The organism is Acinetobacter sp. WCHAc060025 (genome assembly GCF_004209355.1).
In the GTDB taxonomy this organism is placed as follows: domain Bacteria; phylum Pseudomonadota; class Gammaproteobacteria; order Pseudomonadales; family Moraxellaceae; genus Acinetobacter; species Acinetobacter wuhouensis.
Genome location: NZ_SGSX01000004.1, coordinates 1 through 57671, shown reverse-complemented (window position 1 = coordinate 57671; position 57671 = coordinate 1). Strand labels below are relative to the sequence as shown.

The 57671-nt window shown below is 37.7% G+C and carries 51 protein-coding genes and 8 tRNA genes (1 of these 59 running past the window's edge); 19 read left to right on the top strand and 40 right to left on the bottom strand.

All coding sequences use genetic code 11. From position 1 onward, the window contains the following. The 5 genes from kwaA to EXE09_RS04305 form a co-directional block, all read right to left on the bottom strand. Positions 1–271: the 5' portion of an anti-phage protein KwaA gene (gene kwaA, locus EXE09_RS04325; RefSeq protein ID WP_130116461.1), read on the bottom strand. The gene continues 305 nt to the left of window position 1, outside the view; only the first 271 of its 576 coding nucleotides appear in the window; it begins with the start codon at positions 269–271; its stop codon lies beyond the left edge, outside the window. 340 nt (positions 272–611) lie between these two features. Further along, complete coding sequence (locus EXE09_RS04320) at positions 612–2726, bottom strand: 3'-5' exonuclease (protein WP_130116460.1); 2115 nt, start codon at positions 2724–2726, stop codon at positions 612–614. Between the two features lie 207 nt (positions 2727–2933). Further along, on the bottom strand, positions 2934–4460 hold the full coding sequence (locus EXE09_RS04315; RefSeq protein ID WP_130116459.1) for a DHA2 family efflux MFS transporter permease subunit: 1527 nt from the start codon (positions 4458–4460) through the stop codon (positions 2934–2936). A gap of 6 nt (positions 4461–4466) precedes the next feature. Next, positions 4467–5624 carry an HlyD family efflux transporter periplasmic adaptor subunit gene (locus EXE09_RS04310; protein WP_130116458.1) on the bottom strand — a complete coding sequence of 386 codons (1158 nt, stop codon included), beginning with the start codon at positions 5622–5624 and terminating at the stop codon, positions 4467–4469. 326 nt (positions 5625–5950) lie between these two features. Continuing rightward, positions 5951–6478, bottom strand: coding sequence for a thioesterase family protein (locus tag EXE09_RS04305; protein ID WP_068975842.1), 528 nt, complete (start codon positions 6476–6478; stop codon positions 5951–5953). Positions 6479–6583: 105 nt separating this feature from the next. Here EXE09_RS04305 and hemB point away from each other — a divergent pair, with 105 nt between their 5' ends. Together hemB and thiO are read left to right on the top strand one after the other, a co-directional pair. After that, positions 6584–7597: a porphobilinogen synthase gene (hemB, locus tag EXE09_RS04300; RefSeq protein WP_165382034.1), complete on the top strand. Its 1014-nt coding sequence runs from the start codon at positions 6584–6586 to the stop codon at positions 7595–7597. Between the two features lie 269 nt (positions 7598–7866). Beyond that, the gene (thiO, locus tag EXE09_RS04295) at positions 7867–8973 is read left to right on the top strand and encodes a glycine oxidase ThiO (RefSeq protein WP_130116456.1); all 1107 of its coding nucleotides are present in this window, start codon (positions 7867–7869) and stop codon (positions 8971–8973) included. 234 nt (positions 8974–9207) lie between these two features. Here thiO and EXE09_RS04290 read toward each other — a convergent pair whose 3' ends face one another. From EXE09_RS04290 to EXE09_RS04280, 3 genes are all read right to left on the bottom strand, one after another. Further along, complete coding sequence (locus EXE09_RS04290) at positions 9208–10110, bottom strand: TIGR01777 family oxidoreductase (RefSeq protein WP_130116455.1); 903 nt, start codon at positions 10108–10110, stop codon at positions 9208–9210. Positions 10111–10490: 380 nt separating this feature from the next. Continuing rightward, on the bottom strand, positions 10491–10940 hold the full coding sequence (locus tag EXE09_RS04285) for an ABZJ_00895 family protein (protein ID WP_087553891.1): 450 nt from the start codon (positions 10938–10940) through the stop codon (positions 10491–10493). A gap of 318 nt (positions 10941–11258) precedes the next feature. Continuing rightward, positions 11259–12470, bottom strand: a complete 1212-nt coding sequence (locus tag EXE09_RS04280; RefSeq protein WP_130116454.1) for a multidrug effflux MFS transporter — start codon at positions 12468–12470, stop codon at positions 11259–11261. A gap of 146 nt (positions 12471–12616) precedes the next feature. Here EXE09_RS04280 and yccS point away from each other — a divergent pair, with 146 nt between their 5' ends. The 4 genes from yccS (at position 12617) to EXE09_RS04260 (ending at position 19235) form a co-directional block, all read left to right on the top strand. Then, positions 12617–14791 carry a YccS family putative transporter gene (yccS, locus tag EXE09_RS04275; RefSeq protein WP_130116453.1) on the top strand — a complete coding sequence of 725 codons (2175 nt, stop codon included), beginning with the start codon at positions 12617–12619 and terminating at the stop codon, positions 14789–14791. Positions 14792–14890: 99 nt separating this feature from the next. Next, the gene (locus EXE09_RS04270) at positions 14891–15469 is read left to right on the top strand and encodes a YcxB family protein (protein WP_068975849.1); all 579 of its coding nucleotides are present in this window, start codon (positions 14891–14893) and stop codon (positions 15467–15469) included. A gap of 178 nt (positions 15470–15647) precedes the next feature. Beyond that, complete coding sequence (locus EXE09_RS04265) at positions 15648–18287, top strand: PepSY domain-containing protein (protein WP_130116452.1); 2640 nt, start codon at positions 15648–15650, stop codon at positions 18285–18287. A gap of 162 nt (positions 18288–18449) precedes the next feature. Continuing rightward, the gene (locus tag EXE09_RS04260) at positions 18450–19235 is read left to right on the top strand and encodes a YdcF family protein (RefSeq protein WP_130116451.1); all 786 of its coding nucleotides are present in this window, start codon (positions 18450–18452) and stop codon (positions 19233–19235) included. Positions 19236–19281: 46 nt separating this feature from the next. On the opposite strand, the gene EXE09_RS04255 is transcribed toward EXE09_RS04260, so the two are convergent. The 10 genes from EXE09_RS04255 to EXE09_RS04210 all read right to left on the bottom strand — a co-directional run bounded on the left by EXE09_RS04255 (position 19282) and on the right by EXE09_RS04210 (position 21695). After that, positions 19282–19755, bottom strand: coding sequence for a DUF2750 domain-containing protein (locus EXE09_RS04255; protein WP_068975852.1), 474 nt, complete (start codon positions 19753–19755; stop codon positions 19282–19284). Between the two features lie 74 nt (positions 19756–19829). Continuing rightward, positions 19830–19905 (bottom strand) — tRNA-Val (locus tag EXE09_RS04250). A gap of 189 nt (positions 19906–20094) precedes the next feature. Next, a tRNA-Asp gene (locus EXE09_RS04245) sits at positions 20095–20171 on the bottom strand. A gap of 30 nt (positions 20172–20201) precedes the next feature. After that, positions 20202–20277, bottom strand: a tRNA-Val gene (locus tag EXE09_RS04240). Positions 20278–20410: 133 nt separating this feature from the next. Beyond that, positions 20411–20487, bottom strand: a tRNA-Asp gene (locus EXE09_RS04235). Positions 20488–20519: 32 nt separating this feature from the next. After that, positions 20520–20595: transfer RNA gene (locus EXE09_RS04230), tRNA-Val, on the bottom strand. Positions 20596–20720: 125 nt separating this feature from the next. Continuing rightward, positions 20721–20797, bottom strand: a tRNA-Asp gene (locus EXE09_RS04225). Between the two features lie 45 nt (positions 20798–20842). Continuing rightward, positions 20843–20919 (bottom strand) — tRNA-Asp (locus EXE09_RS04220). Between the two features lie 23 nt (positions 20920–20942). Further along, a tRNA-Val gene (locus EXE09_RS04215) sits at positions 20943–21018 on the bottom strand. A 281-nt stretch (positions 21019–21299) separates the two neighbouring features. Then, on the bottom strand, positions 21300–21695 hold the full coding sequence (locus EXE09_RS04210; RefSeq protein WP_068975238.1) for a YbaN family protein: 396 nt from the start codon (positions 21693–21695) through the stop codon (positions 21300–21302). 232 nt (positions 21696–21927) lie between these two features. Here EXE09_RS04210 and EXE09_RS04205 point away from each other — a divergent pair, with 232 nt between their 5' ends. The 3 genes from EXE09_RS04205 (at position 21928) to dapE (ending at position 24409) form a co-directional block, all read left to right on the top strand. Beyond that, the gene (locus tag EXE09_RS04205) at positions 21928–22782 is read left to right on the top strand and encodes a DUF1853 family protein (protein WP_130116450.1); all 855 of its coding nucleotides are present in this window, start codon (positions 21928–21930) and stop codon (positions 22780–22782) included. A 196-nt stretch (positions 22783–22978) separates the two neighbouring features. After that, positions 22979–23119, top strand: a complete 141-nt coding sequence (locus EXE09_RS04200; protein WP_068975225.1) for an entericidin A/B family lipoprotein — start codon at positions 22979–22981, stop codon at positions 23117–23119. Between the two features lie 153 nt (positions 23120–23272). After that, on the top strand, positions 23273–24409 hold the full coding sequence (gene dapE / locus EXE09_RS04195; RefSeq protein ID WP_130113863.1) for a succinyl-diaminopimelate desuccinylase: 1137 nt from the start codon (positions 23273–23275) through the stop codon (positions 24407–24409). A gap of 106 nt (positions 24410–24515) precedes the next feature. On the opposite strand, the gene EXE09_RS04190 is transcribed toward dapE, so the two are convergent. The 6 genes from EXE09_RS04190 to pilG all read right to left on the bottom strand — a co-directional run bounded on the left by EXE09_RS04190 (position 24516) and on the right by pilG (position 33027). After that, complete coding sequence (locus EXE09_RS04190) at positions 24516–24980, bottom strand: hypothetical protein (RefSeq protein WP_068975227.1); 465 nt, start codon at positions 24978–24980, stop codon at positions 24516–24518. Positions 24981–24988: 8 nt separating this feature from the next. Continuing rightward, on the bottom strand, positions 24989–29464 hold the full coding sequence (locus tag EXE09_RS04185; RefSeq protein ID WP_130116449.1) for an Hpt domain-containing protein: 4476 nt from the start codon (positions 29462–29464) through the stop codon (positions 24989–24991). Between the two features lie 138 nt (positions 29465–29602). Next, complete coding sequence (locus EXE09_RS04180; protein WP_068975229.1) at positions 29603–31672, bottom strand: methyl-accepting chemotaxis protein; 2070 nt, start codon at positions 31670–31672, stop codon at positions 29603–29605. A gap of 42 nt (positions 31673–31714) precedes the next feature. Continuing rightward, positions 31715–32251 (bottom strand): chemotaxis protein CheW, encoded by a 537-nt coding sequence (locus EXE09_RS04175; RefSeq protein ID WP_068975230.1) that lies wholly within the window; start codon positions 32249–32251, stop codon positions 31715–31717. Between the two features lie 3 nt (positions 32252–32254). Next, positions 32255–32623: a response regulator gene (locus tag EXE09_RS04170; protein WP_087553898.1), complete on the bottom strand. Its 369-nt coding sequence runs from the start codon at positions 32621–32623 to the stop codon at positions 32255–32257. A 20-nt stretch (positions 32624–32643) separates the two neighbouring features. Further along, entirely contained in the window at positions 32644–33027 is a 384-nt protein-coding gene (gene pilG, locus EXE09_RS04165; protein ID WP_004827613.1) for a twitching motility response regulator PilG, read from the bottom strand. Between the two features lie 282 nt (positions 33028–33309). Here pilG and EXE09_RS04160 point away from each other — a divergent pair, with 282 nt between their 5' ends. Together EXE09_RS04160 and EXE09_RS04155 are read left to right on the top strand one after the other, a co-directional pair. Beyond that, complete coding sequence (locus EXE09_RS04160; RefSeq protein ID WP_165382033.1) at positions 33310–33948, top strand: hypothetical protein; 639 nt, start codon at positions 33310–33312, stop codon at positions 33946–33948. A 230-nt stretch (positions 33949–34178) separates the two neighbouring features. Further along, positions 34179–35894, top strand: coding sequence for a proline--tRNA ligase (locus tag EXE09_RS04155; RefSeq protein ID WP_130116448.1), 1716 nt, complete (start codon positions 34179–34181; stop codon positions 35892–35894). Positions 35895–36026: 132 nt separating this feature from the next. Here the strand turns inward: EXE09_RS04155 and EXE09_RS04150 are convergent, their stop codons facing one another. The 8 genes from EXE09_RS04150 to EXE09_RS04115 all read right to left on the bottom strand — a co-directional run bounded on the left by EXE09_RS04150 (position 36027) and on the right by EXE09_RS04115 (position 47034). Then, entirely contained in the window at positions 36027–37523 is a 1497-nt protein-coding gene (locus EXE09_RS04150; protein ID WP_087553900.1) for a tryptophan 7-halogenase, read from the bottom strand. A 117-nt stretch (positions 37524–37640) separates the two neighbouring features. Continuing rightward, a complete protein-coding gene (locus EXE09_RS04145; protein WP_087553901.1) occupies positions 37641–38588 on the bottom strand; it encodes a DUF6160 family protein in 948 nt (315 codons plus the stop codon). A gap of 86 nt (positions 38589–38674) precedes the next feature. Next, positions 38675–40072: a hypothetical protein gene (locus tag EXE09_RS04140; RefSeq protein WP_228257160.1), complete on the bottom strand. Its 1398-nt coding sequence runs from the start codon at positions 40070–40072 to the stop codon at positions 38675–38677. Between the two features lie 68 nt (positions 40073–40140). Next, positions 40141–42537, bottom strand: coding sequence for a DUF6160 family protein (locus EXE09_RS04135; protein ID WP_087553903.1), 2397 nt, complete (start codon positions 42535–42537; stop codon positions 40141–40143). A 17-nt stretch (positions 42538–42554) separates the two neighbouring features. Next, complete coding sequence (locus tag EXE09_RS04130; RefSeq protein WP_130116447.1) at positions 42555–43271, bottom strand: hypothetical protein; 717 nt, start codon at positions 43269–43271, stop codon at positions 42555–42557. Positions 43272–43284: 13 nt separating this feature from the next. Further along, positions 43285–45453 carry a hypothetical protein gene (locus EXE09_RS04125; RefSeq protein ID WP_130116446.1) on the bottom strand — a complete coding sequence of 723 codons (2169 nt, stop codon included), beginning with the start codon at positions 45451–45453 and terminating at the stop codon, positions 43285–43287. A 257-nt stretch (positions 45454–45710) separates the two neighbouring features. Further along, positions 45711–46280, bottom strand: a complete 570-nt coding sequence (gene dcd / locus EXE09_RS04120; RefSeq protein ID WP_067665328.1) for a dCTP deaminase — start codon at positions 46278–46280, stop codon at positions 45711–45713. 160 nt (positions 46281–46440) lie between these two features. Continuing rightward, positions 46441–47034, bottom strand: coding sequence for a LysE family translocator (locus tag EXE09_RS04115; RefSeq protein WP_087553906.1), 594 nt, complete (start codon positions 47032–47034; stop codon positions 46441–46443). 468 nt (positions 47035–47502) lie between these two features. On the opposite strand from EXE09_RS04115, the gene EXE09_RS04110 reads away from it, so the two are divergent. Continuing rightward, positions 47503–48063, top strand: a complete 561-nt coding sequence (locus EXE09_RS04110) for a DUF2062 domain-containing protein (RefSeq protein WP_213073882.1) — start codon at positions 47503–47505, stop codon at positions 48061–48063. Positions 48064–48145: 82 nt separating this feature from the next. Here the strand turns inward: EXE09_RS04110 and EXE09_RS04105 are convergent, their stop codons facing one another. From EXE09_RS04105 to EXE09_RS04095, 3 genes are all read right to left on the bottom strand, one after another. After that, positions 48146–48502 carry a hypothetical protein gene (locus EXE09_RS04105; RefSeq protein WP_130116444.1) on the bottom strand — a complete coding sequence of 119 codons (357 nt, stop codon included), beginning with the start codon at positions 48500–48502 and terminating at the stop codon, positions 48146–48148. A gap of 67 nt (positions 48503–48569) precedes the next feature. Then, positions 48570–49877, bottom strand: a complete 1308-nt coding sequence (apbC, locus tag EXE09_RS04100) for an iron-sulfur cluster carrier protein ApbC (RefSeq protein ID WP_130116443.1) — start codon at positions 49875–49877, stop codon at positions 48570–48572. Between the two features lie 168 nt (positions 49878–50045). After that, positions 50046–50342, bottom strand: a complete 297-nt coding sequence (locus EXE09_RS04095) for a hypothetical protein (protein ID WP_130116442.1) — start codon at positions 50340–50342, stop codon at positions 50046–50048. 136 nt (positions 50343–50478) lie between these two features. On the opposite strand from EXE09_RS04095, the gene EXE09_RS04090 reads away from it, so the two are divergent. Continuing rightward, positions 50479–50778 (top strand): hypothetical protein, encoded by a 300-nt coding sequence (locus EXE09_RS04090; RefSeq protein ID WP_130116441.1) that lies wholly within the window; start codon positions 50479–50481, stop codon positions 50776–50778. Positions 50779–50823: 45 nt separating this feature from the next. Here EXE09_RS04090 and EXE09_RS04085 read toward each other — a convergent pair whose 3' ends face one another. Continuing rightward, complete coding sequence (locus tag EXE09_RS04085; RefSeq protein WP_068974801.1) at positions 50824–51012, bottom strand: hypothetical protein; 189 nt, start codon at positions 51010–51012, stop codon at positions 50824–50826. 208 nt (positions 51013–51220) lie between these two features. Here EXE09_RS04085 and EXE09_RS04080 point away from each other — a divergent pair, with 208 nt between their 5' ends. Beyond that, positions 51221–51445 carry a DUF6500 family protein gene (locus tag EXE09_RS04080; RefSeq protein WP_130116440.1) on the top strand — a complete coding sequence of 75 codons (225 nt, stop codon included), beginning with the start codon at positions 51221–51223 and terminating at the stop codon, positions 51443–51445. Next, a complete protein-coding gene (locus EXE09_RS04075; protein ID WP_130116439.1) occupies positions 51435–51782 on the top strand; it encodes a hypothetical protein in 348 nt (115 codons plus the stop codon). Before EXE09_RS04080 ends, EXE09_RS04075 begins: the two co-directional genes overlap by 11 nt. Before the next feature lie 10 nt (positions 51783–51792). Here the strand turns inward: EXE09_RS04075 and EXE09_RS04070 are convergent, their stop codons facing one another. Both EXE09_RS04070 and EXE09_RS04065 read right to left on the bottom strand, forming a co-directional pair. After that, positions 51793–52107 carry a putative quinol monooxygenase gene (locus EXE09_RS04070; RefSeq protein WP_068974804.1) on the bottom strand — a complete coding sequence of 105 codons (315 nt, stop codon included), beginning with the start codon at positions 52105–52107 and terminating at the stop codon, positions 51793–51795. 54 nt (positions 52108–52161) lie between these two features. Next, on the bottom strand, positions 52162–52677 hold the full coding sequence (locus EXE09_RS04065; protein ID WP_130116438.1) for a hypothetical protein: 516 nt from the start codon (positions 52675–52677) through the stop codon (positions 52162–52164). A gap of 193 nt (positions 52678–52870) precedes the next feature. Between EXE09_RS04065 and EXE09_RS04060 the strand changes: the two genes are divergently transcribed. Both EXE09_RS04060 and EXE09_RS04055 read left to right on the top strand, forming a co-directional pair. Further along, positions 52871–53059: an antitoxin gene (locus EXE09_RS04060; protein WP_130116437.1), complete on the top strand. Its 189-nt coding sequence runs from the start codon at positions 52871–52873 to the stop codon at positions 53057–53059. Next, positions 53049–53321: a type II toxin-antitoxin system RelE/ParE family toxin gene (locus EXE09_RS04055; RefSeq protein WP_228257159.1), complete on the top strand. Its 273-nt coding sequence runs from the start codon at positions 53049–53051 to the stop codon at positions 53319–53321. The genes EXE09_RS04060 and EXE09_RS04055 overlap by 11 nt, the downstream gene beginning before the upstream one ends. Positions 53322–53353: 32 nt before the next feature. Here EXE09_RS04055 and EXE09_RS04050 read toward each other — a convergent pair whose 3' ends face one another. Next, on the bottom strand, positions 53354–54184 hold the full coding sequence (locus tag EXE09_RS04050; RefSeq protein WP_130116435.1) for a hypothetical protein: 831 nt from the start codon (positions 54182–54184) through the stop codon (positions 53354–53356). A 191-nt stretch (positions 54185–54375) separates the two neighbouring features. Between EXE09_RS04050 and metG the strand changes: the two genes are divergently transcribed. Then, the gene (metG, locus tag EXE09_RS04045; protein WP_130116434.1) at positions 54376–56433 is read left to right on the top strand and encodes a methionine--tRNA ligase; all 2058 of its coding nucleotides are present in this window, start codon (positions 54376–54378) and stop codon (positions 56431–56433) included. Positions 56434–56514: 81 nt separating this feature from the next. After that, the gene (locus tag EXE09_RS04040) at positions 56515–57000 is read left to right on the top strand and encodes a hypothetical protein (protein WP_130116433.1); all 486 of its coding nucleotides are present in this window, start codon (positions 56515–56517) and stop codon (positions 56998–57000) included. Between the two features lie 77 nt (positions 57001–57077). Here EXE09_RS04040 and EXE09_RS04035 read toward each other — a convergent pair whose 3' ends face one another. Next, positions 57078–57590: a DMP19 family protein gene (locus EXE09_RS04035; protein WP_130116432.1), complete on the bottom strand. Its 513-nt coding sequence runs from the start codon at positions 57588–57590 to the stop codon at positions 57078–57080. Positions 57591–57671 lie beyond the last annotated feature (81 nt).

Below are 57671 nucleotides of genomic sequence, written 5' to 3'. Positions count from 1 at the left end.
TTAAATGTTCATAATTAGCACTTTCAATTTTTTTAATTTTAAAAGGTATTTCTGACGCACCTTTTATTGCATACTTAAAACTCTGATATCCATAAACACTCCACAGAACCACAAAGATACTAATAATTGAAATTACGTTGTCATTTGCCAATTTTTTAAATCCAATAAAATTACATCCCTCAGTCAAACAAAATGGGACTTTAATATTGAGAATTATAAAAAAGACAAATAATAGAGCCAACGAAAGGACATACAGATGAACTTTTAGCATTTTAGGTCCTCTTTTTTTTGTATAATCCTATATTTTAAGCATTTTTTCTAGTTTTAATTAAATAAACTTACTTGACTACATTATTCTACTGCTTGAACACTAACTCATACCAAACCTTCAAAATCAACTAATACGCTAAACATACTCCCATAGGAAAAGGGAGCTTTCATTACCAATTAAATATCAGCATAAATTTAATAATGGATATTCCCTCTCCTGAGCGTGTTTTAAAGCATTGCTTTAAAACTCAGCGCAAGTGAGGGCTAGGGAGAGGTGCTTATTCATCTACTTTTCAATCAGACTTCTTTTCTATTTGTCTTTAATAAACGACTACCTTAAATCAATCCACCAACCGTAATTTCTTTAACCTCGCCCGAATCCCACCCTCTTTACGATTATGCCGCTTTGCAATTTCCCTAATCGACAACTTTTCATCCATAAAAGCATCAATCAAACGGACTTCTTCATCTTCAGTCCATTTCTGCCCAATCATCGAATCATCTGCTGTTTCAGTATTTGAAACTGAAACCTGTTCTTCAGCTTTTTCAATACTCACTTCAACTGAGCTTTCTACAACCTCGATCTGAGGAGCCGTTTGTTCATAAATCGTTTTTACATCGGCAAGGAAGCCTTTATTTTCACAACCCAAAATAAACAGTTTATTCTGCGCACGGGTCATGCCCACATAAGCCAGTTTCCTCTCAGAATCCATGTCACGGTTTTCACCGATACGTGGCATATAATCCAGTCCCACAAAAAACACATGCGGAAACTCCAGTCCTTTAGAAGATTCAACATTCATGATCTTGATTGAATTTTTATTCAGATCCAGCGCTTTCTTTTCAGCACTACTAAAAACCAATTCAACCTCAGTATCAGGCGTATATGCACTGAGTCTGGACTTCAGTTCCATCACAAAAATATCGTATTCAGCAGACTTTGCCTGCAACACCGCAATATCTTTTGGTGCTGTATCTGATTTAAGTAACTGACGAATTTTTCGGGCAATCAGATCAGCCAAGTGGCGCACATCATTTTCATGATAAATACTTGGATATTCTCCTGTTTTACACTCGCCTGTATCAGGGTCTAAAACACGGTCATATTCATCACTGTTCTGCAAACTATCCATAGCTTTAGGGTTTAAAAATGCTTTTGCAATATCCAGAATCTCTTTGGTATTGCGGTAACATTTATACAGTTCAACGGGCTTTTTCCCCTGCACCTGTAAACCAACAGAACGCCAGCTTGGTTTTTTACGGTTAAAAATATTCTGTGCAGGATCGTAGCAGAACAGAATATTATTGGTTTCGGCCTTTACCAACTGAGATAAACCAATAATCCATTCCTGAGCAAAATCCTGCCCTTCATCAATCAGAATGGCATCGTACTTTTCAGTTTCAGCCAAACCGTTTTGTTCCAGATGATCCAGCAATATCTGCCCGACACGGCTGTTATAGTCTGTCTGCTTTTCATTTTTAAGCATGGACAGATTTGCAGATGTGATCTGCTTGACTAGACCATGAAAGTTTCTGACTTCAAGTTTTTCATTAAAATCATCACCAAACATGTGCCGTAAATGATTACACAGTGAGTTGTTATAACAGACCACTAAAATTTTATATTCGGGATAAATCGTTTTTAAATATTTAGCACGGCAAGCCAGCACCAGTGTTTTTCCACTGCCAGCCACACCTTTTAAAATACGGTGTCCATCACCAATATTTTTTGCAATCGACTCCTGAGATAAATCAAGTGCTTTGACCTCCTGTGGCTCGACAGCAAACAGTTCATCCTGTTTAAATTCATTGACCCGAATTTCAGGAAAAATCATATAACGTAGAAATTTTTCTTCTACATAGCTCAGTGCTTCAAAAGGAAATGCGACGTCTTTAAATGCTGCAATCAATTTATTTTTAAACGTTTTATTTTCAGCAACCAGGCGTAAGTCATCTTTATAAATGGTTTTATGTGCCGTTGTAATTGAAGGCAGGCTTAAGCCTATTTCATGGGCATCCTGTTCTTTCAGTTCGGTATAAATGACACAACTGCTGATCGGAAATTTGACATTGCCCTGATAAGGTCCATTTTGCTGTAAAAATACCGCGGTCTTTTTAAATTGATTCAGAATATTCAGCATGCACTTACGCACCTGCTGCTCAGGGTTTTGTACAGGAACTGCCTTTGTATTATTTTTATTATAAAAACGCCCTGTAAACATTTCGGGATTTAAGGTTTCAAAGCGTTCTTTTGACCAGTCTTTGACTTCGATCACCAGCAAACCATGCTCAGGCAACCATACAATAAAATCGGTATAGCGGTTTAAAGCTTTAGGCTCATGCCAAATGATAGCATTATCATGCTGAAAAATAGTTTCAAGCAATTGATAAACCTTACGTTCCCCACTCGATGCAGACTTTAGTTGTTGTATACTGGGAGGAATCAGTTCAGCCACGAGGTTATTTACTCTTGATAGAATATTAATTTATAAATTATATTCATTTATACGAGATATATCAAAATTTAAGAATAAAAATCAATTATTTAATTATTCTTAATAACAATTTTAACCATCAAAATAGATCATAAAACATACTCAACAAAAGAAGTACTCCAAACAAAAAAGCCCACTTTTCAGTAGGCTTTCAATAAAACATTCAACTTAATGCGCAGCACCTGGCCCCACACTATTGGTCGGTTTAGGACACAACCAAATAATCAATCCAGCAAAGATAAAAATCATCGCAAAGATTAAAAACACATGATTGACTGAAAGCGTTAAAGCCTCTTTATCGACCAAATTGGAAATCACCCCCAATGCAGTATCGGAGCTAAAACCATTGTTGATTAATTGAGTTTGAGTATCTTCAACATGCATAGTCGAAGCAATTTCACTTCGCGCAAGCTTGGTATGATCATCCCAGATTGTGACTGCAATCGAAGCACCAATCGCCCCTGCCATAGTTCGCATAAAGTTCATCAAACCTGCTGCCGAAGCCACTTCATCAGGTCGAACCACTCCCAAAGCGATATTTGACAATGGGATAAAGAAGAACGGTACAGCAAAACCTTGAATAATCTGTGGTAAAGCCAATGCCATAAAATCAGCATCACTGGTCCAGAATGAACGCATCAAGGTCACACCGCCCAAGATTATCAGACCAAAACTGGACAATGCCCTCGGATCATATTTTGTTGCGAGTTTTGCCACAATCGGCGACATCATCAAACTACCAAAACCCATCGTCGCCGTCAGATAACCTGCCCAAGAAGCGGTATAACCCAAATTCAACTGCAACCATTGAGGAATTAGGACAATACTGCCAAAGAATGCTGCAAAGGCAAAAGCCAGAGAAATCGTCGCAATAGTAAAGCCACGGTATCGGAAAATCTGGATATTCACGATTGGATGCTTTTCATAATATTCCCAAATGAAGAAAGCAATAAATCCAACCACCAAAATCACGGCGAGAATACAAATAAACGTACTACTAAACCAATCACGCTCATGCCCCAAATCGAGCATTAACTGAAGTGCACCAATCCACACGATCAGCAAAGTTAAACCAATGGTATCAATTGGAAGTTTAGCAATCGGCGTTTCAGCAGTTTTCATCAAACGCATCACACCCACAGCACACAATACACCTACTGGTATGTTAATGAAGAAAATCCAATGCCATGAGAAATTATCACTGATTGTCCCCCCAAGAATTGGTCCTAAAATTGGACCAACTACAGTGGTCATCGCCCACATGCCCATCGCTTGCGAATGCTTTTCAGGTGGGAAAATACGCATCAATAAAGTTTGGCTGAGTGGCATGATTGGACCACCAAATAGCCCCTGCCCAATACGACAAATCACGAGCATGGCGAGGCTATTGGATAAACCACATAGAATGGAAAATGTCGTAAAACCAATCAAGCTAATGGTAAATACCCGAACCGCACCAAAACGCCCTGCTAACCATCCTGTCAGAGGTACACAGATTGCTTCTGCTACTGCATAGGAGGTAATGACCCAAGTCCCTTGAGAACTTGAAACCGCCAAACTCCCTGTAATATGTGGTACAGAGACATTGGCAATGGTCATATCGAGTACGACCATAAAATTGGCGAGCGCTAAAAAAAATGCTGCTAAAAGTAAACGCCCGCCTTTAAGCTCACCTGAAAAAGTTGCTGTATTCATAAGCGATTACTTCGCTGTTGAGGTATCAACCTCTGCATTCATTGACAAACCAACACGTAATGGATGTTCAGCAAGCTCTTTAGGATCAAGTTTGATACGTACAGGAAGACGTTGAACCACTTTGATCCAGTTCCCTGTTGCATTCTGTGCAGGAATTAAAGCAAAAGCTGAACCTGTACCACCAGAGAAACCAATCACAGTTCCGTGATACTCAACTTTTTTGCCATAAAGATCAGAAGTTAATGTCGCTTTTTGTCCAACTTTGACATCTTTCAACTGACTTTCTTTAAAATTCGCATCGACATAAAGTTCTGAAATCGGAACAATTTTCATCAGACTTGAACCCGCAGCAACACGTTGTCCGATTTGAATACTACGACCTGCAATCACACCATCTAGAGGTGCTTTAATTTCAGTACGTTGTAAATCTAAAAGCGCTTGATCGACAACGGCTTGAGCCGCCAAAACATCGGGTGTCGAACTTTGTGAAGTACCTCGAATTAAGGCTTCATTGGCATCTAAATTACTTTGTGCCGCTTTGCGCTTAGACTCCGTTTGTGCCAACACTGCTTTTGCAACATTCACGCTGGCTTTAGCATTGTCTAAAGCACTTTGTGCTTTGCTAAATTCTTCTTTTGAAATTGCACCTGTCGCATTCAACTGCTGACGACGTGCAAATTCTTGTTGCGCTTGGGTATAAGCTACTTCAGCTTGCGCCACTTGTGCTTTGGCACTGTTAATGTCGTCGCTACTAATCAAAATTTGAGAAGACAAAGAACTGCTATTGGCTGAACTTTGAGTATATTGACGTTTGGCTTTTGCCAATTGCGCTTCAGCTTGTGCAAGGGCAATTTTCGCATCACGATTATCAATAATTGCAAGCACATCGCCCTTTTTCACTTGTTGCGTATCACTGACCAATACTTTTTCAACCTGACCACTGACCATGGATGTAACCGCAGCTGTTTCAGCACCCACATAAGCATTGTCAGTTTCTACGATATTACCAAAAACTAAAGCCCAAATGGCATAGAGTATTGCGATAGTAATAACGATAAAGGCAAAAATCTTCAGCATTTTTTTACGTTTTTGTTTAGCCTGCAAATCCGCTTGAGCTTCAAGCTCATCATTTGGAGAGGCATTCGTAGTGGGCGCGTCAGTCATCGCATCTTCCTGGCTTACTTTAAATGGGTCAAAACATCGGTACAGTCTGTGCCACTAAGCTGAATATTTGCTTAGTGAGAATCAGGCATACATTTGATGTGATGATTCAGTCAATTTATAAAAATTGTGATGGATAATTTTACAGGTAAAAATCACATGATGAGAATAAAAATATAACTCTAGAGTTTATCTCTATATTTTAGAATAATGTTATTGATTTTAATATTATTTTACTCAAAAAATAAGTCACCAAAATGCTCAATTTAGTGACTTCTATTGACATAAATTATACAAAGTGTACTTAAGGGTACACTTTGTCAACTTGATCAATAGGCATAAGACGCGATCGCAGTTGCAATTGCCTTACCTTCATTATTCACCATGGTCATACGCATCGTACAACCTTTACGCCCCATTCTCAGCGTTTCAGCTTTGGCAATAAAATACTCACCACGACCAGGTGCAAGATAATCAACACGCATATCCACGGTTGCCAAACGCGAAACTTTTTTCAACGTATCAGGTAATTGATCTGGTTCGGCACGTTTATACAACTCACCCATTGCCACAATTCCACCAATACTGTCGAGTAAAGTGGCAGCAACACCACCATGTAAGATTTGAAAAGCAACATTTCCAATCAGGAAAGGTTTCATTTCAATATAGCCTTCAATTTCATTATCCACCACACGCATTTGCATACTGTTGTGTGAAAAATACGGCGAACCATTAAAGGCTTTGGTGAGCTGATTAAGCACCACATTTAGATCAGCCTTTGCGCCTAAATGTAAATTACCAGTCCACTTTTTTTGTGATTCGCTTGGTGCAGAATCAGTTTTAGGAGAATCACTCATAAGAATTTCGAAACCAATATTGAGAAAAAAATGTAGCTTTTCCCCAAAAAATATATGAAAGGGCTACAATATGTGCCTAGTTTAATACTGAAAATCGAGATTGTTATGACTTATACGTTCAATCGTCCTGCTTTCCCAGCCACTCGTATGCGTCGTATTCGTAAAAACGACAAGTTAAGAGCAATGGTTCGTGAAACTCAACTCACAGCAGATCATCTCATTTATCCAGTATTTGTACTTCCTGGGCAAAACCAAACTCAAGATGTACCAAGTATGCCAAACGTGCAACGTTTGTCTGCTGATTTATTGTTGAAAAAAGCAGAAACATTACTTGAACTGGGTGTATCTAAATTAGCGTTATTCCCTGTTACACCACAAGAAGACAAAAGTTTAACGGCTGAAGCCGCTTGGCATGAAGATGGTTTAGTGCAAAATACACTACGTCTGTTGAAAAAAGAATTGCCAGAAATGGTACTCATCACTGACGGCGCACTCGACCCATATACCACACATGGTCAAGATGGCATCATTGATGAAACAGGCTATGTGCTGAATGATGAAACTGTACAATGCCTCATTAAACAAGCACTCAGCCATGCTGAAGCGGGTGCAGATGTGGTTGCACCAAGTGATATGATGGATGGTCGTATTGGTGCGATTCGCCAAGCTCTAGAAAGCAATGGTCATATCTATACCAATATCATGGCTTATTCAGCTAAATATGCATCTAGCTTCTATGGACCTTTCCGTGATGCAGTTGGTTCTTCTTCCAACCTTAAAGGTGGTAATAAATACAATTACCAAATGGATGTCGGCAACCGCGCTGAAGCACTACATGAAATCGCACTCGACATTCAAGAAGGTGCAGATATGGTGATTATAAAACCTGGTATGCCTTATTTGGATGTAGTCCGTGAAGTCAAAGACACTTTTGGTGTACCAACATTTGTGTATCAAGTCAGTGGTGAATATGCAATGTTGTCAGCGGCGATTCAAAATGGTTGGTTATCTGACAGCGTGATCATGGAATCACTCATGTGTTTCCGCCGTGCAGGTGCAGATGGGATCTGGACTTACTTTGCAGAAGAAGCAGCACGTAAATTGAAAGAGATGAAGTAATCACGATAATCCTTAAGATCTATACTATATAAATATCTAAGTACAATTAGATTTATATTGAAAGTTCCTTCTCCCTCAGGGATGAGGAGTAAACTCCGCAAGAGGATGAGGGGAATTACCTCTCCCCTTGCGGAACAATGTTCCTCATCCTAAAAGGAGAGGGAACTTTCATTACTGATCAAAGTAAGGAAAGGTAGCGTCTCTTGCTTAAATATATTTTTAGACATTTATATAAATGTCACTTATTAAAAAATTAAAATTGGTACACCATGCACATCGCAATCATCGGAGCTGGCGTCAGCGGCTTACTTGCTGCCCTTGAACTCGTCGAACAAGATTGTTCAGTCACTATATTTGACCAACAACAAGCAGGACATGCTGCCTCATGGGCAGGCGGTGGCATTTTGTCCCCAATGTATCCGTGGCGTTACCCACGTGAAGTCAATCACTTGGCACAATACGGTAAACAACTGTATCAACAATGGAATGAAAAACTCTTACCTGAAACAGGGATAGATTTTGAAATCCATGAAACAGGTATGCTGATTTTTGATGAAGCTGATTTTGAAATTGGACTCAATTATAAAGACCAATACCAAGAGCCCATGCAACATTGTGAATACTTAGAACGAGATGCACTCGAACAAGTCAATCCACATATTTCGGAACAATTTCAACACGCAATTTATTTTCCACAATTGGCAAATGTGCGCAATCCACGCTTACTCAAATCTTTAATTAGCTATTTAAAACAACATCCCAAAGTCCAAGTTTTGGAAAATACATGGATTGAAAAATTTAAGCTTCAAAATAAACAAATCCAATCCATTCAAACTTCAAGTGGACAACATTTTCAAGCCGATCAATTTGTGATTACAACGGGGGCTTGGTCAAACTGTTGGTCTGAACAACTACAACTGTCGATCCCTGTCGAGCCTGTACAAGGTCAAATGCTCTTATTTAAAACCCCTGAAAATTGGCTACCCACCATGTGCATGAACAATGTCATGTACCTCATTCCGCGTATGGATGGTCATGTAGTTTGCGGTTCGAGTATGAATCATCTCGGTTTTGACCAACGCCCAAGTGTACAAACACAGCAAAATATTTATAAAGCCTGTACAGAAATGGTGCCTGAATTGGCGAATTTCCCGATCATCAAACAATGGGCAGGTTTACGTCCAAGCTCACCTAGTGGCATTCCTTATATTGGGCAAATGCCTGAAATCGAAAACCTTTGGGCGAATTTTGGGCATTATCGTAATGGTTTATGCATGGGACCAGCTTCTGCACAACTACTTCGTCAACTCATGCTTAAACAAGACACCTTGGTCGATGCAACAGCTTATTCAACGGAACGTTTAAAACCTAGCTGAAAGCAGAACATTGCCTTAATGCTAGCCAGTTAAGGTTTTTTAATCCTCCCCCTTGCGGAACATGTTCCTCACCTTTTTCAAAGGAGGGATGAGTAGCTCAGCTACGCAAGATTACTAAAAATCATTTTAGTTGCAAGAAGTTCCCCTCTTTTTCAAAGAGGGGTTAGGGGAGATTTTAGGAATTTTTTCCAATAATTTTGCTTAACTGATCAGCATTAGAACATTGCCTAGAATTTAATTGGGCGAATGTTGTGTAATCTGCCTTAAAGCACTTTCCAAATCTACATATTGAAAATCAAAGCCCTCAGCAAGCAAAGCTTTGGGCTGAACATATTGACCATTTAACACCAATTGCGCTTGCTCACCCATCAACAAACGCATCACAAAACTCGGTAATGGTAAAAAGGGCTTACGTTTTAATACTTTGCTCGCAATATTTACAAATTGCATTTGAGAAAGATGATCAGGAGCAACTACATTATAAATTTTCTGATCTGATGTACTTTGAAATAAGAATAAAATTGCTTGAATCACATCATCCACATGCACCCAAGTCATCGGTTGCTGACCTGAACCAATACGTCCAATTAAACCCATTTTAATCGGTAAGAGCATTTGTTGAAGCGCACCTTTTTGCCCAAATACCACACCTAAACGCATGATTTTAGTATTTTGAGTCGTATCCGCTAAAGCCTCCGCTTCCCATCGCTGACACAGTTCAGACATAAAAATGCCTTGTGCAGGTGAATTCTCATCACAATCATTGTGCCATTGTTCAGTAGGGTCTATTCCGTAATAACCAATCGCAGAACCTGATACAATACATCGTGGCTGAATCTGATAATCTCGTAAAGCTTGGTACAATTGCTGTGTAGTTTGAACTCGACTATCAATCAATTGTTGTTTTCTTTGCGCTGTCCAACGACCTTGAGTGATGCTTTCCCCTGCCAAATTCACCACATAATCAATGTGTGTATTTTCAAGTTCAGTAAAATTTTCTATCCACGTTAATTTTGCTTCTTGCGAATGTCGTTTTTGTCGAGAATAGGCGATGACCTCGAAACCATGCTGAAGTAAATAATCAACCAAATGAGTACCAATAAAACCACTCGCACCTGTGACTAAAACTTTAAGCATACGATCTCCTTATTATTGGATGTTACGCGCTTCCAAAGAATTAATTCTTTAAAAAAACTGTCTTAAAGCTTACTCGACGGAGTCTTACATCAATAATTTGGATTTAGGGATTAGCCTGCGGCTCGCCTTACTTTTCTTTCGGGAAAATGAGCAGTGAAACTGCGCAAGGAAACCATCTTGCGAAGCTTCGCTTCTCACCGCAAAACTCGACAAAAAACAGCTTTTGATTGACATATCGCAGAAACATTAACTTGTATATTTAGTCCTGCCTCAAACAGTTGCGGATGACGTTTTCGCGTACCCATTCTTTTCTAGATACAATCTACGATTTTGATGTTGCTGCGCAACATCAGTTTTTATTTTAGAAACGTACTAGAAAATTACGCACCAAACATTTTCAATGCCATACGTTGTGCCTGTTTACCATAAAACCAATACGTTATTAAATATAAAGGAATCGCCAACATTAACAACATAATCAATGTTGTACCTAGAAAACGTAAATTCGTCATATAAGCCACAAAAGTCTGCCACACTTCTGGATCACTATGCGAAAAGATCAACACACCTGCAAAAACGCCCAAAAAGTTATAACTCCAAAAAATTAAGGTATAACCAATAGTCAGTTTTTTACGTTCAGCATCTGTCGGTGCACGGCGTTGTTGTTTTAAAAATCGCTGTAAAACAATAATCATTGCAGCCAAGTATGGAATCGCAGTTAAAACTCCGGCAATTTGATTAGGCAATAATGCAGCGAGTACACCTGCAATCATGGTTAACACTAAACAAAGGATAAAAAACCATAAAAAATATTTGTTTAAAGACACCATGAGCATCACCTAATTGGAATGAATAAACTGATTATAAATTTTTTTTAATTTTTTTTCATTTTCTTGTCAACCAAACTGAAACCCTTGTCGTTATATAAGTATAGGTCGCAGCAACCGAATCAGACGCACGGCATCCGCAGATGATTTGGAGACCTTAATCCCAGAGACGAAAAGCTTTTCATGCTTCTTGCAAGATTTAGAATAGCAGCCTAAATCGAAGATAACGAAGTATTTTGACCGACGATTTACTCATCACTCGAATCGTCGGTCTTATTTTTTGTAAAATCTACTTTCTAATTTAATTATATCTATTTCTATCTAAATGGCTTTGGCTTTTAAGTCTTTGCCTACTGCTAAAATTGCGACAAAACCCGCCATCGTGAACAATAGCATTAAAATTCCCATATTTAGCACATGATTCCATACAAGGAAATTTAAAACAACGCCGCCCAATAAACCACATGCAAATTGCATACTGCCCATAATCGCACTGGCAGTCCCTGCTCTAGCGCCCTGCTCAGACATCGCAAAAGCCATCGCATTTGGTCCCGTAAAACCAATTCCTGAAACGGTTAAAAATAACCCTAACATGACCAAAGCTAAATGTGCATGCGCCATCAAACCAGCAATCACAATAATGACCGAACCTGTTAATTGAATTACACCGCCGATGGTTAACCGACGAATCACCGAGAGTTTATGGGCTAAATGCTTATTCAAAGTTGAAACTAAAATAATCCCAAAAGCATTAAAACCAAAGGCAATTGCGAACTGTTGCTGTGTAAGGTGATAACCATCCATCAACACGGCTGATGCTGAACTGATATAACAAAATAATGCTGCCCCCGTAAAACAACCTGCCATCATCGGCAATCTAAAACTTTTATCTTTAAATATAGAAGCATACAGGATGAAAACTTGATTGAAACTCAAATCTAAACGACGTTCTGGTTCAAGTGTTTCTTTAAATAGAAAATGCACACATAAAAAGCACATCACACCAATGATACATAGGGCTATAAATACAGCATGCCAACTAAAAAAATGCAGAATTGCTGCGCCCAAAGTCGGTGCAAGTATTGGGGCAATCCCCATCACAATCATCATACTGGCAAAGGCTTGAGCAGAACTTTGCACATCTAAACGATCTCGAATCGCCGCGCGTGCCATCACCACACCGACGCAACCACCCAAAGCTTGTAAAACCCGTGCTGCAATCAAAGACCAATGATCTGGTGCAAGGACACACAATAAACTCGCGATCGCATAGAGTGCCATGCCGAAATATAAAGGTTTCTTCCGCCCAATCCGATCACTAATCGGTCCGTAAATCAGTTGTCCTATAGCCAATCCAAAGAAATATGCAGGTAAAGTATTGGCAATCTGCTGAGTTGTGACATTAAAGTCTTGCGCCATTTCTGGTAATGCGGGCAAATACATATCAATAGACAAGGGTCCTAAAGATGTAAATAAAGCCAAAAGCATAATCCAGCCCGTAGAATACTGCTGTCCCGCGTTTTTTTCAGACATAGATCGTTTATAATTTCATGAGGATTGATGCAGACAAGTTTACACGCTCCATAGTATGATTTGTCATAAAGATAAGTGAAAATTCACACAAGCACCATCATTCAACTGACCGTAAAACACACTGAATATTTCATAAGGACACTCCTTTGAATAACTGGCTGTTAAAACTCAAGAAAGCAACTTATAACACAAGTTTTATGTATAACTTGAGGATGATTATTGCTTTTGCTGGAACGGCTTTTGTGCCCTATTTTATGGGGCAACAGTTAATGACCATCCCACTGACGCTTGGTGTCGTTGCAGCCGGTTTAAGTGACATTGATGACCGTTTCTCAGTACGCATCATGAACTTGGTCTATACCTACATTGGTTTTTTTGTCACAGCAGCTTCAGTCAGTTTGTTATTTCCATATCCTGTGCTTTTTGCTATTGGTTTAATCGTGTCGTGTATTGGCTGGATTTTACTGGGTTCTCTTGGTCGTCGTTATGCCACAATTTCTTATGGCTGTTTGGTGGTTTCCGTATACTCCATGCTTGGAGTACACCTCTTTGACCAATGGTACATTCAACCGAGTCTTTTGGTGATCGGTGCAATTTGGTATGGACTGATTTCAACCATTAGCTTTTTGCTCTTCCCCGTTCGTCAGGTTCAAGACAAATTATCACAATGTTTTTCGTCACTCGGAAATTTCTTATTTTCAAAATCGAACCTGTTTGATGTCGATATGACTGCAACCAGTTACCAAGACAGCATGATTAACCTGTCTATGGAAAATGGTAAACTCATTTCTATTTTCAATGATATGCGTGTGACTTTATTGACTCGTTTAAAAGGAGACCGAGGACAACGAGATACACGGCGTAGTCTGCAATATTATTTTGTTGCACAAGACATTCATGAACGTGCCGATTCAGCGCATATTGATTATCAAAAACTGGCAAAAATCTTTGAGCACAGTGATATTTTATTTCGTTTCCAACGTATTTTATCCATGCAAGCCAAAGCCTGTAATGATTTGAGCGATAGTATTTTACACCGAACAACCTATCAGCATAATCAGCGCTTTGAGCATGCTTTTAAAAATCTTCGATACTCATTGGACAAACTTAAAAGCGAAGGAAAATATGATTTGATCTGGGTCAATGCCCTATTTTCACTCTATCAAAATTTAAAATCAATTGATGCTCAACTGCGCAACCTCGAAACAGAACGCCATATCACTTTGGAACAAAGTAAGCATATCGAAAATCAACTCAAAGATGATGATTTAAAAGGTTGGGATGATATTGTTATTCGAATTAAACAGCATTTAACCCCTGAATCGGTGCTGTTCCGTCATGCAATCCGCGTCTCGATCGTATTATTCTTTGGCTATGTTTTTGTACAACTGACCAATATTCAATATGGTTACTGGATTTTATTGACTGCATTATTTGTCAGTCAGCCCAATTTTAACGCCACCAAACGCCGTTTGCGCTTACGAATCATTGGTACTTTAGGCGGAATTATTCTTGGCTATGCGATTTTATTCTTTGTTCCTTCTGTTGAAGGGCAATTATTATTGTTAATTATTAGTGGCGTATTGTTCTTTGATTTACGCAGTAAGCAGTATGCTCAAGCCACTGCATTTATTACGATTATGGCTCTCATCAATTTCAATTTAGATGGTTTAGGTTTTGAAGCTGCGCTACCACGTATGATCGACACCGTTATTGGCTGTGCTTTGGCTTGGTTAGGGGTGACATTTATTTTTCCAGATTGGCGTTTCCGTCGTTTACCACGTACCATTCAACGCTCTCTCGAAGCGCAATGTGCTTATCTTGAAAATGTCGTGAGTCAGTACCATCAAGGACGTAATAACAGTTTGGATTATCGTATTATCCGACGAGCAGCCAACAATACTGATGCGGATGTCGCTTCGTTAATTTCAACACTCGCCACTGAACCAGATTTTGACCCAAGCCAAAAAACTCTAGCTTTTGAATTTCTCTGTTTAAATCACACCTTTCTCAGCTATATTGCAGCCTTAGGCGCGCATAGAGAAAAAATTGAAGATCAAGCAGTATTAAATTTACTTGATCAAGCACTGGATGATATTCGTGGGGCATTATTGAAAGATGAAATGCCTGATTTAACAGCACACAATATGCTACAAACTATTCGTACTCGGTTAAATCACTCTGAAGATAGGGATTCTAAATCACTGATTATTCTGCAACAATTATCACTTATGTTCAGTATTTTGAAACAATTGAGTAACTTAAAGCAAAACCTGAGTCATGCTCGTGATGATCAATCGACTGAATTGGCTTCTTTATAAAAGAGTATAAAAAATGCCTAGATATTTGGTACAATACGCGCACTAAAACTTGTGTTTTAGTGCTAAACTCTGACTAGATTTACATATACTACTGACACTATGACTGCCAAGAATATTTACGCTTATACCTTACAACCCGTTCCGTACGAAGTTTCAGAAACTGAACAACGTAGCGCTCAGCTCGCAATTTGGCGTAGTACCAATAAAATTGGTACCAAAGCTTGGGCAATTATGGGGGTGATTGTTGCACTTTCTATTCTTGGTCTAATTTTCGTAAAAAACTACTCAACTATCCTTTTTTGGGTACTTTTAGCCTGTGTTGCGATCTATCTTTTGGTTCGTAAATTTGGTTTGGAATGGTATGTAAAACGTAAAATGAATGAGTTTCCAGTTCAGGAAATTAAGGGTATTAAACTTGGTGTACAACCGAGCGGTATCGTCATGCGCCAGCAAATGGCTGCTCCATCTGGTATGGGTATGCAAGAAGGTGTAGGAACGATTGGTTGGAAAGATATTTACGAATGGTATAACACACCTGACTTTTTACTTGTAAACTTTAAAGTTAAAGATCAACAAGGTGCTTATATCCTACCTAAGCGTATGGATAGTAAGAATTTCCCATTTGCGACACTGCGTAAGCACTTGAAAGAAACTGTCGGTGAAGCGAAAACACTTTAATCAAGTCTATTTTCTGATTTTGAAGAACCTCCTTAGTTGGAGGTTTTTTATGTCTTTCATTTGATTGCTTTAATAAAAATGATAATGAGAATAAATATTATCTACAAATTCATTCTATCTCCTTTATATTCAGTTATAATTTGCGCACATCAAATTTAAGTCGCTCCCTTTTAGCATCATGTTTAAAAAAGTTTTCTTCCAAATACACTGGTTTCTAGGAATCACAGCAGGTTTAATCCTCTCCCTGATGGGGGTTACAGGTGCAATCTATTCATACGAGCAGCCGATTCAAAAATGGCTTAACCCAAATAGCTATACCGTTGCTGTTGAAAATAAAGAAAAAATGACACCTGTTGAAATTTATCAGCATTTTCAGACTAAAAATCCTGAAATGAAGATCAACAGTATTACGATTGCACAGGCACCTGAAGAAGCCTCAAATATCAACATCGTGAAAGAGGGTGCGCGTAAGGGTTATACCATGATGGTCAACCCGTATACGGCTGAGATTCTGCCTGAAATTAAAGGTAAAGATTTTTTCCAGTTTATCCAACAACTGCATCGTAATTTGACCGTAGGTGAAGTCGGTAAGCAGATTACAGGTGCATCCACATTGATGCTGATCTTCTTTGTACTCAGTGGTTTATATCTTCGTTGGCCGAAAAAGCATTCTGTTAAGCAATGGTTTGCGATTAAACCAAAACTCAAAGGTCGTAACTTTCTTTGGGACTTGCATGCTGTTGTGGGAACTTGGGTGGTGATTTTCTACCTGCTACTGGCATGTACAGGCTTGTACTGGTCTTATGACTGGTGGCGCAGTGGAATGTTCAAAGTATTAGGTGTTGAACAACCTAAACCTGAAATGCAAGCTGGGCAAAAAGGCAAAGGTGGTGATGCGAAAGGCAAACAAGGTTCAGAACAGAATCATGGCGCACGTGGGAATGAAGGCACTTCTGTAAAATCTGATAAAAAATCAGACCATAAACAAGATGATAAAGAAGGTTTAAAACCTGAACAAATTCAAATTGCGCTGACTCAAACTTGGAACGGATTTAATTCGCAGATCAAACGTGACTACTCTACCCTCACTGTTTCGATTCCTAAAAAAGCGGATGGTAAAGTCGAACTCACTTTTGTCGATAAAATTCCACAACATGAGCGCGCACGTAATAAAGCAACATACAATTATCAAACTTCAAGTATTGAAAAATTAGACCTATACGAAAGCAAAGCACTCAATGAGAAAATCATGAGTAGTATGTTACCTGTGCATCGTGGTAGTTTCTTTGGGCCAATTTATCAGTTCCTTGCAATGTTTGCTTCTTTAGCAATGCCGCTTTTCTTTGTGACAGGATGGATGCTTTACCTAAAACGCCGTAAGCAGAAGAAGCTCACCCTCGCAGCAAAGCAATCTGGTTCAGCAGTCACCATTGATCCAAATGCAACACCTTGGCTGATTGCTTATGCGACACAAACAGGTGTATCAGAACAATTGGCATGGCGTACAGCAAGCAGCTTACAGCATGCTCACCAACCAACAACCGTTAAAGCTGTTCAACAAATCACTGTAGAAGATTTACAACACGCCAAACAGGTTTTATTTGTGGTCAGTACTTATGGTACAGGGGAAGCACCAGACTTAGCATCAAACTTTGAGAAAAAGCTGATGCAACAAAACTTAGCGCTTTCACATTTAAATTATGCTGTACTTGCACTCGGTTCACAGGATTATCCTGAAACGTACTGTAGTTTTGGACATCGTATAGATGCTTGGTTAAAGCAATCAGGCGCTCAACAATTATTTGCTACGATTGAAGTGAATAATGCCCATCAAGCTGATATTCAAAATTGGAACGAGGCATTAGCCAAAGTCACCAAGCTTGAACTACAAACAATGTCTATTGAAAAAACTTTTGATGAATGGCGATTAATTAAACGTGAATTATTGAATCCGAATAGCTTAGGTGCACCTGCATTCAATATCGAATTACAATCCGATCACCTTATTGATTGGCAAGCAGGTGATATTGCAGAAATTCAAACGGGCAATAGCCAACAACGGATTGAAGCATTTTTAAATCAACATCAAATACATGCTGATACTCTAGTGGACAGTTTGCAACAAACTATCCAAGATGCATTATGGAATCGTGATTTAACTGTTGAAATAGAACCATTTGCCAATATGGATCATCTATTGGAACAGCTTCCTAACTTGCCTCCTCGTGAATACTCAATTGCCAGTATTCCAACTCAACAAATATTACGCTTAGTGGTTCGTCAGCAACGTGATGCCCAAGGTGAACTTGGTTTAGGCTCAGGTTGGTTAACTGAACACCTACAGCTTCGTAGCAAATTGGCTTTACGTATCCGTAAAAATGAATCGTTCCATTTAATTACAGATAATCGTCCAATTATTTGTATTGGAAATGGAACTGGAATTGCAGGATTAATGAGCCTGATTCATAGCCGTGTTCGTTTGGACTATACTGAAAATTGGCTCATTTTTGGTGAACGCCAACAAGCACATGATTATTTCTTTAAAGACACAATTCAAGCTTGGCAAAACACTGCAATGCTCAGTCGTCTTGACCTTGCCTTTTCACGTGATCAAGCTGAAAAAGTTTATGTTCACCATAAACTGCGTGACAATGCGGAACAGCTTAAACAATGGGTCAACAATGATGCTGTGATCTATGTCTGTGGCAGTATAAATGGTATGGCGAGTGATGTTGATCAAGCTTTGATTGAAATATTGGGTAAAGAAACAGTAGAGCAACTCCGTGCTGATGGACGTTATCGTCGTGATGTTTACTGATCGTATAATTTAAATTTAATACCACAATAACCGAGCTAATTTGCTCGGTTTTTTATGATTTTTTTATGATTATTCACAATTCACAGTAAAAACATCAATTCTTCACACGAGCAAAGCACTTTACACCTTAGAATAGGCACTTTAAATTTTTCTAGTTAGATCATGCAGAATAATAAATTTTTCCGCTGTATTATTTTCATCATTGGGCTCATTTTATTTCTAGATGGCTTCATTCTAATACTTTTAAAAAAGTGGCATCTTGGTACTATCCTCCCCTTACTGATTGGTTTGGTTTTTATCATTAGCGCGTTGAATCACCAGCGCATACAACAATTTTTAGCACAGCATCTGAAATTAAAGAAATTTTGGCAATGGGGATGGCGTCTTTTTAGTATTTGGTTAATAAGCTTGCTTGCATTCTTTGGCTATATTCATATCAAAGCGCAACAAAATAATCTCACAGATCATGTACAAACCATCATTGTATTAGGAAGTGGTATTACACAAGGCAAAGCCTCACCTACACTTGCTAGACGCCTCGATAAAGCAGGAGAAATCGCCAAACAACAGCCACAATCTCTCATTATTGTCAGTGGTGGTTTAGGCTTTGGAGAAAGCAAAACCGAAGCTGAAATTATGGCTCAATATTTACAAGACCGTGATCAGATTCAAGCCTCAAGAATTCTACAAGAAAATAAAAGTACCAGCACTGAACTGAATCTCAAAAATAGCCAAGCCATTCTTAAAGCACAACAACTTGGCTTGGATGCAAAAATTGCTATTGTCACCAGTGACTTTCACACATTGCGCGCAGGGGCAATTGCCAAGAAACAAGGCTATGATAATTTTGTGACGGTCGGTGCCGAAACTCCGATCACTACACGTTATAACGCATGGTTAAGAGAGTATTTTGCATATTTAAGTGGTTGGGTTTTGGGTGAATATTAAATTTTCACCCAATCAAAAAATTACTGATGAATACGAATCTTACAAATTACACCTTGTGATGGATACGTATCTTTCGAGGTAAGGGAAGATTGAGGTTTTGTCTAAATAATTCAGGTTGAGTTGTATGAAGTTGATATAAATAATTTTTAATATCTATTAAAAATTTATGTCCTGAAACCAAAACATTTTGTCCTTCAGGGGTTAAATTAATCGAAAGTAAAGTATTGTTGAGCTGAATAAAAGGAATCATTTTCTCAAGAAAAGGGATAAGCTCAACTTCTTGTACAGAATAGCGACTCCAATTATCTTTGACCATCAACTGTGCCAAGCTTCTACTCTGCCAAACTGCTAAAGACTGTTGACCTGTTGGTGTCGCACACAATGCCCAACCTTCATCATAAAGTGCAAAAACCTTAGTTTGCGAAACGATCGTTTCGATAAAGACTTTGTATTGATCTATAGCTTGAATAGGATTTTTTTGGATCGAAGGTGCAGCTTTACGCTGATATGGATTTCTCATAGAGCATTTATTTTTATAAATAGTTAATGCGCTATTTTACACAAAAGTTTAAATAAATAAAGAGAGGGAAAATATGGTGGGCGCTGACGGGATCGAACCGCCGACATTCTGCTTGTAAGGCAGACGCTCTACCAACTGAGCTAAGCGCCCTGAGTGAGGATAAATAAAACGAAGTTTTATCCGAACGCAAGAGAAAAATCTATGATTTTTCTTTAGGTTCAATCCTAGAGAATGTAAAACAAGCGAAGCGCGTAGTTTATGCAACTAGAAACCTAGTTATTACGCTGAAACTTCACATCTTACATAGACAATTATCTTAACTTCAGGATTTAAGATAAATGGCGCAGCGGACGGGGCTCGAACCCGCGACCCTCGGCGTGACAGGCCGATATTCTAACCAACTGAACTACCGCTGCACTGTTACACCTTGTGCCATACAAAGTATATGGTGGGCGCTGACGGGATCGAACCGCCGACATTCTGCTTGTAAGGCAGACGCTCTACCAACTGAGCTAAGCGCCCTGAGGAGTAAAAATAGCTTCGCTATTTTTATGACGCAAGACAAGCAAAGCGCGTAGTATTTGACAAATCAAATAAAACAAAAGCTTTTCAAGCTTACTAACCCACTTACCCCAATCTCAGGATTTAAGATAAATGGCGCAGCGGACGGGACTCGAACCCGCGACCCTCGGCGTGACAGGCCGATATTCTAACCAACTGAACTACCGCTGCGTAACGGCATTTATACATAAATGTATAAATTATGGTGGGCGCTGACGGGATCGAACCGCCGACATTCTGCTTGTAAGGCAGACGCTCTACCAACTGAGCTAAGCGCCCTGAGGAGTAAAATTAGCGAAGCAAATTTTATGACGCAAGATAAACACTGTGCGTAGTATAAAACTTACAACCAAAATTAAAACTCTAGTCAGGTATTAAACCTAATTTGCAACCTTCTTGTAAAGTGGCGCAGCGGACGGGACTCGAACCCGCGACCCTCGGCGTGACAGGCCGATATTCTAACCAACTGAACTACCGCTGCACTTCTACAATTTACATTGCAATACAAACGAGTCTTGAATTTAAGTGGCGCAGCGGACGGGACTCGAACCCGCGACCCTCGGCGTGACAGGCCGATATTCTAACCAACTGAACTACCGCTGCACTATAAATTCAACGTTAAAGCTTGGTGGGCGCTGACGGGATCGAACCGCCGACATTCTGCTTGTAAGGCAGACGCTCTACCAACTGAGCTAAGCGCCCTAACGACTTCATCGTTTGTGAGGTGCATTATAGAGAATCCTGACGGTGTGTCAAACGCTTTTCTTACTGTTTTAAGTATTTTAAGTTTGAGTGATTAAAAAATAGATCATTTTGCTCTAATTTCAGCTTTTTTGTTTATTATTTATCTATTTATGCTGTACTAGCTAATTCATATTTCATAAAAACCGTAGCTATTTTATACAAGTTTCTACTGATGTAATTCGCTTAACGACCATTTTATAAAAAATTCATGCTTTTGAGCGAGATGACATCTATTTTCTTTATTCCACTTTTTCCATGACATCCTGAATAACGGTAAGCTTTGGCTCAGGTCTTAACCATAACCAGATAGCAACAATTAACATGGTTAGATCAGTAAAAATTTTGATAGCGAGTGGTGCATTGGTAAACAACATGATAATCCCACTAATGAGCATCATAATGCTGGCAATCCATTTAGCTTTGCGAGGTACCGTTCCATTTTCACGCCAAGCACTGAGCGTTGCACCATATTTAGGATGATTCAATAGCCAAGCATCAACCTGAGGCCACCCTTTTGACGCTGCCCATGCTGCTAAGATCAAGAAAACAGTTGTCGGCATACCTGGTAATATCGCCCCAATAAATCCAAGGATAATAAATACTACGACCAGTGTTCGCCAAAACAAAATTTTCATAACACAACCCAATTTGCCTATGTGTGAAGTATAACGCTCTACATCAAAGCCTGCATGATTTAACACAGATTCACTCATTATATTTTAAAATGATCGCATTCATATTTTCCGATTCCCCCAGTTTCTCAAATCAAATTAGGCTTGCATCAAACTGGAGATTTTTGTTTATATGCCTATGCTCAATTCATTTTTTATCAGGACTGAGTATCTAATTTGATTAGGATTTATGGCAATGACTGATTATTTTGAGCCTTGGCAGTACTACAAACACCCGATTGTTCGGCAATTGGCATTCTGCATAGCAAGTCCCAACATTCTTCAACATGTTCCCAATGCGCTAGAAATAAAAAATCATTTTGAATTACATAATAATGCTTTTTGGCAACAGCAGTTTAATCTATACAAACACCGTCTGAATGCCTTAGATCAAAATCCAACAGAACTGATTGAATTTGTTCAAAAGCTCAAAAGCACTCGTCTTGGACTACGCTTTGAATATTTGTTTTGGTTTTGGTTACAAGATCAAGAGAATCAACAATTTGAACTCATTCAACATAGTATTCAAATCATTGAAGCTAAAAATACCTTAGGTGAAATTGATTTTTTAGTACGTAATCGTACGACTCAACACATCGAACACTGGGAAGTCGCTTTAAAATATTACCTTGGCGAAGCTGATTTAAGTTTGAAGTATTGGTATGGTTTGAATCGCAGCGATACCTTACACCGTAAACTTAATCATTTTTCAGAGAAACAATTTCAATTTACCCATGCTTTAGATTTCAATATTGATCAAAAATTTGCTGTTATGAAAGGGCAACTTTATACACCTATGTATAAACAATCTGATCAATTGCCCGATTGGATCAATCCACAACGGCGCATAGGACAATGGGGGCATCAAATTCGTAATGAAGTACATACCAATTTCTATCGTTTACAACGTCATGAATGGATTTGCCCTGATCAAAATGCAACTTCTGACAATGCATGGTGGTGGTGCAATGGACTTTATCATGATAAATCAAGCCAAATATTTTATATGTATCGTCAACCACCTTTAATTGCTTTACCACTAGAACAATAGATATAAAACATCAATAGACCTTTAATTTTTATTGATTTTAAGTTATTCACTCACAAAAGCCTATAGGAATAATATGTAAATTTTCACGCTTTAAGTCACATGTTTTTACCATTTCTCAAATAAAAATGACATGCGTTACTCAGTGCTTGGTTAAACTTAAAGTTGCTTTAATTTAAAAAGACACATGGAGATAAGCATGAAAAAAATATTACTCGCTTCTATTGCTGTGACTTTCATCTTGACAGGCTGTAATACTTTTAAAGGCGTGGGTAAAGATGTATCTAAAGCTGGTGATGCAGTCACAAACTCTGCTGAAAAAGTTGAAAATAAACTTTAATTTTCAGTTTTAATTCACAGAGTCTTATCTTGATCGATAAGGCTTTTTTATTTCTCATAAAAAATAGTTTTTTATATGCTTTGTCTTTTTAATTTTCTTTCGGTTTTATCTTCCACTATCATATTACTTCATTCACTTAATTGATCAATGTTCATGAACCATTCGGATACCCTAGAACTGAGTTTACAGCTTCTGCGCCAACCTTCAGTAACACCAGTCGACCATACTTGCCAAACCATCATGGCAGATCGCTTATCAGCAATTGGCTTTAATATTGAAAATATGCGTTTTGAAGATGTAGATAATCTTTGGGCAAGACGTGGAACTGAATCTCCTGTTTTTTGTTTTGCAGGTCATACCGATGTGGTTCCAACAGGTCACTTGGATGCATGGGAATCCGATCCATTTTTACCTGAAATCCGTGATGGCAAATTGTATGGACGTGGCAGTGCCGATATGAAAACGGCTTTGGCTGCCATGGTGGTTGCTTCTGAGCGTTTCGTCAAAAAACATCCGAATCACAAAGGTTCAATTGCTTTTCTAATTACTTCCGATGAGGAAGGCCCATCGATAAACGGGACTGTCAAAGTCGTTGAAACTTTAGAAGCGCGCAATGAAAAAATGACATGGTGTCTAGTCGGTGAACCATCGAGTACCAATACTTTAGGTGATATTGTTAAAAATGGTCGTCGTGGTTCTTTGAATGCTGTGCTGACGGTAAAAGGCAAACAAGGTCATGTGGCTTATCCACATTTGGCAATTAACCCAATCCATACTGCATCTAAAGCCCTAGCTGAACTGTGTGATACAGTTTGGGACAATGGTAATGAATATTTTCCTGCGACAACATTCCAAGTTTCTAATATTCAGGCAGGCACTGGGGCAACCAATGTTGTTCCTGGAACCATGACTGTTACATTTAACTTCCGTTACTCTACAGAAGTGACAGCTGATCAATTAAAAGCACGTGTGCTTGAAATTCTTGATCGTCATGCTGTGGACTATGATATTTCTTGGACATTGTCTGGTTTACCGTTCTTAACGCCTGTAGGTGAATTGGTCAATGCAGCTAAAACCGCGATTAAAAATGTTACAGGTACAGAAACTGAGCTCTCAACCAGTGGTGGAACATCCGATGGTCGCTTTATTGCGCCTACAGGTGCTCAGGTGCTTGAATTAGGTGTTTTAAATGCAACGATTCACCAAATCAACGAACATGTGAATATCGACGAATTAGAGCCATTGGCTGAGATTTACGAACAAATCTTGGTTGAGTTATTAGCTCAATAATTTGATCTAAACAAACCCTCAATATTGATCTGATCAATAGAATCTTTAAAAAGAAAAAGGACGCATCAGCGTCCTTTTTCTTTTATATCAATACAAACTCAGGACTTTATTTCTTTTTCAAACCAATTTGGAGCTGGATTTGATCTAAGTCAGGTACATGATAAATTGTTTCACCAATTTTCACATGCTGCAAAATAGTTTTGTCTTCATGACTTCCCTCGGCATCCACCACTTCCGAAATACGTAAGCGAATAGAATCTGGCATTTCATTGCACATCAAAGCAAAACGCTCATCAGCCTCCTCACCTTCAATGATCAATGCCACACCTAGAGTTTTCTTTGGGTCACTGACACTAAAAGCAGGGAGTTTCTTGTCATGCCATTCCACGACTTTCACATGGGTTGGACTATCCTGCGCAGATAGGACGATATTTTGTGGCAACAACATCGGTGCTTTATCAAAACAATCAATGATATACGCATCAATAAAACCAGTAGATACCGTAATTAAATGCTGTAACTCTTGGGTACTAATTTTATCTAATGCTGATTTTTCGACATTTTTAACCATGAGTGCTCCTATTTAACCGTCAACAAAGCATCAATATTTTGCAATAAATCTGCTTCTTGGAATGGTTTACCCATATAGTTTGTTACGCCCAAACTGAATGCACGCTCACGGTGTTTTTCACCTGTACGCGAAGTAATCATAATAATTGGTAAGTCACGATGTACTTCGTGGTGACGTACAAGATTCGTCACTTCGAAGCCGTCCATACGTGGCATTTCAATATCCAGTAACATCAAGTCTGGTTTGACATTTTCAAGTTGTTCAATCGCATCTACACCATCTTTGGCCGTGATGACATCAAAACCTTGTCGTTCAAGTAAACGTGTCGTAACTTTACGTACAGTTACCGAGTCATCGACAATCATAATCAAGCGGCGTTGATCACGATGACGTTGCTTATCTTGTTGTAACTGTTCCGCACCACCACGAGTTGAACTTTGCACTTGTCGTGCAATATTTTGTCCATCAAGAATTAAACAGACTTGACCATCACCTAATATCGTTGCTCCTGCAATCGCATTGATCGCCGCAAATTGCTTACCAATCGGTTTAACCACAATTTGTGAACGAGAACCAATCAATTGATCGACTAAGATCGCAATTGACTGTCCCATATTTCCTTTAATTAATAAAACAGGAAGTGAATGGGCAATACCATGCAAACGTGGCGTTTTTTGATTGGCGGTAAATTCACCTAAGTAGCGTAATTTGTAGCTTTGGAAATCAATGTCAAAGTAATCATTTTGTGTTTCAAAATACTCTTCCAACGCTGTTGGAGAAATTCGAACAATACGATCAATTTGTGATAATGGAACAGCAAATTGTTGATCGCCAACTTTTACCATCAAAGCATCACTAACCGCAACAGTTGTAGGCACGCGGATTGTAAAGGTTGAACCTTTGCCAAGTTCTGAGCTTACAACAACCTGACCACCCAGTGACTTAATCTCACTTTGCACAACGTCTAGACCGACACCACGACCAGAAATTTGCGTCACTTGTTGTGCTGTACTGAAACCAGGATGGAAAATGAATTGTAAAATTTCATTCGGTTCGAGTTGCTGATCCGCTTTCAACAGACCTTTTTCACGCGCTTTAGCACGAATAACATCTGGATCAATACCTTTACCATCATCATTGAATGATACTAATACATCAGTACCTTGACGACTAATGTTCAACTCAATACGACCAGTCAATGACTTACCAAGTTTCTGACGCTGTTCCGTATCTTCAATTCCGTGGTCAATCGCGTTACGAAGCATATGCTCAAGCGGTGACACCAGTTTTTCTAAGATATTACGATCCAACTCTCCTTCAGTATTATTCACTAACAATTCTGTTGGCTTATTTACTGTAGATGCAGTTTGACGTACTAAACGTTGCAAACGTGGCAATAGTCGTGAGAATGGTACCAGACGGGTACGCATCAAACTTTCTTGAATTTCAGCTTGAATACGTGACTGTTGTAATAATAAACCTTCAGTATCACGAATCTTATCCGACAAAGTCGTTTTGAAGTCGACCAAATCCGATGCTGATTCTGCCAATGATTTTGATAATTGGTTCAATGAAGAATATTGGTCCATCTCCAATGGGTCAAAGTCAGTATAGCGCGAGTTAAAATCACCATGTTTGGCAATAATTTGACTTTCTAGCTCACCTTCCATTCGACGTAACTGATCTGCCAAACGTTGTATTGCCAACTCCATATCAGTCAGTGTTGTCCCTAACTGACCGAGATCCATTTCAATACGTGAACGGTTAATCGCATTCTCACCTGAAAGGTCAATCATTTTCTCGACCAAATCAGCAGAGATACGGATCATCTCATTGCTAGCTTCTGCCTTCTCTGATTGATCCCATTCACCCAACATTGATGGTGGCTCAGTACCATCCCCTTGAACGAATTCATTACTCGCTTGTTCAAACAGTAAATTGGTACGTGCCAACTTCTCAGGCAGTTGTGCAGAAACATCAACATATTCAATACCATGTAAATTTGATTTCAATCCATCAAAATTTTCATAGTCACGTTTGAAAATTGCTGCATCTAACCAACGGAATGTTCTTTCCAACAAACCATCATAAACATTCGAGTTAAAATTATGTAAACCGAATTGTTCGAAAGCATTCTCAAGCTCATAAGCAATTTCTGCAACTTGCTCTAAATGCACCATTTTTGCACCGCCTTTTAAGCTGTGTGCAATACGTTGTAATTGAAGTAATAAACTACGATTACTGCGTTGTTCAAACCATTGAGATAAATTCTTTAGACCATCATCAATTAACTCACGAGCTTCTTCAATGAAGGTTTCACGTGCAACGATATCCGCTGGATCTAAATCTGAACTTGAATCAAAAAGCGATTCTACATCAACAACTTGAACACTCTCAGCAACATGATCATTTTCTGCAATGTGTTCAATTGCAGTAACAATATCATCTTCCACATGCTCAATTTCTTCAACATCAGCTGCATCATTTACAAACTGTTGCTTCGCTGTATCTGATTCATCATAAGCAGATGTGCTTTCCGCTGGACGTTGTTGATCAATATTTTTCAGCACTGCTAAAATATGATCTGCTGGATAATCAATTGATTTTTCACGAATCAATTGAATTCGGTCAGCAATGTCATCTTGAATCAAACGGATTGACTCAATAATTTGTGGCGTTGCTTGTAATTGACCTTTGATGATTCGCTCATAGATTGTTTCTAATTCATGCGCAATTAAACCAATATTATTGGCTTGAACCATATTTGCGCCACCTTTTAAAGTGTGCAAATAACGCATCAAGTTATTTAAAGCCGTTGTATCTCCAGGATTCTCAGACCAAGTATTTAAATCCTGATCCATACCATCCGATAATTCATCCGCTTCCTCAATAAAAATGTCTAAAACATCCATATCGAATTCACGTTGACTCAAATCTGAGTCAATAGATTGTTTATCTTTATTAATTTCTGCAAAAACATAACGACCAGCAGATTCAATTGAACCACTCGGCTGCGTAGCAACTTCTGGTTGCACCGATTCAACCGCATCAAGCTCTACATTGACATCAATTTCTTGAAGTAAATAGTCATGCAATTCAACTAAGGTCTCTTTTACTTCATCTGTTAAACTAACACGCTGTCCTGAAGCCAAAGTATCAAATAAATGAATGAACTCTTGATGTACTTTATCAAAAATTTCATAAGCATAATCTGTATTCAGTAGAGCAGGATTTGCAATAACTCGCTCATACGCTTCTTTTAATTGAACAGTAAAATCATGAATACCTTGAGACGCACGATTATTGGTATGTTCTATCAACAACTGAGTTTGCTGACTCAGGCTTTGAAAATAAACAGGATGTTCTACAGGCGCACGCTTATCAAACTCAAATTCAGCATCTAATAATAGATCAATTTCCAAATCGACAAGCTGCGTAACTAAGCCCACTTGTGAATCCTGATCTTGCTGGTATTGATGTTGGAAGTCATAACGATCCCATGCATCATTGAATTTTTGATAAATGTTGTGTAACTCTGAACTCTCCCCGCCTTTCTGCTTAAGAATATGTAAATAATCACTTACAAACTCAGCATAATGGGTCAATAAAGTATTTTCATTTTTCGATGATTCTGTATCTTCTTGAACCAATACTTTAAAGAGATGCTCAACTTTACTACTCGCCTCAAATACATCGTCCACATGCGCCATGGAAGAACTTCCACGTAGTGTATGTAATGCACGAATCAAGCGGTTATACTGATCAGGCGTATGTTGTTCTAAATGCAAGAATTCATTGATCGTTGCCAAGTGCTCTTCTGATTCTTCAACAAAAATCGCTAAAGTTTCAGAATTGAAATTCTCATCAGTTGTTGCAACTGCATCAACATATACAGATTCTTGAGCAACAATAGCTTCAACTTCAGTTGACTCAGTTGGTGCCACCACCTCAACACTAGCAATTTCTAAACCAGTCACCACATCAGCACTATTAAGTGTTGTTGCTAAACTTAATAAATCTTCTAAAGCAGGTTCTAAACTTATTTTTTGCTGTAATTGCTGACCTAACAATACCAATGGTGCCAAATTCAAATGATGAGGCTGCTTATTTAAAAATTCAGAAAAAAGTTTGAATTTATAAATATTAAATACTGTACTGACATATTGTTGAATCTCAGTATTCAGCTCTAAATTATTTGCAATCACACGGTTTAATGTGTCTTCAACAGTCCAAGCCAATTCCCCAGAACTTTTAGCTCCGACCATTCGCCCAGACCCTTTAAGCGTATGGAAATAGCGACGTACATTGACGAGTTCGGCATCTTTAGATGCTTCTTTTTGCCATAAATCCAGAGAGATTTGTAACTGTTCAAAAATATCTTCGAGCTCTTCTACAAAAAAATCTAAAATTTCTTCGTCCTGATCAAGATAAGTATCTTCAGGTAAAGTGACGTTTTCCACTAAATGTTTTAATATTTCTTTCATAGCTCAGGCTTCTACGTTAGTTCCCTTCTGTGGGACTAAAACCCTTCAAATACAGTCGAATGGCTTTAGAAGGCTTTTCTACTCTGTGCAATACCTACCTAAGACAGTAGATATTGCATATATAGAGTACCAATCATTTTATTCAGGTAGTTTAAAGTCTGAAACAGATTGACGTAATGCATCCGCCATATTTGCCAACTCAGATACCGAACGCGCTGTATCAAAGGTAGCACCCGTTGTTTGCGAAGTAATTTCTTGTACGACGTTCATCGTATTTGCAATATGACCTGCCGATGCAGACTGCAATTTCGCAGACTCAGAAATGCTTCCAATCAATCCCGCCAAGTTCGTTGATACTGTTTGAATTTCATCCAGTGCAACACCCGCATCTTTCGCCAAGTTCGCACCACGAACAACTTCCGACGTCGTTTGTTCCATCGAAATTACCGCTTCGTTGGTATCTGTCTGAATCGTTTTAACCAGTGTTTCAATCTGCTTAGTTGCTGATGCTGAACGTTCCGCAAGACGCTGTACTTCATCCGCTACCACGGCGAAACCACGACCAGCTTCACCTGCCATAGACGCCTGAATCGCTGCGTTCAATGCCAAGATGTTTGTTTGGTCGGCAATATCGTTAATCAGAGAGACAATGTTACCAATCTCTTGAGATGATTCACCCAAACGCTTAATACGTTTAGACGTTTCTTGAATCTGCTCACGAATTGTATCCATACCTTCGATTGAACGGTTTACAACGTCTGCACCATTTGTTGCAATCTGTACAGAACGTTGTGCTACCTCTGCTGACTCAGCAGCATTTGCAGATACGTGGTCAATCGATTGTGCAATTTCGTTAATCGCTGTAGATGCTCCAGCAATCTCTTGCGCCTGATGCTCAGATGCTTCAGCTAACTGGTTGGTAATCTCTTGCGTATTCTGCGTATATTGTGCAACTTCTTGGGACGTTTCGTTAATACGAGATACAAGGTCACGTAATTGGTCAATCGCGAAGTTAATCGAGTCGGCAATTGCCCCTGTAAAATCTTCAGATACCGTCGCGTACGAACTCAAGTCACCATCTGCCAAATCGGCGATTTCATCCAGTAAACGTAAAATCGCATTCTGGTTACGGTCATACTCATCTTGTAAACGTGTTACACGAACCTTATCCGACTCACTACGCAAACCAAGCAATTTGAATACTGCAAATAAGAATGCACCCAAAGCTAAGATTAAAATCAAAGCAGGTAGAATCGTTGCAACACCTGTATTTACAGATAGACGATCTAAGCCTTTTAATAAGTTATCAGACTCAGCAAAAATATTGGATGAAGCTTGACGTACTTTGAAAATTTGATCTGAGTTTTTCAACACCGAAGTTGATGCTAATTGCACAATTTCGTTATAGTCTTCTTTAATACTTTCTAAAGATTCACGTAAGTTTGGATTATCGATTCTTGTTACACCTAACTCCGCATTCCCTGTTAATTGAGCATTAAGATACGCACCAAACGTTTCCGTATCAGCATTAAAATCCTCTGCTGAAGCACGTGTATTATCTGAACCACCCAATACAGAACCAATCGAACGTAAAATACGTTCCGCAATAAATACTTGGTTCTTCGCAATTACCACCTGGGTACTTGGCATGTTATCACGTGCCATTTGGTCAACCATTAGGTTATATTCAGCCTGCATCCCAGGAATCACATCTGCAACTGCAATGTTTGTATCATATAATTGGTTAATGATTTTCTGGTGAGTTGTGATCATGTCAATATCTGACGATACTTGTTTCCAAGTTTTTTCAACACCTTCGACTTGATTCGATGATGGATGAATATCTTTAACAACTTCTAAGTTTTCTTTAAATTTCTTTTGCGACGCTACTAAAGCATCAATTGATTCTTTAGAACCAGACGCTGTTGCTTCTGTTGCTTGGCGCGATAATGTTTGTGATAAAAGTTTTAATTCACCCAAACTACGAGTCAAGTCGTTATTTCGAGGAACCGTATAGAATAAAACCAAAAGTAAAATAATCGCAATGACGATACTCACAATCGCCATTTGAATAAATGGCTTAGATTTGTCACTTTCCCCAAATAACTTTGCAAAATCATCAATTTTCGACTTGAATTTCGTGAATACGTTAGAACCACTTTTTTGAGCAGTATCCCCTGTATTTTTCTTTTTAAGTTTAAAGCCCATTCAGCTTCTCCCGATTCGCTTAACTCTAATTAGGCGTCAAAGCTAGTTTATAAATTTTTCTGATGCATTCATGTATTGTGGATCATTTAACAAACGGCTAAATAAGAAGACATTCCAAGCCTGATTATGCTGCTGGAAATACCCCTGGCAATACGTTTGAAGATTTCCCTCTAAATCATTATTTTTAGAAAAAAAACCTTTTTTATTAAAATGTTGGATCCCCAAAACTTGATCTACAACCAAACCAACATAATGATCATTATGACTAATACATAAGACTTTCTGAGTAGGTAAAAATTGGCTTCTTTGCCCCGTTAAATAAAAAGCCAAATCAGAAACTGATAATAACCGTCCGCGAATATTGGCTAAACCTTTCACCCACCCTTGAACATTGGGTACGGGCGTATATTTCGGCGGATAAATAACTTCTGAAACCTCACCTAAAGGAGCAACAAAGTATTGCCCCATCATTTCAAATGCAATGCCTGACCATCGGTTAACTTCACTCTCGTTGTCAGCGTAATTTTTATTTCCTCGCTTAGACAACCGAAGTAATTCGATAAATCCATTTGCTGCCATACATTATCCTGCTTGAAGATGCTGCTTAATCGTATTGATTAGCTGATTTTCATCGATAGGTTTTGTAAGGTAATCACACGCACCCTGGCGCTTGCCCCAAACACGGTCAGTTTCCTGATCTTTTGTACTTACAATCACTATAGGAATATGCTTAGTTGTCGCACCACGAGAAATCTGGCGCGTTGCCTGAAAACCATTTACCCCAGGCATCACCACATCCATTAAAATAAGATCTGGTAATTCTGCTTGTGCAGTCGTAACACCGTCAGCACCGTTCGTTGCTTCAATTACATCAAATCCATGTCTACCTAAAATTTCTTTAAATCGAAACATTTCAGTAGGTGAATCATCGACGATTAGAATTTTTGCCATTATTTTCCCCAAGCTCACCGTTATGCACTTACGTGATTGCGTATTGCATTTAATAATTCATCTTTACTAAATGGTTTTGTTAAATATTCATCAGAGCCGACAACACGACCTTTGGCCTGATCAAACAAACCATCTTTACTTGATAACATAATGACTGGAATATTTTGATAATTTTGAGAATTTTTGATTAAAGCACATGTTTGATAGCCATCTAGACGTGGCATCATAATATCGACAAAAACAATATCAGGATTCGCTTCTGCGATTTTAGACAGTGCTTCAAAACCATCTACTGCAGTAACAACTTCACAACCTTCTCTTTGCAATAGCGTTTCGGCAGTTCGACGAATAGTTTTAGAATCGTCGATCACCATGACTTTTAGATTTTGAAATTTATCGTCCATTTAGTGCCCCTTTCCGTAAGCTTGGATAGAATTGTGCTGTACAGATTTATTTTTACAATTAATCATGTTTTTTTAACATATTTTAACTAAAAAGATCAATGAACATTTACTGTCAAAAATCTCACTTCAAACTAAAAACAATGTAAATCTCACACAAAAAAAAATATTCTATCGCTTTTTGAAACTTAATTGTTTATTAAAAATTTGTAAAGCCATAAAATGGTGTGGTAAGAACTTTATAATCATACAAATTGTTTATTTTTTGGGGATGGGACACTTTGAATGAATAGAACAATCTATCTTCAAAATACGAATATAAAAACAAAAAAAATATTTCGTATTTTACTAGCAACACTCTGCATTTGCAGTTCAGCAGCTGTCTATGCTGAATCACAAACCAAAGCTGTTTGGTATCGTTATTACGATAAGAATGGGGTTGCCAATATCAGCACATCAGTTACTCCTGCACATATTAAACATGGATATGAAGCGCTTGATCGTAACATGCAAGTGGTTCAGCGAGCAAAATCTTATAATGTGGAGAAAGATTTACAACAATCCACATCACGTGCAACAGAAATTCGTAGATTAGAACAAGATACTCGCTTGAAACGCGCATATGGCAACTCATCTGTTGCAACCAACAAACGCAATGAATTATTAAATAACTTGAAACAACAGATCGCCTTACAAAATCAAAGCCTTAAACAATACCAAGCAGATCGTATCACATTAAAAAGACAAGAAATGGAGTTTTACCGCAAAGGTAAGACCATACCCACCGCGCTCAAAGAGCGAATTAAATACAACACAGAAAATATTGAACGCACAAAAAGCTATATAGAAAATCTACAGAATACGTACCGCAATACACAAACTCACTATGATGATATTATTTCACGCTTAAAAAAACAGGAATAATCACCTAATTATTTTACGTCTATCCCAATTTATTATAAATAATAAATTAACAAAGTAAGCTAAACAGTGAATTTTTTATAACGCTTAAATATCATACGCTCTCACTTATAAAGTTGAGTAGATCGAAATTTTAAATCAAACTAACATCAAAAATAGCCAGCTAATTTTTTTATCGTATTTTTTTATCGTATAATCTCTGCTTTAAATCTAAAAATTTTAGGACAGTTTCCATGCGCGCGAGTCGCTTTTTATTTGCAACGTTAAGAGAAACCCCAAATGATGCTGAGGTCATCTCACATCAGCTTATGTTACGTGCGGGGATGATTCGTAAATTAGCTTCAGGTTTATACTCTTGGTTGCCGATGGGTGTACGCGTGCTCAATAAGGTAGAGGCGATTGTTCGCGAAGAAATGAACCGTGCAGGTTCATTGGAAACTTTAATGCCAGTCACTCAACCCGCATCACTTTGGGAAGAATCTGGTCGTTATGTGCAATATGGCCCTGAACTTTTACGCTTTAAAGACCGCCATAGCAATGATTTTGTTCTTGGCCCTACGCATGAAGAAGTGATTACTGACTTAGCACGTAATGAGCTTAAAAGTTATAAACAACTTCCAATGAATTTTTATCAAATTCAAACGAAATTCCGTGATGAAATCCGTCCACGTTTTGGGGTAATGCGTTCACGTGAATTTATTATGAAAGATGCTTATTCTTTCCATGTAGACCAAGCATCTTTACAAGAAACCTATGATGTCATGTATGACACATATTGCCGTATCTTCACACGCTTGGGTTTAAACTTCCGCCCTGTGCAAGCAGATACAGGTTCAATTGGCGGTTCAGGTTCACATGAGTTCCATGTGCTTGCTTCAAGTGGTGAAGACGATATCGCTTTCTCTACCGAATCAGATTATGCTGCCAATGTTGAAATGGCGGAAGCTGTACTTGTCGGTGAACGTGCTGCACCGACACAAGAATTAAAAATTGTTGATACACCGAATCAAAAAACCATTGATGATGTGTCTGCTTTCTTAGGTTCTAACCCTGCACATTCTGTTAAAGCACTCCTTGTTCAAGGTGTTGCGGAAGAAGGAAAAGCAGCTCCTGTTGTTGCTTTATTCTTACGTGGTGACCATGAACTCAATGAAATTAAAGCTGAAAAGCATCCTTTAATTGCAGCACCACTGGCTTTTGCTACAGAAGCTCAACTCCAAGAAAAGGGCTTAACCGCTGGTTTCTGTGGTCCACAAGGTCTTGTTGATAAAGGTTTAACTGTTATTGTCGATCGTGCTGCATCTGTGCTTTCAGACTTTGTTGCAGGTGCAAATGAAGTAGATAAACACGTAACAGGTGTTAACTGGGAACGTGATGCGAAATTTACCGAAGTTTATGACTTACGTAATGTTGTGGAAGGCGATCCTTCTCCAGATGGTCAAGGCACGATTTTGATTAAACGAGGTATCGAAGTCGGTCATATTTTCCAACTCGGTCAAAAATACTCAGAAGCACTCGGTTGTAAAGTTTTGGGTGATGATGGTAAACCTCTTGTTGTTACAATGGGTTGTTATGGCATAGGTGTAACACGTGTTGTTGCCTCTGCAATTGAGCAAAACTTTGATGATAAAGGAATCATTTGGCCTGCAGCGATTGCACCTTTTGAAATTGCAATCGTTCCAATGAATGCTCAGAAATCACCACGTACACTTGAAGCTGCTGAAACACTTTATGCTGAACTGCAAGCTGCGGGTTATGATGTGTTACTCGATGACCGTAATGAACGTCCCGGCGTTAAATTCTCTGACATTGAGCTAACAGGTATTCCACACCGCATCGTGATTGGTGAAAAAGGTTTGGATGCAGGGACTTTTGAATATAAAGGTCGTCGTGATGAAGAGTCTGTAAATCTATCTAAAGAAGAATTATTGGCTAAAATTGCAAAATAATATCTTCTTAAAAGCCCTATGAATTTTCATCAATAGGGCTTTTACATCATTCAAAACTCAATACACTTTGAATGTTTCAAATCAATATGACTTTAAGGCACGTCTCTAATCTAAAATAAAAATGCAATCATTTCATTTTGGATTCAGACCTAACCGCTGATAAATTTCCCCAATATCCTGCCCTAGTTTTTTACGCTGTTCAGCTGTTAAATTCATTAGCTCATTTACCGTCACTTCTGCTTTAATATGACCAAGCGCTTGCCCAATGGCTAACCAACTATAAGTGCCAAAATGATGCATCAAATCCATTTGATAATCGGCAAAATCGTAATCTCTAGGAGTTCGATATTTCCAGATTTCTTTTAGTTCTTTATATTTATCAGACATTGGAATATCCTTTGTTGACTTCCAAAATGCCGTGTCATCTCTGGTTGTATCATAATGCATACGAATAAAGTCACCTATCCCTTCCCAAGCATTTCTGTTTTGCTGATTATAAAAATCAATTAAATGATCAGAAACAATCCCTTCGGTTTCTGTAATCACTCGACTTAACAACTCTAACTGCATTAACATTTGCCCAATTGATGTTGCTTCAAGAGGTTCAACAAAACCCGAGGAGAGTCCAACCGCTAAAACATTATTAATCCAAATATCTTTAAAAAAACCAGCCTCAAACTTAATTACTCTTATCGGTTCAACATAATGGCCTAACTTTTTCTCTACTTCATCAATTGCTTTTTCAGGACTAATAAAACCATCATTAAAAACATATCCTGCCCCCACTCTTTCTTGTAAAGGAATTCGCCACAACCAACCACTATTCATTGCGGTCGATCTAGTCACAAGATCAGGATTTGTCAAAGGATGTTTTAAATGAAATGGAATCGCAGTATTCATAACTAGTTTGTTTGCTAAAGAAATCCACTTACTGGAAAAATGCTGACCAATAAAAACTCGACTAAATCCAGATGCATCAATAATAAAATCACTATTAATCACTTTGCCGTGAACCTCTAAAGATTCTATATCTCCATTTTTTTCATTTATATTAATTTTTTCTACCTTTCCTTCGATGTATCGAATACCACGAGATAATGCAATTTTTTTTAAATACTGTGCAACCTTATAAGTATCAAAATGAAAAGATGATAGAAAATTGTGATTTTGAACATTAACAAACATCTTAGTAAGATCATCTTGAGAAGTATTCTCTTCTCTTAATTTTATTGAATCTACAATATTTGAGACGGCTGTATTATGATTAGTTAATACTGATAAAATTGGATAATAACCATTAATTCTTTCATGTTTACTTAAATAAGGGAACATATGATAATATTTGTCATTAGCACATCCTGTGCGCCACCCCTCATAAACAAATCCCAACTTATGAACTGCGCCTGTTTCCTTTAAAAACTCAAGTAGAGGGATTTCTAATTGAAGCAAACTACTCATTAGATTAAGTATTCCTCCTTCACCCACCCCTACTGTTGGAATTTCTTGAGTCGCAACCACAGAAATATAAATATCTTTTTTTAAAATCTTTCTCATTTTTAAGGCAGCAAACCAACCCGCTGTGCCTGCCCCCACAACACATACTTGCTTTATACTATTAAAATTAATCATATTTTCATTGTGTTTATCAATTTCTAATATTCCTTTTTAACGCCTTTACTATTTTTAATCAAGTTCCAAAAAAATCCGCACAAGGCGGATTTTTAATTATTCAGAATAACGCTATTTCTATAGTCCTTTTACAGACATTTTCAAATTGGTAATCGAAGAACCAGTAAGACCAAATGAACCCATTGAGCTATTCTTTAAACCACTAAAACTCGTATCTGTCGAATCTAAAGTTCCTAACATCAGATTATTGATACCAACATCCATTTTACTCGATGTACCTGTATTACCAAAAACCAAAGCATCTGGCTCAAGACCGGCGTAGAAACTATTGAGTGAATAACCATTCGTTGGATCGGTTGCAATCATTTTGAGATCAAAAGAAGCTGCTGTTGCTCCAGCAATCAATGCAATAGGACAACCATTTGCACAAATCGCTTTGATCGCCCCTTTAAACAAAAACATTCTATTTTGCGGTGCATTTCCAAGCTGTAAGTTTACAGATGGCTTATTTACATTATGAAAAGTCAATTCAAATGGTTTTGCTACTGAACCAACACTCAAAAACTTATAAACATCGCTTTTTAGCGTTGTCACATCATATATTGAATTCATATTGGATGCTGTGGATGTAGAATCTGCACCTGCAAGATAGACTGAAAAAGGAGAAATTCGAATACCACTGACATTTTGATCAAAAGCAAAACCTATATTTGCATATGGACTCCCTCCCCCCTCAGCATCAATTTCAATACGTACTGTTGGGGACGATGTTGCACCTAAGAAGTCAACAGAAACTGGCGTATTTGCACTATTTCCAGCAACCACAAAAGAAGCTGCACCAGTATATGTTGGCACAGTCGTTTTCAACAAATGATCACTAGACAATCCATCTTTATCAATGATAGAAAATTGATCTACTTGAATTTTACTTAGGCCCACACCAATACTAATCCCATCTTGCCCTGTTGCTTCTGATAAATCATTATCATTTAAAGCTTCTAAGGCATAAATATTTGAGCTGAACAGCAACGCAACTAGAAAACTATATTTTTTTATTCTTTTCATTTGCCCTATCCTTAAGACAATCAGATCTGAACAAGCTTATATGAGTTTGCTCAGATCCTCAAATACAACCCGATAAGGGGTCACAATTAGCAAAATTTCAAACCACCATAGCAGTTACTAACAGGTTTTTGATTACTATCTAAAAGTAAATTACTTAATGTCATAACCGCACGCGCATTATCTGCAAGTGTAATTGCACCGATTCCTTTATAAATTGGAGCACCTGTAATAGCATCAAATGTTTTCGCCAAATCTAAATCAATGTTATTTTGTGATAGATAGTTAGTAATAAAAGTAGCGATTTGAGGTAAGACATCATCCATTCCAATCCCAGAAGTTGGATTTAATGCACCAAAATCTAAAGGATCTTTAAAAGACAACCAAAATCCAGGTTGTGCAACATCAGCTGCATCACTACCAGGCCATTTAATCTTTTCTGATTGTAGGCTTAGATAACCACCACTAGTGATCGGTAAATTATGAATCAAATTAAAGTTCTGCTTGACAGTTACATTAGCCTTTAAATTATCTATATAAGAACAATTCTTTGTATTACGATTTGCAGCACATCCTGCACTCGTCGTATCTTTTTCCCCCATATAAAACGTCGCTTTATCAGCATAAATTGCACCAAATAGTAAAGAGATTGGTTCATCTAATAACATTTTAATTGCACCATTATCTGCACCAATTGAAATTGTTGGAATTGGCACATCCTGTACCACCAAGTTTAATTGAGACATACGGTTACCACTAACAATCGTTTCAGGAAAATCAAATTGAACCTTCTGAGAAGGAACTTTAATACCCCACGGGCTTCCTCCGTTTGTACTACTTTGCATCGAAGAAGCATCCGTAAAAACTGTTGTAGGAAATAAACCTAAAGCTGTAATCTTAGCAAAGATCCGCTGATCTTCAGTCGTACCAAAAAAAGCCTCTTTCGTAAATGCGTTTACAGGTGTTTTAGCTACTTTAATAAATCCGCTAAAACTTTTAATTCCGTCTGTAGGATTTGCAATATTATCCGTTCCAGCGCTTAAGTAACCCATTATTTTTTCAGCGCTTAAACGAAAACCAGTGACTTCTCTTGTAGAAGCAGAATTCGGATTTTTAATCGCAAACTCGAGAAATGGGTTGGTAATTTCAGCACTCGTACTTGGACGGTCTTTAGACCAAGTTGCAGTACCATCTGCTAACCGCCCATCAGGTAAACCACTCAAAGAAACATTTGACATATCAATATCACATGCTCCGGCACCATTGGTACCTCCACAACCCAATTGTAAATTTTTGATGTTGGCATTTAGTTCAACTTTGGCTTCTAACCCAAGTTTATAGAAACCATAGTCTGACGTATTCTTTCCTTCCCCAGTAGCAGATGGATTTGTATAACCAAGCGACAATAATGCCTGCCCAGTCTGCTCAGATAACTCCGCATCAGTAAGCTCGTGCATCTCTGTTGTTGCAAGAACAGAGGTAGACATCACAACAGATAATATTCCCAAAGCAACTTTGGACTTATTAATTTTATTCATTACAATATCCCTCTGTACTAGTTTCTTGGCGTTAACGTAAGACTGCTATTTAGTCGGCCACCTGTCATCACCATTTCACCTAAACGCTGTCCTGTTGTACTTTTTGAATCTGGTGGGTAAAAATTTATATCTCTAACACGAAAAACTTCACTGGCATTTTGCGCTGGGTTAAAGTTAAATGCATAGTTAAAACTCACGTTACCTTGCTTATCCTCAGTATAATCTTTAGTATTCTTAGTAATTGCAATGCTATTATTAAATCGAACTGTTCCTGATAAGTTATCCAAGCCAATCATCGAACCATCGATCGGATCACTCAACTGTATCGCACCATCTGTAAGTTTATAGTCACCAATAACTGTTAGTGCAGAACCATCTGAAACTGCATTATTTGGAATCAATGCAAATGCCATATCACCTAGCATTTTGATTTTAATACCCAATAAAATATCATTTTTTAACTTAAAATTATCCAACGGCGATGTGTAGTTATAACTCTTATATTTCGCACCTGGTAAGTAACCCGCAGCAAGTTCTGCTGACATCACCATGAGCAAATCTGGCATTGTCAAATTCACATTACCATTTTCAAAGCCTAAACTACCATAACCACGCAATAGCATATCAATATTACGCAAGCCCAAATAATAATCCACTGGCTTATTTGCATTAGCTACAACTGGCCCACCATCAATCAACATAATTGAGGTAGTTTTACTGCCATCAGCACTTTTACCTTCAGTACTCAGCGCCACAGCCAAACCTAAACGCTGAGAGTCTGTAACCAAGTTTTTCCCCACAACACTATTATTCAGAGTAAATACATCACCTGTATAGTTGGTTGCATATGTCGCTAAATTCGCGTTCATATTATAAATTGGAAGTGCCAAACCCCAAGAGTTAGTTTTACTTTTAAATGAACCCGCAGAATCTACACCAGTAGCATCAGTAAAGCGGCCTTGGCGTGCGAGAGCTTGGAAATGCATCCCACGTATTGCCATAATTAAGCTATATGGATTGGTTGTATTATTATGAATTTTGTTAATATAATCTTTAGAATTGGTTAGATATTGACCTGCAATCCCACCAAATTTCGAATTCTGTAAAACACTATTTTCTGGCAAGCGTATTGTTTGAGTATTGGCTAAGTTCATATAGATATCACCACTATCAAAATAAGCTCGCTCAGTTGATCCAGATACCAATGGAGTTAAATTGGAAAACTCAAAGCCATAACTATTTGTTCCAGCCCCGCCAATTTCAAGCGTGGTTGCTTCGCCAGCTTTCCCCCCCTCCAACATCTTATCACCAGTATTGGTGAATTCACCAGACATACGAAACCCAATTCCTGAACTTCCTATCACTGTTGAACTTGTCGCCGTTGTTGAACCTTGATTTGCATAGCCCAAAACATTATTTAAAGTATGTGTATTTGTCGTATTATTATCTACAGGATTTTCTTTCCCTTCAGCATTTATACCTCGTATTTGCAAACTACCATTTACGATACGACCACTTGCACCAACACGAATAACCCCTTTCGCTGCACTTGCATCATAAATCCCTACTCCTGCATCTTTTACTGTAAGAAGTTCCAAATTTATACCTGAACTGGTTCCGGAATAAGTCCCCAACTGTGCTACTGGTATAGATGCTTTATTTGGAGCATCTACACGATCAAAGTCAACATATCCAAGCAAATCTGTTGGTATACTGTCTTTACTTGCTTTACTAGCACCCTGATTTGTCGTAATTAATAATCCTTTTGCAGGATCGATATTCATGAAACCTCGCCCCATTAAATTAAAATTTAATTTGGCTAGTATTTGGTTCTGAGTCAGCGCAGCCAAACCTTGCTTTTGTCCAATAAATAAGTTGATGTTATTTAACCCCAAGTTTAACGCAGCTTGGTCTGAAGCACTAAATAATCCATTCGGAGTTGTAAGTCGAATACCTAATGGACTTGCAACTTGTAAACCTAAACTACCTAAACTACCACTGCACTTAGGTGTGGTTGCTGTATCACACAAAGTCCAACTGTCCATAGACATCGTAAAAGGTTTTAGTGTTAGTTGCGCATCTAAACCCGTTTTTGCTCCCTGACTACCAGCATTAAATTTTAAATTTATCCCCGGTTTTATACCACCAATACCATTAAACACAACATTATTGGCATTTGCTCGTAGCGTTTGCTCAATATTTGTCGAAGTACCTACTTTATCTTCCCAATAAAAATTATCAAATTTTGCTTGATCAAAATTTATACTCAAATCAACACCATCTTGACCATCGACTTTACGAAGATCAACATCTGCAAGTTCCTCTAGTGCAAAGCTCGCATTTGACAAAGTCATGATACAGATAGCCAATAACGATAAATTAAAACTTTTATTAATCTGATTATTTTTATTCATCTTTTCATCCTCTTAAACTAGCAACGCGAATGATCTAAACATGAGAAAATTTTTATATTCCCCCCGATAGATAGGTTCCCATTCATACTTAGCCCCAGAAATCCCTTTTCTCGTGCCACACCAGTATCTGGATTATTTTTATCAAATACTGAATCTGTTGTTTTATCATATTTAGCTGTATTTAAAAAACCTTCAACATTTGTATTGGATACTCCCACATCACTGTCTGTTTCAATCGACATTGATTGAAAACCTAAGTTTCTAATTTTAATTGGTTTATTTACATCAAAAGAAAAATTTAATGCACCGCGATAAGTATCTACACCTGACTTAGACTTAAAGGTTACATCAGAACCATCCAAACCAAGCTTATCTATATTAATCGTTCCCTGAATACCTTTAAAAACAAGCCATTGTTTTTTTCCAGTGGTCGATATAACTCTTTGACCTGTAGCATCATAACTATCATTAGAACCATCATCATAACGATTATTCGCTGAAATCGCTAAACGACAAAACTCAAGTTTGTTATTTGCACAGACTGAGTTATCAAACTTATAGTCACTGGTATGATTCAAACTCATTTTTAAAGCTAAATCTACCCCAGCCTGACCATTCACCTCTGATAGATCACTGTCCGTTAAGGCTATCAATTGTTCTGAATGACCTATCGTACCTACAGTTGACAACATAAAAACCGAAAAGCTAGAAAGTATTAGTTTATTTATATTCATCTTGAATACCCCCTTATAGCCCTGTTGTTGTAAATTTAAAGTGCTGGATAAGTAATCCATCTACTACTGCAGATCCAAAATTATTTTTGGGCGCTGAACCAACAGGGGTCATACCATTTAAAGTACTTTGAATATTCGTTGGCATCGTTGTTTGTATACCTAAAATTTGCCCATTCATATTTTGACGTTGGGTAGTTTCATAGGGGTCAGGTTTTGCAGTAGTTCCTGTTTGTGGTGAAACAGCTGTCCAATTACTATCCCAAGCACCATACGAATAAGTACAAGTCCCCAACCAATTACAACTTGAATTAAATTGCCTATTTTTCATCCAAACCTGAGTGTAATCTTGTATCAAAGATGACGATAAACCACTCACTGTGTTTAACTCACCTATTGACACACCAAAGGCTTCTTTTCCAGTATAAGCGGTTGTTAAGTTTTTTGTTGCATCGTAAACCGTTGAACCAATCGTGATACTACTATGGGTCGCCTTAGAGTCTTGATAATTTACACCACCGATCGTCAGTGTCCCACCACACTTATTGATATTGCAAGTATTACCGAGATAAGTATTTCCGTCATTTAAAGCCATATCAGCTGAAATATCTGAATATTTTTGATAAATCTTACTATACACTGCTGCATTTTTAGGGATACGAGTAAGTTCAAATGAAAAGTTAGAACCATCGGTACTTAACACCAACGGTTGAGCCAAGCCCCCTAAAACCAAATTTATATTTGGATTATATAAAAATATCCCTTCTGCATTCTTATCCGGATAACTATTTGCATTAAAGTTTGGCACTCCCCCACCAAAGGCAGGGGTCCCTACTGCATCTGTTCCTAATAACTCTTGAGTACTAATTCTCAACACACTTTTTGCAGCAGGCATTGTCCATGTATTAGTTGACGTTGCAACAAAGCGACGAGCTGTCACTCCCTCTTGTACCGTACAACCAGCTCCCGCGTTATTTTGTTTTTTTGCAGAAGCACATTGCCCCCCACTCGGGAAACTCCCCCCTGACGGTAATCCATTATATGTTGTAGTTGCTTGAGAACCATCTGGTGGTCTATAGGTTTGCAGCACTCCATCTGATGTATTTGGATTACTTGTTCGATCAACACCTTGTGTATAAATTATGTTTCCTGCTGTATCACGTTTGACACTATTATCAGCATTCCTTGAAAAATCAAGCTGATAAATATTACGCGTTACCGTTCCTAGCGACACACTACCTCTCGCATCAGTACTATCGGTCTTACCACTATTCAAACGGGCTACACCCGCCACACCAAATGTTTGATTATACGACTTAGATAGTCCGTAATTAAACGTCCCCACTTTGTTCGCAGTATCATTTACAAATGCTATAACTTTCCCAGACGCATCCTTTTGCGGGATTAGTTTATAGACATCATACTTACCACCAGTATTACCAACACCCACGCCATCTAAAGAGCGAAATACTTTTAAACTTGAACCATTTACACTAAAACCATCCCATACAGCAGCTAAACGAATACGATTTGACAACCCCTGCATTTTATTTGTAATACTTTCAGGTTGATTTTTATCACGCATAAAAGCATCTGCATAAAACCCCATTTTTAAGTTATATGCTGAGGATTCTGCACCTGTGGTTGGTATAACTTGATTCATTAAAGGGGCTTCAAGCGTTAGATATGAGACATCTTTCGCAATACCAGAAAACGATGGTACTACATCGGTTACAGTCTTTAATATCCATGGATTTAATGTTGTCCCCCATGAGTCTATTGGTCGTGCAAAATCACTTGCACCCGCCCCTAATGCACCGAAACCAACCCCCCAGTCAGCCTTATCACGACCTACCCCATTATTCTTTTTTGATTGTCCTAAAGAAATTCCGTTTACAAATACATCGGCTTTTTGAAATCCTTTGGCTTCTGCCGTTGCAGAAAGAGGTCCAACTGGGATCAAACGAATAGAACCACCGCCCGCAGCTCCAACACCAGCTTCATCTACACCATTGAAACGCATGCTAAAATTTTCTGGCAATAAGGCAATACCCTCACCAGTCGAGTCACTTAAGGTATCATCAGACAATTCTTCTAGCGCAAAGCAATATTGACTCACACTTAAGCCGATAAGTGTAGCCAGTAAAGTTCTTTTGAAATTTACCGTATATTTGAGTGTAGTCATCTTTGACCTTCCTAATGTACACGATGCTCCGCACCATATTTTATTTTTCTAAATATCCGTATTTTAAAGTGATTCCTACATATCACTTAACTTTTATCGCGAAGAATGACTTTTCTGCCAACCATATCGCACTTTCTATTATGCTAATTATTTAATCAAATGCAAAAACATTCATCTATTTTTTGCTATTTTCCGATGAATGAATGAGTGGTTTTCCTTGCCACTCACTTTTATTTATTGAATATCAATACTTTTTATCAAGCCTTCGGTAAAGTCACACCTGTTTGACCTTGGTATTTCCCGCCACGATCTTTATAAGAAGTTTCACATACTTCGTCTGATTCAAAGAACAACATTTGTGCTACACCTTCACCTGCATAAATACGTGCAGGAAGATTAGTTGTATTTGAGAACTCAAGTGTTACATGACCTTCCCACTCAGGTTCAAGTGGTGTGACATTCACAATAATTCCGCAACGCGCATAGGTTGATTTACCCAAACACACAGTCAAAACATTACGAGGAATGCGGAAATACTCAACTGTACGTGCTAAAGCGAACGAGTTCGGTGGGATAATACATACATCAGATTCGATATCAATAAAGCTACGATCATCAAAGTTTTTCGGGTCTACAATTGCAGAGTGAACATTGGTAAACACTTTGAACTCACGTGCGCAACGTACATCATAACCATAACTTGAAACGCCATAAGAAATGAGCTTTTCACCATTTTCATCATAACGAACTTGGTTTTCTGCATACGGTTCAATCATGCCGTGTTTTTCGCTCATTTCACGAATCCAACGATCAGACTTAATTGCCATTTATTTCTATCCCAAAACTGTGCTGTATACTGCGCTGTACTTTAACTGAAAATGCTTTTGAAAGGAATGTTTCTGGAAAAATAGACCCACTCAAGTCTGTATCTACAAACTTGAGGCATATTAAAATTTAAAATAGCGATGAAGATTTTAAATAATGAATTTAAAGACTTAAAATTGCTGAATAGCTTAAAGGTACGGTAAAACTGACTAAAACCAATGATGCTGTTCTCTGCATATTTCGTTGATTCAACCACGTGACTTTATTGCTACAAAGTACTGAACCAATAAATGTCCAAAAAAATGCGATCGGAATAATCAACATCAAAAACACAAGCATATGTGAAATATAGGCAGATAAATTGTGCCATACAAATGCAGGGAAAATCGCAGAAGCAAAAAGCAATGCTTTCGGATTCAAAAGCGTTGCTATAAATAACTCACGGATGCCAATTGTAGCTTGATCAAAGTTTTCGACATGATCTGAAGTACGCCATAGTTTTAATGCTAAGAATAGAATATATCCAGCACTAAACAGTTTTAAAATAACAGGGATACTTGGAAAATGCTTTGACACACTTCCAATAATTACGCCCCATAAACTAATTGAAATAAAATAACCAAGCGCCTCTGCGGGGATGAGCCCGAGAGATTTACGAATTCCAACTTGAATTCCAGAAGATGCTAAAAGCGTATTGGTTGGTCCAGGTGTCAAAAGAATTGTCACGACCAAGCCAACAAAAAACCATGAAATCATTAACTGACCTCACAAATCGAATAAGCGCAGATTAATTGTTTTGTTTTAAATAGGCAAAAAAATATTTGTAAGAGAACTTATTGCAAATTGTCATAATTTTTCAACATTTATATGTTAATCAATATATTAGATTACAAATTAGAATTTAGAACTACAAAGTCACATGCAGATTAATGTTTATTAAACATCCAAGACCTGAATGAATCCCTTAATTAACATACAGTTAATGTGTGATTTAAATCACTTTACACCCCAAAATTTAGAACAATTTTTCATAGATTGGTATGCACATTTGAAGCAACTTTTTATCTCCCCTAATTACTTGTTGAATTTAAGTTTTATTTCAGTTTATTCGCCTAATCTTTACTCAAGTTGCTTCTTTTACAATTTACCTCACTTGTAATAGATGGATAAATACTGTCGTTTTTTGCACGATTCAGGCACAATAGTAAGGTCTCTTTTATTTCTATTTTTATGGCAAAGCATTTTTTTCAGTCTTGGCTTCCATCCCCAGAGCGAGTCAAAAATTTGAAATTCATGAAGATTTTTGGCAATAAAGCCTTAAGTCCAATGCTTTGGTATGTCAATCGAAAATCTATTTCTAAAGCCATGTTTATTGGAACGTTTTGGGGAATTTTACCAATACCTTTTCACACTGTTCTAATTGTTTTTACAATTTTAATTTTTGAAGCCAACCTCCCGATTGGATTACTGCTTTCTTGGATTATGAATCCATTAACGATCGTACCAATTTTGTTTTTAGCTTTTTGGATTGGTTCAAAGATTTATCATGTCCATATGATCAATAAAGACATGTTAATCGGTGTTTTCCACCAAATTATCAATTGGATTAAAAATTTTGGACATGGTCATATTGATTTGAGTTTAGCTAAAATTTTAGCGACTGGGTTATTAATCGAAGCCCTAGTCTTTGCAGCATTATTATTTATCGTTACGCGTATTTACTGGCGTTGGAGTGTGGTTAAAAAATGGAATAATCGCAATAATAGCGAATTACATCACCAATAATCCATTTTATCTTTGAGCTAGAATCAGGGCTTTATCATCATTTGTTATTCCACAAAGTTAGAACAAACAAGCTGACTGATTTTTAATTTAATACAACTTCGATTAGCTCAGAATGTCCTGTTGAAAGATCCCCATTTAGCCATTGCCAATCTTCTACGAGTTTAATGACATCATTTTCGAGTAATTCGATTTTGGTTTTACAATATCCAGTTCTTAATTCACCTGTTACTGTTAAATGTTGATAGCAAATTTCAAAACTATCTTCAGTGAGCATTTGCCCGATGATTGAACCAACTTGCACCCCCCCACCTTCATATTTTGCCGTGATTACTTTGCCTTTTTGATTATAATAAAAACGTGTTGCTCCATTTACATCCCCATTGGCTGTATTGGCAAGGCTCATAAATATTTTATTATTGAGTAGATTTAGATTTTTCATTGTTTCCTCAAACTATTTTGATGCCCTCTCTATCATACAAATAGAGAGGTATTGTTTAAGGACAATATCAGAAAATTCTCTGTGGGTCTTTTTCGACTTTAGGCAAAGATTGAGCAATTTTTTCTGCAATCGTAATATAGTTTTCCGCCACAGCATCTCCTGCAACCACAGATGGTTTACCTGCATCAGCATTTTCACGGATTTGTACATTTAAAGGTAAGCGTCCGAGGAGTGGAATGTCATATTGTTCTGACAATAGATCACCACCACCTGTGCCAAAAATTTGCTCTTCATGACCACAGTTTGAGCAGACATGTGTCGACATGTTTTCAACCACACCAATCACAGGAATTTGAACTTTATTAAACAGTTCAATCCCTTTTACTGCATCCATCAAAGCAACGTTTTGTGGCGTTGTCACGATTACAGCACCCGTCACTGGAATACGTTGTGCAAGGGTCAATTGAATATCACCTGTACCTGGTGGCATATCAATCACCAAGACATCTAGGTCTGGCCAAAGTGCTTGATTGAACAATTGCATTAAAGCACCTGTTGCTTTCGCACCACGCCATGCGACTGGCGTATTTTGTTTTCCAATCAAATGACCAATCGAAAGTGTCGCCATCCCATAAGCTTCAAGCGGAACAAAGTTTTCACCCTCAATTTTCGGTGTTTGACCTTCATTGCCGAGCATGGTTGGAATACTTGGTCCATAAATATCGGCATCTAAAACACCCACTTTTAAGCCCAGTTTTTGTAAAGCCAATGCCAAATTCACAGTCGTGGTTGATTTACCTACACCGCCTTTACCTGAAGATACAAGAATCACATTTTGAATGCGTGGATGCTTCGGAATATCACGTTGTTGCGGTGCAGCTTTTTGAATCGGCGGATTGTTCGGATCTTCTTCTGCATTCTTACTTTCAGTCTGCTTTTGAACTGGTGCTCCTACATTTGAAGAAGCATCAACCACTGGCGGTAATTTTTTATTTTCAGCTTTAGGTTTAGACGAACAATTGTGCCCTGACTGACCATGTGAATCACTTGAACAACTTTGTCCATGCGCATGACTATGTGAATGATCATGCTGAATTTTCTGTTGAATTACATGCATATTCAACTCTTCGATGCCACATTTTTCCAAAGCATCAACCAAATCATCATGAATTTTTTGTAAATGGTCTGCCTCTTCAGGATATGTATTGATGGTGAGTTGCAATACACGACCTTCCACATTCACCTGTGTAATGCGGTCTTTTAATCCATTTTGAGAATTGGGCAAAATATAGTTTTGCAAAACAGTTTGGATTTCTTCCTCTTTCACCTCCTGTGCAGGAGAAAAAACGGATTTAAGCGAAGAAAGCCACGACATAGATTTGCTCCAAATTTGCAAATACACCAAATACTGAATGCTTAGTGTAACTGTAAATCGCATCAAGGTTAAGCATACTTCTATTCAGCTTTTTGAATGTGCTTATAAATCCAAGTGATTTAGTTGGTTTAATTTAATATTTCTGGCTTAACATCAGAAAATTCAGTGTTATTGACCTTGATGTTTTCGCTCTCGATAATAGTCTATGAACAATTGACCAAAAATACGCGCTTCACCTTGTGCTTTAATTTGATCAGGAGAGATCACTTTTATTTTTTCTTGTGACCATGTCATAAATTCAGGATCTATCAATATTTTATCTAACTCAGCTTGAGGAATTCGTCCAAAACGCTGTGCATAGCCCATTGCATCTGACATCATTTGACCTGATTTCTTAGACATTCGATAGATAAATAAACATCCAATGACAACAACAGCGAGAATCACCCAGATTAAAATATTCATCTCTTTCCTTTTTTTAATTGATCAATTTTTCGTTAATATTTCCGATACAAACTTTAGCTGGCAATTTCGTTATAGTATTTTTTGAATTTATTTTACAAAGTAAATCCTTCATTTTCTAAAAATAATAGGTTTAATCATGTTTCGTATTTTTACTTTAATTTTGACACTTTTGCTTTCAAATACTGTATTTGCAGGAACTGCTGCCTCTTCTGTTCGTACGGATTCAGGGCAAATTGTTTCAGTGGGAGATAGCCTTACGGAGATGAGTTCACGTATTAATCAATCACCAGTTTCAATGAATTCTTATGAAACAAAAGAGGGAGAAACCACTGTAACTGTGTCTGATTATACTTATGATATTGATAATATCCGCTACACCTTCACAATCATTAATAATCAAGTTAAAAAAATTGAATGGACACGTAAAGACATTTAAAAGCCGTCAATTGAATAATTAACAGCTTTTCGTTAAAACAAAAGTTTAAGCATCTTCATCTTTGCCATGTTTTAAATCATTCAAGGCTTTTTCACCTTTCAACAAAGTTTCTTGCGCTTTGTGTTTTAAATTATCTGCCACTTTTTCAGCGCCCAACGTTGCTTCTTTTGCTTTGAGCTTTAAATCATCTTTCACTTCAGAAGCTTTATTTTTTAAATCGTCTAAACTGGTCATAGGCTTATTCCTCATTTGTTTGAAATGAATTACCACAGCTTTGTTATACCAATAGAAAATACTTTAAGGCTTAAAAACTGCAATTTGAAACAATCGAGCAACATACTGTAGCGAAAAAATTTAGCCACTTTCTGCAATCAATGCGCATGAATAAATGACCATTCTAGGTTAGGATTCTATTTACGCTCATCAGGTTTTAGCCAGCACTATGAATCAACATTTAAGAAATAAAATCATCCAAATCTGTGACGATAAAATTGCCAAAAAAGGTGAAAATGTCGGTCTATCTTTTTATGCATTTTTCGCCAACAAAAATGATGATCCTGAAACTTTGATGCAAGTAGCGACATGGTGGATTCAAACACATCAACTCGATCATTTTGAAAAAGCTGTAAAAATTAAAAATATGATTGAGGATGAATATGGAAAATAAAAAACTGACTTATCTTTGGTGGGGAATAGACTTACACAGTTCTGTGGTGACATACGATACCATTTCATGGCTGACAGAAGACGACCGTTTAAATTCAGAATCTTGTTATGAGCTCTCTGAAGATTTATTACAGATTGAATTTAAAGATAAAAATCTGCTCATTGATGTGGGTTGGTATAATCCGTTTCAAACCAAGCAAGGTTTTTTTCGGATTGAACTTATTCAGAACATGAATTGGGAAAGACCGCTGTTTAAGCGAAATTTTAGAAAAATAAATACCGTAAAACAGCAAATCTCTCAACTGATCAGCCGAATTGAGCAGCAACAATTTCAATGATGCAAAATCTTTAAACTGATCTCAGGGGTGTCAGCAATGCCTCATAACTTTGCAAATGGGTAAACACACCATTCTGTCGTTTATGTGCATCAATCAGAGGAACAAGTCTTTGAAAATGCTCAGATTCAACATGTGCGTCCAAAGCAGCACGATCTACCCATTCTTCTATAAAGACAAAATGACCAATCTGTTTTAAATCATGATACAGATCGTAAGCAATACAGCCTTGCTCTTGTTTGGTTTTTTCAATCAATTCCTGATACAAAGGCAACACCACCTCTATTTTATCCTCTTGAATAAAATCTTCTGCAATCAATTTCAGCATATGTATTACCTTAAAATTCATTCATTGATATCAGCGTTATTTTTAGCATATTTTTTATAGTGGCGGAGTCTGAATCAGTTTATATTTAGCGACCTTTGTGGTGCGTTGATTTAGATTACGCATCGGTAAGAAACATTTTAAATACATGATATTGGCACTGATCAAACCAATCAAAAGCGGAACTGACAATACAATCAGACTGATAATACCAAAGCCTAAACTCTCCTGAATTTCACCCATTCGACCATCAAGGAACTGGAAGAAAAAGATCAGAAAAAACCACAATGTACCTAATTTAAAAATAAGCTTAAACCACTGTTTCAGTTCAAATATTTTCTGTGGTTGGCTTAGACATCTTAAAATCAACCAAAAACAGATCATGCCCAATAGCATTAAAATCGGGGTGAGATAGAGCATCACTTCTATGCCCCGCTGTGCAGTTCGGTCTGATGCTGCAACAAATAAATCACCATGATAAAAATTTAAAAACAAACAAAATGGTATCACCAATCTGGAAACAGCCATTACACTGGCAAAGATTGCCGAGAAAAATAGTGTCCAAGATCGCATTAATATTCTCCTTTTTGATCTTAGATTGAGTGTGCATGGATGAAATGTGATTTAGATGAGAGCAATGTGAAATTTGGGTGAAGTTTAATGATCAATATTGAATTGATTCAACAAATATCACACTACATTTCTCTTGCTTGATTACATTTTGAATATGCTAAAATATGATCAACAATCAACCTGAGTGATCGTGATGAATGAAGTATTTGATCCTTTCGTGTCAGAATTTGACGATGCGGATATGGAACAAAATTACAATGAATGGCTGAAAAACAAAGTTGAACAGTCTATTGTCGATTCACGCCCATCCATTTCACATGATCAAGTTATTGAACGCATGAAGCAAAAGCGCGAAGAAAGATTAAAAAATCTTGACCGTTAACTGGAAAATAAACGCTGTTCATGACTTAGAGGAAATTATTGATTATATTTTCATTCAAAACCCTGAAGCCGCAATAAATCTCGAAGATGAAATTTTAAATACGGCTGAGAGCCTTGCTGATATGTCATACAGTGGGCGTATAGGTCGAGTTTCTGGGACGAGAGAAAGGATTGTACATCCCAATTACATGATTATTTATCAGGTTTTATTTGATTCAATTGAAATTCTCAATATCGTACATACAAAAAAGCATTATCCATAACTTCAAGTATATAACATCAATAAAATCTGTTTTTATTTCACAGTTGCCATAAAACTCACCGCACTCAATAACCAAACCCACAACACAAAACAACGCCCTCGATTAAAATGATTTAACTCTGTGCCATGTAAAATATTATGACGAGTCGCAGTCACAGTTGAACTATTATCCATTTTATAAGCTGCAAGTTCTGAAAAATACGGATTCAACTCATGGGCAATTTTGGCTTTGTGCCACAAACTCTTAATTTCATGACCTTTTAAACCAGGTACGATTTTATAGACATCGACAAACTTGCTATCTTGTTGTTTTAAATAGCCATGTTGAATTAAAACATCGGTGAGTAAACCTTCCAATTGTGCATACAAAATTGGCGCACAACCTGCATATAACCCCAAATCATACAGTTTAAAAGCTTCTTCAATCACATGCTTACGCGAAGCTTTATTTTCACCAATTTCAAGTGCATCAAAAGCTTCAAAAAACTCAGTTTGAAAATGTTGACCATTCACCACATTCAAAAGATTAAAGCTTTTTAAATCTTCAACTTCATGAATCTCTTGCCAAAAATTCAATAAATACAAAGCATCATTAGCCACTTTGGCATCCAATTCCTGATTGAGCTCATCCGCAAGTACATTGAAATAAGGCTCTTGTTCAGCCAATTGATGTAAGGTTTTCTGTAAATAACCATGCTCATCTTCAGCAATATCTTCAAGGTAGATTTGTGCTTCTTTTAAGATATTTTTTCCAAGTTGTTGCTGACTGCCTTTATTTTGCGGAATACGGGTGACTTCACGATCAAAGTCATCATCGAAATCGTGATCAAGCCTATCATTATCAAAAGTATTTTTATGAATCATGGTCAGCTCACTCTCAGCAATTACAAATTTGGAAATAGACAGCAATATTCTATCCGAATGGTTCGATGAAAATGTGAAATTGTATAAAAATCTACATTTGAATAGAATTCACCTATTCTATTGTGCATCTTCATAGCAATTACGTTAAAATCAATGCCCTTGCATTAACTTTGAGAAAGAGAGTTATATCCGTGCGAAATATTTTAGTCACTAACGCCCTTCCATACGCAAATGGTCCGATTCACATGGGTCATTTACTCGGCTACATCCAAGCAGATATCTGGGTTCGTGCCATGCGTGCAATGGGTCATAACGTGACTTATGTCTGCGCGGATGATGCACACGGTACAGCGATCATGCTTCGTGCAGAAGCGAATGGCATTACACCTGAAGCGCAAATCGCCAATGTTCAAAAAGAACATATCCGTGATTTTGATGGTTTTGGTGTACATTTCGATCACTACGATTCAACCAATAGTGAAGAAAATAAAAACCGCTCATCTGAGATTTATATCAAAAACCGTGAAGCAGGCAATATTGCGATTCGCCCTGTGACACAGTTATTTGATCCTGAAAAACAAATGTTTCTGTCTGACCGTTTCATCAAAGGCACATGCCCGAAATGTAAAGCGGAAGATCAGTATGGCGACTCATGTGAAGTCTGCGGTACAACGTATAACGCAACTGAATTACTCAATCCAAAATCGACTTTGAGTGGTTCAACACCTGTTGAAAAATCATCAGATCATTACTTCTTTAAACTGCCAAACTTTGCAGAATACTTGCAGAAATGGACACGTGACGAAGGTCGTCTCCCTGTTTCCATCGCAAACAAGTTAGATGAATGGTTTGAAAATGGCTTGAATGACTGGGATATCTCACGTGATGCACCTTATTTCGGTTTTGAAATTCCAGATGCACCAAATAAATATTTCTATGTTTGGGTTGATGCGCCAATTGGTTATATGTCGAGTTTCGAGAACTATGTAAAAACCAAACGTCCTGACTTAAGCTTTGATGATTATTGGAAAAAAGATTCTCAAAATGAAGTTTATCACTTCATTGGGAAAGACATTGTTTACTTCCATGCGCTGTTCTGGCCTGCAATGCTTGAAGGTGCAAACTACCGTACCCCAACAGGTTTATTCGTAAATGGCTTCCTGACTGTCAATGGTCAGAAAATGTCTAAATCACGTGGTACTTTCATCAAAGCAGAAACCTATCTCAACCATTTAAATCCTGAATATTTACGTTATTACTTTGCGTCTAAGCTTTCGGATAAAGTTGAAGATTCTGACTTAAACCTTGACGATTTTGTTCAAAAAGTAAATTCTGACTTGGTCGGTAAAGTTGTGAATATTGCGAGCCGTTGTGCAAAATTCATTAACACCAAATTTGACAATAAATTATCTGCAACCTGTGCAGAACCTGAACTGGTTCAAAGCTTTATTGATGCAGGTGATTCGATTGCTAAGTCTTATGAAGCACGTGAATTCTCAACCGCAATCCGTGAGATCATGGCGCTTGCAGACAAAGCCAATCAATATATCGATGAGAAAAAACCTTGGGCGCTTGCGAAAATTGAAGGTGAAGAACAACAAGTTCATGACGTGTGTTCTGTAGGTATTAACCTGTTCCGTCAGTTAGCAGTTTACCTTGCACCTGTATTGCCTACATTGGCTCAACAAGTTCAGGATTTCTTGAAACTTGAATCCTTCAACTTTGCTTCAGCAAAAACTGTATTGGCTGATCATGAAATTGCATTGTTCCAACCTTTAATGCAACGTGTTGATCCTAAAGCTGTAACTGCGATGGTTGATGCTTCTAAAGACTCTTTAGCTGCTGCTGCCGAAGCTCCAAAAGCTGAGAAGAAAAAAGAAAAAGCTAAAGAGAAAAAGCCTGAGCCTAAAGTGGGTGAGGCAGAAATTATTGGCATCGAAGATTTTATGAAAGTTGATCTTCGTGTCGCAGAAGTTTTAGATGCTGCAACGGTTGAAGGTTCTGACAAACTTCTTCAATTGACTTTAAATGTTGGTGAAGCTGAACCACGTAATGTATTCAGTGGTATTCGTGAGTTCTATGAACCTCAAGACCTAAAAGGCAAATTGGTGGTGATGGTTGCTAACCTTGCACCTCGTAAAATGCGTTTTGGTATCTCTAACGGTATGGTTTTGGCTGCGGGCAATGGCGAAGGTGTTTGGGTGATTTCACCTGAAACTGGAGCTAAAGCAGGTGATAAAGTGTCTTAAGGTTTAGTTTTTAAACGGAAGCCTCTACACATGTAGGGGCTTTTCTATGATATATTGCATAAAATTAAAGTCTATAATTAAATGAAAATCATAAAAAATCTAATTACAAAAAAGCCTGCTTTTACCGTAATTGGCCCTTTTATTGGGACATTTTGTGTTGCTATCACATTTCACGCATCAATTTTTCAAAGAAATCCACAACATTTTTTACAAGGTTTAATCACACCCTCAATTGTTCTTCCAATGATAGGTGCATTGTTTTTAATAACTCCTTTTGGTTATTTATTTGGATTTATTCCTGCTACGATTACCAACTTATTATTTGAACATTTCTTTAAGGAAAAAATACTGACTGCAAATTTTTTGAAAGCATTTGGGTATGGCTGTTTATTATGTCTTATGTGGATGCCTTTCATTTTTATTCTCACCATGCTGACATGGAATAATATTAACGTTTTTCTATATGTTTCATTGATTATGATCGTTCCGTCAACTTTGATATGTACTTTGATTGAATGGAAGAAAGCAATGAAAAACTCACCTTATTTACCTTTAAATAAATTGTAAATTCACTCAAATAGTTTAAACAAATTCTTTAATTGAACATAATGCTGTAGTTTTTGATCAAGCTGATCTGGAAGCTCTCAAAATATTTTATCTAATTTATCTAATTCGATATTTTCTACGTCTCCTTTGCTATTTAATATATCAAATCTTAACTGCTGATCACTTGGAACATCCACACTCCCAAATAATTCTACTTTGGCATTTTCCAATAACTCTAAACTTTTAAAAGCTTTTAGCTCCTCGAGGGCTCGTACAGTCTCCGCATAATAATCTCCTGAACTATTATAGAAATACTGATCAAATCCACCATTAAATACTTCTCCAATCAACACATTTATAACAAAATAGACTTGTTCTTCAAAAGCTAAGTTTCTTAAATCAGCTACACAAGATACCTTTTGTGATAAATTTAACCAATATTTATATTCTTCTGAGTCTCTATATTTTTTATCATCTTGATAACGTTTTTTAGATTCTTCTATTTGTTTCCTATAACCTTTTGCACAAGGTACACATAGACCGTTATTTTTTGTTGCTGTATCAATCAAAATCAAAGTATTGCATTCTAAACAAGCTACTTTTTCTTCCATTTCTTACCTTCTTCTAATTCTAGCTTTCTTTGATTTTATACAATTTACTAAAGCTTTAGGCAATAAAAAACACCCTCAACA

Coding starts and splice junctions, on each gene's coding strand:
- EXE09_RS04315 (WP_130116459.1), bottom strand. CDS start 4,460: ATGAATACAGCAACTTTTTCAGGTGAGCTTAAAGGCGGGCGTTTACTT.
- EXE09_RS04310 (WP_130116458.1), bottom strand. CDS start 5,624: ATGACTGACGCGCCCACTACGAATGCCTCTCCAAATGATGAGCTTGAA.
- EXE09_RS04305 (WP_068975842.1), bottom strand. CDS start 6,478: ATGAGTGATTCTCCTAAAACTGATTCTGCACCAAGCGAATCACAAAAA.
- hemB (WP_165382034.1), top strand. CDS start 6,584: ATGACTTATACGTTCAATCGTCCTGCTTTCCCAGCCACTCGTATGCGT.
- thiO (WP_130116456.1), top strand. CDS start 7,867: ATGCACATCGCAATCATCGGAGCTGGCGTCAGCGGCTTACTTGCTGCC.
- EXE09_RS04290 (WP_130116455.1), bottom strand. CDS start 10,110: ATGCTTAAAGTTTTAGTCACAGGTGCGAGTGGTTTTATTGGTACTCAT.
- EXE09_RS04285 (WP_087553891.1), bottom strand. CDS start 10,940: ATGGTGTCTTTAAACAAATATTTTTTATGGTTTTTTATCCTTTGTTTA.
- EXE09_RS04280 (WP_130116454.1), bottom strand. CDS start 12,470: ATGTCTGAAAAAAACGCGGGACAGCAGTATTCTACGGGCTGGATTATG.
- EXE09_RS04270 (WP_068975849.1), top strand. CDS start 14,891: ATGACTGCCAAGAATATTTACGCTTATACCTTACAACCCGTTCCGTAC.
- EXE09_RS04265 (WP_130116452.1), top strand. CDS start 15,648: ATGTTTAAAAAAGTTTTCTTCCAAATACACTGGTTTCTAGGAATCACA.
- EXE09_RS04260 (WP_130116451.1), top strand. CDS start 18,450: ATGCAGAATAATAAATTTTTCCGCTGTATTATTTTCATCATTGGGCTC.
- EXE09_RS04255 (WP_068975852.1), bottom strand. CDS start 19,755: ATGAGAAATCCATATCAGCGTAAAGCTGCACCTTCGATCCAAAAAAAT.
- EXE09_RS04210 (WP_068975238.1), bottom strand. CDS start 21,695: ATGAAAATTTTGTTTTGGCGAACACTGGTCGTAGTATTTATTATCCTT.
- EXE09_RS04205 (WP_130116450.1), top strand. CDS start 21,928: ATGACTGATTATTTTGAGCCTTGGCAGTACTACAAACACCCGATTGTT.
- EXE09_RS04200 (WP_068975225.1), top strand. CDS start 22,979: ATGAAAAAAATATTACTCGCTTCTATTGCTGTGACTTTCATCTTGACA.
- dapE (WP_130113863.1), top strand. CDS start 23,273: ATGAACCATTCGGATACCCTAGAACTGAGTTTACAGCTTCTGCGCCAA.
- EXE09_RS04190 (WP_068975227.1), bottom strand. CDS start 24,980: ATGGTTAAAAATGTCGAAAAATCAGCATTAGATAAAATTAGTACCCAA.
- EXE09_RS04185 (WP_130116449.1), bottom strand. CDS start 29,464: ATGAAAGAAATATTAAAACATTTAGTGGAAAACGTCACTTTACCTGAA.
- EXE09_RS04180 (WP_068975229.1), bottom strand. CDS start 31,672: ATGGGCTTTAAACTTAAAAAGAAAAATACAGGGGATACTGCTCAAAAA.
- EXE09_RS04175 (WP_068975230.1), bottom strand. CDS start 32,251: ATGGCAGCAAATGGATTTATCGAATTACTTCGGTTGTCTAAGCGAGGA.
- EXE09_RS04170 (WP_087553898.1), bottom strand. CDS start 32,623: ATGGCAAAAATTCTAATCGTCGATGATTCACCTACTGAAATGTTTCGA.
- pilG (WP_004827613.1), bottom strand. CDS start 33,027: ATGGACGATAAATTTCAAAATCTAAAAGTCATGGTGATCGACGATTCT.
- EXE09_RS04160 (WP_165382033.1), top strand. CDS start 33,310: ATGAATAGAACAATCTATCTTCAAAATACGAATATAAAAACAAAAAAA.
- EXE09_RS04155 (WP_130116448.1), top strand. CDS start 34,179: ATGCGCGCGAGTCGCTTTTTATTTGCAACGTTAAGAGAAACCCCAAAT.
- EXE09_RS04150 (WP_087553900.1), bottom strand. CDS start 37,523: ATGATTAATTTTAATAGTATAAAGCAAGTATGTGTTGTGGGGGCAGGC.
- EXE09_RS04145 (WP_087553901.1), bottom strand. CDS start 38,588: ATGAAAAGAATAAAAAAATATAGTTTTCTAGTTGCGTTGCTGTTCAGC.
- EXE09_RS04140 (WP_228257160.1), bottom strand. CDS start 40,072: ATGTCTACCTCTGTTCTTGCAACAACAGAGATGCACGAGCTTACTGAT.
- EXE09_RS04135 (WP_087553903.1), bottom strand. CDS start 42,537: ATGAATAAAAATAATCAGATTAATAAAAGTTTTAATTTATCGTTATTG.
- EXE09_RS04130 (WP_130116447.1), bottom strand. CDS start 43,271: ATGAATATAAATAAACTAATACTTTCTAGCTTTTCGGTTTTTATGTTG.
- EXE09_RS04125 (WP_130116446.1), bottom strand. CDS start 45,453: ATGACTACACTCAAATATACGGTAAATTTCAAAAGAACTTTACTGGCT.
- dcd (WP_067665328.1), bottom strand. CDS start 46,280: ATGGCAATTAAGTCTGATCGTTGGATTCGTGAAATGAGCGAAAAACAC.
- EXE09_RS04115 (WP_087553906.1), bottom strand. CDS start 47,034: ATGATTTCATGGTTTTTTGTTGGCTTGGTCGTGACAATTCTTTTGACA.
- EXE09_RS04105 (WP_130116444.1), bottom strand. CDS start 48,502: ATGAAAAATCTAAATCTACTCAATAATAAAATATTTATGAGCCTTGCC.
- apbC (WP_130116443.1), bottom strand. CDS start 49,877: ATGTCGTGGCTTTCTTCGCTTAAATCCGTTTTTTCTCCTGCACAGGAG.
- EXE09_RS04095 (WP_130116442.1), bottom strand. CDS start 50,342: ATGAATATTTTAATCTGGGTGATTCTCGCTGTTGTTGTCATTGGATGT.
- EXE09_RS04090 (WP_130116441.1), top strand. CDS start 50,479: ATGTTTCGTATTTTTACTTTAATTTTGACACTTTTGCTTTCAAATACT.
- EXE09_RS04085 (WP_068974801.1), bottom strand. CDS start 51,012: ATGACCAGTTTAGACGATTTAAAAAATAAAGCTTCTGAAGTGAAAGAT.
- EXE09_RS04080 (WP_130116440.1), top strand. CDS start 51,221: ATGAATCAACATTTAAGAAATAAAATCATCCAAATCTGTGACGATAAA.
- EXE09_RS04075 (WP_130116439.1), top strand. CDS start 51,435: ATGGAAAATAAAAAACTGACTTATCTTTGGTGGGGAATAGACTTACAC.
- EXE09_RS04070 (WP_068974804.1), bottom strand. CDS start 52,107: ATGCTGAAATTGATTGCAGAAGATTTTATTCAAGAGGATAAAATAGAG.
- EXE09_RS04065 (WP_130116438.1), bottom strand. CDS start 52,677: ATGCGATCTTGGACACTATTTTTCTCGGCAATCTTTGCCAGTGTAATG.
- EXE09_RS04060 (WP_130116437.1), top strand. CDS start 52,871: ATGAATGAAGTATTTGATCCTTTCGTGTCAGAATTTGACGATGCGGAT.
- EXE09_RS04050 (WP_130116435.1), bottom strand. CDS start 54,184: ATGATTCATAAAAATACTTTTGATAATGATAGGCTTGATCACGATTTC.
- EXE09_RS04040 (WP_130116433.1), top strand. CDS start 56,515: ATGAAAATCATAAAAAATCTAATTACAAAAAAGCCTGCTTTTACCGTA.
- EXE09_RS04035 (WP_130116432.1), bottom strand. CDS start 57,590: ATGGAAGAAAAAGTAGCTTGTTTAGAATGCAATACTTTGATTTTGATT.